The following is a 56,604-nucleotide window of genomic DNA, read 5'->3' on the forward strand; positions in this document are numbered from 1 at the left end:
GGTGATGGTCAGCAGCGAGATCACCGCGCCATTGTGCGGCAGCGAGTCGAAGCCGCCGGAGGAGATGGTGGCGATGCGGTGCAGCAGCTCCGGGCTGATGCCGAGCGCGTTGGCGCGCTCCAGATAGGTGCTGCCCAGCGTCTCCAGCGCGATCGACAACCCGCCCGAGGCCGAGCCGGTGATGCCCGCCAGCGCGTTCACCGCGATGGCGAGCGAGATGGTCGGCGTGTCGGGCGCGATGCCGACGACGAAGTCGCGCACCAGCACGAAGGCGGCCAGCGAGGCGATGACGGCGCCATAGCCCACCTCGCTCGCGGTGTTGAAGATGGGCAGCATGGAGCCCATCGTGCCTTCGTTCAGCGTCTTCTGCGGGTCGCGCAGATGGCGGCGCTGCAGCAGCAGCACGGTCAGGATGGCGCCGACCAGCGCCACGATCAGCGCCCAGGTGCCGATCACCGCGGCGGGGGCGACATTGCCGTAGATCTGCTGCGCCAGGTAGCCGAGATCCATGCGCGGGAAGACGACCAGCGAGAACAGCGCGTTCAGCCCGATCACCACGACGATCGGCAGCATGGAGAGCGCGAAGCCCGGGCGCTCGCCCTCGTCGAATTGCGGCAGATTCTCCTGGTGGTCGCCATAGCCTTCGCCGGCGGCCTGCGCCTTGCGGGCGCGCCATTGCAGCCAGGCCAGGCCGCCGAACAGCATGATGCAGCCGGCGATGATGCCGAGGCCGGGGGCGGCGAAGGTGGTGGTGCCGAAGAAGCGCGTCGGGATGGCGTTCTGGATCGCCGGCGTGCCGGGAAAGGCGGTCATGGTGAAGGTGAAGGAGCCGAGCGCGATGGCGCCCGCGATCAGCCGCTTCGGCACCTTCGCCTCGCGGAACAGCGCCGCGGCGATCGGGTAGATGGCGAAGGCCACGACGAAGAGCGAGACGCCGCCATAGGTCAGCACGCCGCAGGCCAGCGTCACCGCCGCGATGGCGTGCCGGGCGCCGAGCTTGCGCACGATGGTGTGGGCGATGGTGGTGGAGGAGCCGCTATCGGCCATCAGCTTTCCGAAGATGGCGCCCAGCATGAAGATCGGGAAGAACAGCACGACATAGCGGCCGAGGCTGGTCATGAAGACCTGGGTGTAGGTCGCCAGCAACGGCCCGCCCTGCGCCATCAGCACCGCGACGGCGGCCATGAGCGGGGCGAGGTAGAGCACGCTGTAGCCGCGATAGGCGAAATACATCAGCCCGGCGAGCGAGAGGATGATGGCCAGAGTGCCGATCAAGGGATGTCTCCTGCTGGAGGATGGCCACCGCGCCCGGGCGGCGGGCGGTGGGGAAAGGCCGCCCCGCGGAGGCTGCGCGGGGCGGGGCGCGGCGGTCAGGTCAGCGCCGCGCGGCGCGTCACTTGGGCTGGGCGCGCAGATGCGCCACCAGCGCCATCAGCCGCCGGTTGCGCCAATCGGTGCGGGCCTGCAGCTGCTCCGCCGGCAGCGCCTCGCGCCGCTCGGCCTCGGCCCGCGCGATGGCCTCCGCCGACCAGGGCTGGGGATCGCGGCGCGACAGCGCGATGCGGTGGTAGAGCGGGGCGAGCCGCGCCGAGTAGTCGGTGATGCCGCCCGGCGCGTTCAGGTCGATGGTCTCGAACGGCCCCATGAAGGCCCAGCGCAGGCCGAGCCCCTCGGACATCGTGCGGTCGATATCGGCGGCCGAGGCCAGGCCCGCCTCGTACAGCGCCCAGGCCTCGTTCAGCAGCGCGCCCTGCAGGCGGTTCAGGATGAAGCCCTCGATCTCGCCCTTCACCTCGATCGGCGCCTGGCCCCAGCCCTCCATGGCGGCGCGCAGCACGGGCAGGATGGCGGCATCGGTCCAGGGCGCCGGCACCAGCTCGACCAGCGGCACCAGATGCGGCGGGTTCACCGGATGGGCGATCAGGAAGCGCTCACGCTTCGGCAGCGCTTCGGTGAAGGCGGAGGCCGGGATGCCGGAGGAGGAGGAGCCGACGATGGCGTCGGCGCGCATGGCGGCGTCGATCTCGGCGCAGGCGGCCTGCTTGACCTCGACCCGCTCGAGGACCGATTCCTGGATGTAGTCGGCCGGGCCCACCGCCTCTGCCAGGCTGTGGCAGAGGGTGATGCGGGCCAGCACCGGCTCCACCGCCTCGACCAGCCCGGCGCCCTGCATGTCCTCCAGCATGCTGCGCAGCCGCGCCTCGGCCTGGCCGCGGATGCTTTCGCTGGCGTCGTAGAGCCGGACGCTGGCGCCGCCGCGGGCGAAGACCAGGGCCCAGCCGGAGCCGACCAGCCCGGCGCCGACCACGGCGACGGTGTTCAATGCGTGTGGCATGGCGTGTCCTTCTGCGGGGATGAGGCGGTGCTGCCGCGCGGCACCAGCGTGCCGGGCAGGCGGGTGAGGCGGGGCGGCGGTGGCGCGCCGTCCAGCACCTGGCCGAGCCAGCGCAGGGCGGCCTGCAGCATCGCCTCCAGCGGCTGGCGCAGCGTCGTCAGGTCGTGCGAGGGCCAGGCGGACATCGGGATGTCGTCGAAGCCCGCCACCTTCAGATCCTGCGGCACGCGCAGGCCGAGCCGGTGGCGCGCCGCCTCCAGCGCGCCGAGCGCCAGGATGTCGCTGGCGCAGAACAGCGCGTCCGGCGGCTCCGGCCCGGTCAGCAGGGCCAGCGCCGCGTCGAAGCCGGCCTCATAGGTGAAGGCGCCGGCCGGCTGCTCGCGCGGCGCGAGGCCGGCCTCGGCGCAGGCGCGGCGGAAGCCGGCGCGGCGCTCCGCCTGGGTGGAGGCCTCGGCCAGGCCGCCGATGAAGGCGGGGCGGCGCGCGCCCTGCGCCAGCAGATGCGCCGTCAGCGCCGCGGCGCCCGCCTCATTGTCGCAGACGATGCTCTCGGCGCGGACCTCGCCGGGGAAGCGGTTGAGGTAGAGCAGCGGCGTGCCGGCGGCCTCGCAGGCGGCGGCGGCGTCGCTGCTGAGGGTGGTGGCCAGGATCACCACGCATTCCGGCTGGTAGGAGAGCAGCAGGCGCAGCGCCGCCGCCTCGGCCCCCGCCGGGCCTTCCGCCACGCCCTCGTGCCCGGTCATCAGCCCCGCCGGGCCTTCGCGCCCGGTCACCAGCATGGTGTTGCAGCCGGCCTGCTGCAGCGTGGCGCAGAGGCGCGACAGCGCCTCGGGATAGAAGGGGTTGTGCAGGTCGGAGACGACAACACCCACGATGCGGGTGCGCCGGGTGATCATGCCGCGCGCCAGCGCATTGGGCTGGTAGCCCAGCGCCGCGGCGCGGGAGAGCACCTGGGCGCGCGTCGTCTCGGCGATCGCCGCCCCCGCATGGAAGGCGCGGGCGACCGTCGCGACCGACATGCCCAGCTCGCGGGCCAGATCCTTGATGGTGATTCGGGGGGCGGGCCTAGACGGCATCGCTCCCCCCGGCGCGGCGGCGCATGGCGTTCCTCTCCTCCGCCGGGCCTTTGGCGGCCCTGGTCGTTGGCTGAGAACGTTCTCGGAAGCCGCCGCCCTGTCAATCGCGGGGGGCTGACGTGTGCGTGAACGCGCCGCCGGGCGGGACCCGGCGGCGTGTGGCAAACCCTTCGAAAGACGGGAAAAAGGCCGGGGCGCGAGGCCCCGGCGCGGGCCTCAGCCCGGGTTGCGCAGCGCCGTGACGCTGGGCTCGGGCGTGCCGCTCAGCCGCACGCGGCCCTCCACCAGCCGGGCCTGGCCGGTGGCCACCCAGGCCAGGGCGGCCGGATACAGGAGATGCTCCTGCTGCAGCACGCGGGCGGCGAGGCTGGCCTCGTCATCCCCCGGCAGCACCGGCACGGCGGCCTGGGCCAGGATCGGCCCCTCATCCACGCCGGGCGTCACCAGATGCACGGTGCAACCATGCAGCCGCACCCCCGCCGCCAGGGCGCGGGCATGGGTGTCGAGGCCGGGGAAGGCCGGCAGCAGGGAAGGGTGGATGTTCAGCATCCGCCCTTCCCAGCGCGTGGTGAAGCCTTCCGTCAGCACCCGCATGAAGCCGGCCAGCGCGATCAGCTCGACGCCATGCGCGGCCAGCACCTGCTCCATCGCCGCCTCGAACGCCGCGCGGTCGCGGCCGAAGGGGCGGGATTCCACCACCGCGGTCGGGATGCCGGCGGCGGCCGCGCGGGCGAGGCCGCCCGCATCGGCACGGTTGGACAGCACCAGCACGATCTCCGCCGGGTAGCCAGCGTCGGCGGCGGCGTCCAGCAGCGCCGCCATGTTGCTGCCCCGCCCCGAGATCAGGATGGCGGTGCGGCGCCGCATGGTCATGCGGCGGGCCAACCGGAAGAAAGGTTCTCCACCTTCACCTCGGCCGCTTCACCCTCGGCGCCGGCCTCGATGCGGCCGATGCGGAACACCGTCTCGCCATGCTGCTGCAGCAGGGCGGTGGCGGCGTCGGCATCCTCGGCCCGCACCACCACGCACATGCCGATGCCGCAATTGAAGACGCGCAGCATCTCCTCCGGCGTCACATTGCCGGCGCGCGCCAGCCAGGCGAAGACCGGCGGCAGGGTCCAGGCCTTGGCGTCCAGCACCGCGACGCTGCCCTTGGGCAGCACGCGCGGCAGGTTGCCGGGCAGGCCGCCGCCGGTGATGTGGGCGGCCGCCTTGACCAGACCCGCGCGGTGCGCCGCCAGCAGCGACTTCACATAGATCCGGGTCGGCGTCAGCAGCGCATGGCCGATGCTCTGCCCAGGCGCGAAGGGCGCCGGCGTCGCGACGCCCTGATTGGTCGCGGCCAGGATGCGGCGGACCAGCGAGAAGCCGTTGGAATGCACGCCCGAGGAGGCGAGGCCCAGCACCACATCGCCAGCGCCGACATCCGGGCGCGGCAGCAGCCCGTCGCGCTCGGCGGCGCCGACCGAGAAGCCGGCCAGGTCGTAATCATCCTTGGCATACATGCCCGGCATCTCGGCCGTCTCGCCGCCGACGAGGGCGCAGCCAGCCTGGCGGCAGCCCTCGGCGATGCCGGCGATGACGGCGCGCGCCTGCTCCAGCTGCAGCTTGCCGGTGGCGAAATAGTCCAGGAAGAACAGCGGCTCGGCGCCCTGCACCACCAGGTCGTTCACGCACATGGCAACCAGGTCGACGCCCACGGCGTCATGCATGGCAGTATCGATGGCAAGCCGCAGCTTGGTGCCGACGCCATCGGTCGAGGAGACAAGGACGGGGTCGGTGTAGCCGGCCGCCTTCAGGTCGAACAGCGCGCCGAAGCCGCCCAGGGACCCCATGGTCCCGGACCGGTCGGTCGAGCGCGCCAATGGCTTGATGGCGTCCACGAGGGCGTCGCCGGTTTCGATATCAACACCGGCGTCCCGGTAGGTCAGACTGGTCATCAGGGGGCCCGATCGGCTATGCGCAAAGGCCCGGAAGGAGAGAGTTTCACTATGCCGGGCTTCCAAGGGGGCGGAATGCAACATTTTCGGCGGCTGGCCGCAACCATTGTCGTGGCGGGTCTGACCTGCTTGGCCCCGGCGGCCGGCCCGTTCGGTGCCGCCACCGCCCAGGCGCAGCCCTCCGGCGAGGCCGCCAGCGGCGATGCCTACACGCAGCGCGGCGTGCCGGCCGAGGCGACGGCGGAGAATGCGGTGATCGCCCGCACCCGCGCCCTCGCCGCCGCGCAGCGCACCGCCTATGACCGCATGGCCGATGCGCTGGGCCTGCCCAAGGGGCTGAGCGATTCGCAGATCGACCAGATGGTCAGCAGCATCATCGTCGAGGAGGAGCGCTCCAGCCGCACCGGCTATTCCGGCCGACTGACGGTGAATTTCAACCCGAACCGCGTGGGCGGCCCCGGCCGCGCCGTGGCGGGGGGCGGCAGCGGCAGCTCGGTACTGTCCGGCGCCGCGCCGGCCACCGGCGATGCCGCGCCGCCGGTGACGCCCTCCATCCTCTCCGCCCCGGCCAATGCCTATCTGGAGACCCAGGCGCGCTTCGGCAGCCTGCGGGAATGGCTGGAGCTGCGCCGCCGGCTGCGCGCCAGCCCGGAGATTGCCTCGGTCGATGTGGTGGCCATCGCGGTGGACGGGGCGCAGCTGCGGCTCGGCCTGCGGCGCGGCCCGGGCGAGGCGGCGCAGGCCCTGCAGGCCGGCGGCATCGCGCTGCTGCCGCCGGCCGCTGCCCAGCCGGGCACCCCGCCGGGCGGCGGCATCGCGCCCCCGGTGCGCTGGGGCGGCAATGCGCTGCGCGGCGCGCCGGCGGCGCAGCCGGCCTCGGCCGGTGGCGGCGCCTGGCAAGTCGGCCTTGCCGGGCGCGGCTGACCCGCCGCCCCCGGGCGAGGGCCGGCCGCCCGGCGGCGTGACCGCCGGTGCCCTGACCCTGCCGAACCTGATCACGCTGGCACGGCTCTGCGCCGTGCCGGCGACGCTGTGGCTGATCCTGCATGGGCGGCTCGACATCGCCTTCTTCGTCTTCGCCGGCGCCGGCATCTCCGACGCGCTGGATGGCTGGCTGGCGCGCCGCCAAGGCAGCCAGTCGCGCCTCGGCGCGCTGCTCGACCCGGTGGCGGACAAGGCGCTGCTGGTCTGCACCTATATCGGCCTGGCCTGGGCCGGGGTGCTGCCGGACTGGCTGGCGCTGCTGGTGGTGTTCCGCGACGTGCTGATCATGGGCGGCGTGGCGCTGCTGGCGCTGCTGGGCGCGGCCCCGCGCATCCAGCCCCTGCGCATTTCCAAGGCCAACACCGTGGCGCAGATCCTGCTGGCCTCGCTGGCGCTGCTGCTGGCAGGGTTCCGGATCAATGCCCCGCTGCTGCTGGAAGGCCTGATCCTGCTCGCCACCGCCACCACCATCGCTTCCGGCCTCGCCTATCTCCTGCCGCGCCTGGCGGGGGAGGGGCGATGAACCGCCTGACCCCGCCCGCCCCGCTGGCGGAGCCGGCCGCCGAGACCGCCCCCGGCCAGGCCCTGCCGCCCGGCCCGCCGCCGCGCGCGGCGCGGCTGCCGCATGGCGTGGTGCCGGCCACCGGGCCCGGGCCGCGCACCGCCACGCGCAACCAGCGCCTGGCGCTGGTGCTCGGCCTGCTCGGCGCCGCGCTGTTCCTGCTCTGGCTGTTCTCGGCCATCCTGACGCCCTTCGTGCTGGCCGCCTGCATCGCCTATTTCCTTGACCCGCTGGCGACGCGGCTCTCCCGCCTCGGCGTGCCGCGCGGCCTCGCCGCGCTGGTGCTGGTCACCGGGCTGATGGCGCTGGCGCTGCTCGCCCTGTTGCTGCTCTACCCGCTGATCATCGCCCAGGTCGGCACGCTGCTGGCGCGGCTGCCGAGCTATGCCGCCGGCATCGCCAGCGCGCTGCAGGAGGCGGTGACGGCGCTGGAGGAGCGCTTCGGGCCGGAGGTGTTCGATACCCGGCTGCGCGACCTGGCGGTCAGCCAGATCGGCGCCATCCTTTCCTTCCTCGGCACCGCGGCGACGCGGCTGATCGGCGGCGGCTATGCGCTGTTCTCGGTCTTCACCCTGGTGGTGGTGACGCCGGTGGTGGCCTTCTACCTGCTGCGCGACTGGACCCGCATCATGCTGCGGCTGGAGAGCTGGCTGCCGCGCCGCTCCGCCGCCGTGCTGCGCCAGCTGGCGCGCGACACCGACCGGGTGCTCAGCGCCTGGCTGCGCGGCCAGCTGCTCTGCTGCGCGCTGCTCGCCGCCTATTATGCCGTGGGGCTGTCGGCGGTCGGGCTGGAGCTCGGGCTGATGGTGGGCCTCGCCTCCGGCCTGCTCTCCTTCATCCCCTATGTCGGCTCGGCCACCGGGCTCGCCACCGCCCTGCTGCTGGCCATCGGCCAGTTCGGCACCTGGGACGGGGTCGGGCTGGTCGCCGCCGTCTACATCGCCGGCCAGACCATCGAGGGCTACATCATCTACCCCCGGCTGCTGGGCGACCGGGTGGAGCTGCACGCGGTCTGGGTGATCTTCGCGCTGTTCGCCGGCGGCGTGGCCTTCGGCTTCCTCGGCGTGCTGCTGGCGGTGCCGATGGCGGCGGCGCTCGGCGTGCTGGCGCGCTACTGGCTGCGGCGCTATCTGGAAAGCCCGCTCTATCTGGACCCGCCGCGGACCGGATTGTGAGCCGGGTTCAGCCAGGGAGAGGGTAGCGGTGGCGAGGTGGCCTTGCAGCTTCGGGCGCGGCCTGGCGGCGGGCCAGGGCAGGGGTGGCGCATGAGCGCCACCGCCGTGCCGCTGCGCCAGCTGGCCCTGCCGCTCGATCTGCCGCCGCTCTACCAGGGCGAGCTGCTGGCCGACCCCTCCAATGCCGAGGCGCGCGCCTGGGTCGGTCGGGTGGAGAACTGGCCGGTCGGAAGGCTGGCGCTGTTCGGCCCGGAAGGGGTGGGCAAGTCGCATCTGCTGCGCCAGGTGGCGGCGCGGCAGGGCTGGCGCGTGCTGGACGGCACCGCGCTGCGCGGCGTGCCGGAGCCCGCCCCCAGCGTGCTGGACGATGCCGATTGCGTGGCCGAGGAGGCGGCGCTGTTCCACCTGATCAATGCCTGCGCCGCGCAGCGCCTGCCGCTGCTGCTGGCCGGCCGCCAGCCGCCCTCGCGCTGGCCCGTGGCGCTGCCGGACCTCGCCAGCCGGCTGCGGGCGACGGCCGCCGTCGGCATCGCCGAGCCCTCCGACCGGCTGCTGGCGACCCTGCTGGCGCGGCAATTCGCCGAGCGGCAGCTGCGCGTGCCGGAGGCGGTGCAGGATTGGCTGCTGGCCCGGCTGCCGCGCGAGGCCGGCGCCATCGCCGCCGCCGCCGCCCGGCTGGACCGCGCGGCGCTGGCCGCCGGCGGCGCCGTCACACGGGCGCTGGCGCGGGCCGCGCTGGCGGATTTCCCGGGTTTCGAGCCGCTTGATGACGTTTCCATGGAAGCTGCCGCGGCCGCCTCCCTTTCCACCCCCGCCTTGCTGTAGGGTGGGGGGCATGGACGCCCCCGAGAGCCCCGTCGGCGCCGCCGCCGAAGCCGAAACCCCCGCCCGCCTGGCGGAGAATGCGACGCTGCCCCATGGCCACGGCCATGTGCATGGCCATGCCCATGCCATCGGGGCCGATTCGCCGGAGCGCTTCATCAACCGCGAGCTGTCCTGGCTGGACTTCAACGCCCGCGTGCTGGAGGAGGCGGCGAATCCGAACCACCCGCTGCTGGAGCGGCTGCGCTTCGTCGCCATCTCGGCCTCCAACCTGGACGAGTTCTATTCGGTGCGCGTCGCGGGCCTGGTCGGGCAGGAGCGGGCGGGCATCGCCCCCTCCTCGCCGGACGGGCTGACGCCCGGGCAGCAGCTCTCGGCGATCCATGCCCGCGCCGCGGCGCTGATCGAGGAGCAGCAGGATGCCTGGCGCCGGCTGCGCCGCCTGCTGGCCGAGGGCGGCATCAGCGTCTGCGCCATCGAGGCGCTGTCGGAGGCCGACCGCGCCTGGCTGGAGAACTATTTCCTCGAGCGCATCTTCCCGGTGCTGACGCCGCTGGCGGTGGACCCGGCGCATCCCTTCCCCTTCATCAGCAACCTGGCGCTCTGCATGGTGCTGAAGCTGGTGCGCGAGGAGGATGGCGGCACGATGCGCGCCCTGCTGCCGCTGCCCAGCCAGATCGAGCGCTTCATCCGCCTGCCGCCGGCCGAGGACGCGCCGCAGATCACCCCCGGCACCGGCCCGATCCGCTTCGTGCTGCTGGAGGACCTGATCACCCTCTGCCTGCCGCGGCTCTTCCCCGGCTACATCAATGCCGAGCAGGGGCTGTTCCGGCTGATCCGCGACACCGATGTGGAGTTCGAGGAGGAGGCGGAGGATCTGGTGCGCTCCTATGAGAGCGCGCTGAAGCGCCGCCGCCGCGGCCGCGCCATCCAGCTCACCGTCGATGCGCGCATGGCCGCCGACCTGGTCGATTTCGTGGTCGAGGAGCTGGACGCGCCGCGCGCCGAGATCTTCGTCGTCGACGGTTTCCTCGGCATGGCCGACCTGAAGCAGCTGCTGGTCGATGACCGGCCCGACCTGCTGTTCACCCCCTACACGCCGCGCTTCCCGGAGCGCATCCTGGATTTCGGCGGCGATTGCTTCGCCGCCATCCGCGCCAAGGACATCGTCGTCCACCACCCCTATGAGAGCTTCGACGTGGTGGTGCAGTTCCTGCGCCAGGCGGCGCGCGACCCGAATGTCGTCGCCATCAAGCAGACGCTCTACCGCACCAGCCGCGACAGCCCGATCGCCCGCGCTCTGATCGAGGCCGCCGAGCTCGGCAAATCGGTCACCGCCATGGTGGAGCTGAAGGCCCGCTTCGACGAGGAGCGCAACATCGCGCTCGCCCGCGAGCTGGAGGCCGCCGGCGTGCAGGTGGTCTATGGCTTCGTCGACCTGAAGACCCATGCCAAGGTCTCGCTGGTGGTGCGGCGCGAGAGCGGGTCCCTGCGCTCCTACGCGCATTTCGGCACCGGCAACTACCACCCGATTACCGCGCGCATCTACACCGACCTCAGCTTCTTCACCGCCGACCCGGCGCTGACGCGCGACGCGCAGAAGCTGTTCAACTACATGACCGGCTATGCCCGGCCGGAGACGATGGAGCGGCTGGCCTTCTCGCCGCTGACCATCCGCCCGGCGATCCTCGGCCTGATCGAGCAGGAGATCGGCTTCGCCGCCGAGGGCAAGCCCGCCGGCATCTGGCTGAAGATGAACTCGCTGGTCGACCAGCAGCTGATCGACGCGCTGTACCGGGCCAGCCAGGCCGGGGTGAAGGTGCATTGCGTGGTGCGCGGCATCTGCTGCCTGCGCCCCGGCGTGCCGGGGCTGTCCGAGAATATCCGGGTGAAATCGATCGTCGGCCGGTTCCTGGAGCATTCGCGCGTGCTGGTCTTCGGCAATGGCCACCGCCTGCCCTCGCGCCGCGCGCGGGTCTATATCAGCAGCGCCGACTGGATGGCGCGCAACATGGACTGGCGCGTCGAGACCATGGTGCCGGTGGAGAACCCCACCGTGCATGCGCAGATCCTCGACCAGATCATGGCGGTGAACCTGAAGGACACGGCGCAATCCTGGCAGCTGCACGCCGATGGCGGCTGGCGGCGGCTGAGCCCGGGGGCGCAACCGGTGTCCGCCCATGAGTATTTCATGACCAACCCGTCCCTCTCCGGCCGCGGCAGCGCGCTGCAGAGGGCCCCGGGCCGCGTCGCGGTGCGGCGTCGTCAGGATCGCGTCACCCAGGATTGATCCCGCGCCGCGCCGGCCACAGGGCCGCCGCGGCGGGCGGACAGGGCGGTGGCGGCGGCGCGGAAAGCGCGGCGTGGCGGCAGATTCCGCCCCCGCGGCCCTTTTCCGCCCGGCGCCATCCATGCCATTGGCGGGGCGGACGCAGCGTGAGGATCTTTGCCCTTGGACCAGGCCGCCAGCCTTCCCGGATATGAGCTCGCCCATCCGCAGCGATCGGGCATTGTCGACCTTGGCTCCAATTCGGTGCGGCTGGTGATCTTCGAGGGGCGCGGCCGCAACCCGCTGGCGATCTTCAACGAGAAGGCGGTGCTGGGTCTCGGCCGCGGGCTGCAGACCACGGGGCGGCTGAACGAGGAGGCGGTGCCGCAGGCGCTGACCGTGCTCGAGCGCTACCACGCCGTGGCGCGCGCCATGGGCGCCGACCCGCTGGAGGTGCTGGCCACCGCCGCGGTGCGCGACGCCGAGAACGGCCCGGCCTTCGCCGAGGCGCTGTCCACCCGCATGCCCGGCGTGCCGATCCGCATCCTGGACGGGGAGGAGGAGGCCGCCTTCTCCGCCGATGGGGTGCTGCTGGGCTTCCCGGAGGCCGATGGCATCCTGGGCGATCTCGGCGGCGGCTCGCTGGAGCTGGTCGAGCTGATCCAGGGCCGCGCCGCCGCCAGCGCCTCCCTGCCGCTGGGCGCCATCCGGCTGGCCGACCGCGCCGGCGGCGATATCGGCCGCGCCCGCGGCATCGCCGAGAGCGAGATGGCGAAGCTGCCCTGGCTCGGCCATGGCAAGGAGCGCGACCTGTATCTGGTGGGCGGCGCCTGGCGCGCGCTGGCCAAGATCCATATCGCGCAGACCGCCTATCCGCTCTCCATCGTGCATCACTATGTGCTGCGGCGGGACGAGGCGCGCGATCTCTGCGGCGTGGTGATGGCGGCGACCCGGCGCACGCTGGAGCGGCTGCCCGGCGCGCCGTCCAAGCGCCTGCAGGATCTGCCCTTCGCCGCCGCCGTGCTGCGCCGGCTGCTGCGCGCGACCGGCGCGCGGCGCGTGGTGTTCAGCGCCAACGGGCTGCGCGAGGGCTGGTATGCCCGCCAGCTGCCGCCCGAGACGCGGCGGGAGGATCCGCTGCTGGCCGCCGGGCGCGAGATGGCCTCGCGCTATGGCCGCGACACCGCCCTGCCGGCGGCGCTCTCCACCTGGACCGCGCCGCTCTTCACAGGCGAGACGCGGCCGCAGGGCGCGCTGCGCCAGGCGGCCTGCTGGCTGTCGGATATCGGCAGCCACGACCATCCCGATTACCGCGCCGAGCAATCCTTCCTGCGGGTGCTGCGCCAGCCCGGCATCGGCCTCGACCATCATGAGCGCGCCTTCCTCGCTCTCGCCGTGGCGCTGCGCTACGAGCCGGAGCTGGACGCGCCCTGGCTGGCCAGCGCGCGGGTGCTGCTGGACGGCGCCGCCCTGCGCCGGGCCGAGGTGCTGGGGGCGGCGCTGCGCCTGGCCTATACCCTCTCGGGCGGCACGCCGGACCTGCTGGCCAGCACCACCCTGGCGGCCGAGGAAGGCCGTCTGGTGCTGCGCCTGGTCGAGGGCGGCGGCGTCTTCGCCGGCGATTCGGTGCAGCGCCGGGTGGAGGCGCTGGCGGCGACGCTCGGCCTGCAGGCGGTGGTGGAGATCGCCGCCGGCTGAGGCCTCAGCTCCGGGCCAGCGGCGCCAGCGCCTCCACCAGCGCGTCGAACACGGCGCGGAAGCGCGCATGGCCGCGCAGATCCTCATGCATCACCACCCAGGTCTCCAGCGTCAGGCTGAAGGCCTCGGGCAGCACGCGGCACAGGGTGGGATCGGCGGCGGCCACCGGCACCTGGCAGAAGCCGATGCCGAAGCCGGCGCGGATGGCGGCCAGCTGCGCCACATCGCTGTCCACCCGCAGGGCGAAGGCGCCGCGCTCGAATTCCGGGAAGCGCCGCACCGCGGCGCGCAGGGCCGGCGTCTCCCGGTCATAGCCGATCAGATCATGCGCGCCGAGCTCGGCCAGGCCGCGCGGCGTGCCACGCCGGTCCAGATAGTCGCGATGCGCGTGCAGCCCGATCTCGATGGCGCCCACACGCCGGGCCAGCAGCGCCTGCTGCTCCGGCCGCACCATGCGGATGGCGATGTCCGCCTCCCGCCGCAGCAGATCGTCCAGCGCGCTGCTCAGCACCAGTTCGATCACCAGCCCCGGATGGGCGCGGCGCAGCCGGGCCAGCACGGGCGGCAGGTGCAGGATGCCCACCGCCTCGCTGGCGGTGATGCGCACCGTGCCGCGCAGCGCCTCGGCCCGGCCGCTGGCCAGGCGCAGCAGGGCGGCGGCGGTGCTGGCCATCTGCTCGGCCTGCGGCCGCAGCTCCAGCGCCGCCTCGGTGGGCAGCAGCCCGGCGGGGGTGCGCAGGAACAGGGTGGTGCCCAGCGCCTGCTCCAGCAGGGCGATATGCCGGGCGATGCTGGGCTGGGTCATGCCCAGCGCCCGCGCCGCGCCGGAGAGCGAACCCTCCCGCAGCACGGCGGCGAAGCTGCGGCAATGGTCCCAGCTCAGCGGCGCGTTCATCCATTTCTCTATAGCCGAGGCAGAGAAACCGGCAATGTTCTTCAGCCCCGCCAGCGCCGATCCTGCCGCCACCCCTGAAGGAGGCGGCGATGACGGAGAACAGGACGGCCCTGGTGCTGGGCGCCACGGGCGGCATTGGCGGGGCGGTGGCGGCGCGGCTGGCGGCGGCGGGCTGGGCGGTGCGCGCCCTGCATCGCGACCCCGGCGCGGCGCCGCGCGACCCGCGCTTCGCCTGGCGGCGCGGCGATGCGATGCGGGAAGAGGATGTGCGGGCCGCCGCCGCCGGTGCCACCCTGCTGGTGCATGCGGTGAACCCGCCCGGCTATCGCGACTGGGACAGGCTGGTGCTGCCGATGCTGGACAACAGCATCGCCGCCGCGGCCGCTGCCGGCGCGCGCCTGCTGCTGCCCGGCACGGTCTACAATTACGGCCCTGACGCCTTCCCGCTGATCGGCGAGGCGGCGCCGCAGCAGCCGCGAACCCGCAAGGGCGGCATCCGGGCCGAGATGGAGCGCCGGCTGGGCGCGGCGGCGGCGGAAGGGCGGGCCCGGGCGCTGATCCTGCGCGCCGGCGACTATTTCGGCCCGCGCGCCGGCAATAGCTGGTTCAGCCAGGCGCTGCTGAAGCCGGGGCGGCGGCCGGGCCGGCTGCTCTATCCCGGCCGGCCGGGCATCGGCCATCAATGGGCCTATCTGCCCGATGTGGCGGAGACGATGCTGCGCCTGGCCGAGCGCCCGGACCTGCCCGATTTCGCCCGCTTCCACATGGAGGGGCACTGGGATCCGGATGGCACCCGCATGATCGGCGCCATCCGCGCCGCGCTGGGCGCGCCGGACCTGCCGGTGCGGCGCCTGCCCTGGGGCGCGATGCGGCTGGCCGCGCCTTTCGTGCCGCTGCTGCGCGAATTGCTGGAGATGAAATATCTGTGGGAGCAGCCGGTGCGGCTGGACGGCACGCGGCTGGCCGCCACGCTGGGGGCCGAGCCGCACACCCCCTGGGAGCAGGCGGTGCGCGACACGCTGGCAGCCCTGGGCTGCCTCAGCTCTGGATCAGCTTGACCTTGCGGCCCTCGACGCCGAGCGCCAGCCGCCCGCCCTTCAGCGCCAGCGCCGCCTGGCCGAAGACCTGGCGCCGCCAGCCATGCAGGGCCGGGATCTGCGGCTCCGATTCGGTGGCCAGCCGCTCCAGCTCGTCGCTGGAGGCGATCAGCCGCGGCGCCACGTCATGCTCCTCCGCCTTGGCGGCCAGCAGCACCTTCAGCAGCGCCACCAGCGCCGGCGAGGCGGGCGGGCCCTGGCGGGTGTCGCGGGCCGGCTCGGGCAGTTCCGCATCCGGCAGGGCGCGGGCGGCTTCCAGCGCCGCCAGCAGCCCGGCGCCGGTCTTGCCCTCGGCGAAGCCCTTGGTGATGCCGCGGGCGCGCGACAGCTCGGCCGCCGTGCTCGGGCTGGTGGCGGCGATCTCCATCAGTGTCTCGTCCCGCACCAGGCGCTGGCGCGGGATGTTGACCCGCTGCGCCTCGCGCTCCCGCCAGGCCGCCAGCGCCTGCACGGCGGCCAGGAAGCGGCGGTTGCTGGAGCGGGGCTTCAGCCGCTCCCAGGCCGTCTCCGGGTCCTGGCGGTAGGTGGCGGGGTCGGTCAGCTCCGCCATCTCCTCGGCCACCCAGGACAGCCGGCCCTCCTGCGTCAGCCGCTCCACCAGCGCGGTGTAGACGCGGCGCAGATGGGTGACATCGGCGGCGGCGTAGTTGATCTGCGCCGGGGAGAGCGGGCGGGCCGCCCAGTCGGAGAAGCGGTGCGCCTTGTCGATCTGCGCGCCGGCCAGCGCGCGGACCAGGCTGTCATAGCTGGCCTGGTCGCCGAAGCCGGCCACCATGGCGGCGATCTGGGTGTCGAAGAGCGGGCGAGGGGGGGCGCCGAAGCGCAGGATGCAGATCTCCACATCCTGGCGGGCGGCGTGGAACACCTTGGTGACCTTGGGGTCGGCCAGCAGTTCGCCCAGGGGCGCGAGGTCGAGCCCCTCCGCCTGGGCGTCGATCACCGCGACATCCTCGGCCCCGGCCAGCTGCACGACGCAGAGCTCGGGCCAGTAGGTGCGCTCCCGCATGAACTCGGTGTCGACCGTGACGAAGGGCTCGGTGCGCAGCCGCGCACAAAGCTCCGCCAGGGCCTCGGTGGTGGTGATCAGGACGGGGGCGGCGTCCTGCGCCTGGTTGCGTCGGCTCATTGCCCGGCTGTTCTAGCGAAGCCGGGGCCACCCGCAAAGCCGGGGGGCGCCGCCTTTCGTGCGGCGGCCCCGCACTTACCCTTGACATGGGGCCGCCCGGCGCCCCTTCTGCGGCCCTTTCCGACGTCTCCCGGGGTTTTCGATCCATGCACGCCTACCGCACCCATACCTGCGGCGCGCTGCGCGCCAGCGATGCGGGGCAGACCGCCCGCCTGTCCGGCTGGGTGCACCGCAAGCGCGACCATGGCGGGCTGCTCTTCATCGATCTGCGCGACCATTACGGCCTGACCCAATGCGTCATCCCGGCCGGGTCCGAGGTCTTCGCCGCCGCGGACGCGCTGCGGCCGGAGAGCGTGATCACCGTCACCGGTGAGGTGGTGGCGCGCGAGGCCGGCACGGTCAATGACAAGCTGCCGACCGGCGCCATCGAGCTGCGCGTCAAGGCGCTCGAGGTGCAGTCCCATGCCGAGGTGCTGCCGATCCAGGTGGCGGGCGACCAGGAATTCCCGGAAGATCTGCGCCTGCGCTACCGCTTCCTCGACCTGCGGCGGGAGAAGCAGCACCGCAACATGCTGCTCCGCGCCGGCGTCATCGCCTCGATCCGCCGCCGCATGATCGAGCAGGGCTTCGTCGAGTACCAGACGCCGATCCTGACCGCCTCCTCCCCCGAGGGCGCGCGCGACTTCCTGGTGCCGAGCCGCAACCATCCGGGCACCTTCTACGCGCTCCCCCAGGCGCCGCAGCAATTCAAGCAGCTGGCGATGGTGGCGGGCTTCGACCGCTACTTCCAGATCGCCCCCTGCTTCCGCGACGAGGCGAGCCGCGCCGACCGTTCCCCGGGCGAGTTCTACCAGCTCGATTTCGAGATGAGCTTCGTCACCCAGGAAGACGTCTTCGCCGCCATCGAGCCGGTGATGGAAGGCATCTTCGTGGAGTTCGGCGGCGGCCGGAAGGTGACGCCCGCGCCCTTCCCGCGCATCCCCTATGACACGGCGATGCTCGATTATGGCTCGGACAAGCCCGACCTGCGCAACCCGCTGAAGATCACCGACGTCACCGAGAGTTTTCGTGAGTCGGGCTTCGGCCTGTTCTCGAAGGTGGTGGCCGGTGGCGGCATCGTGCGCGCCATCCCGGCGCCGGGTGCGGCCGACAAGCCGCGCGGCTTCTTCGACAAGCTCAATGAATGGGCCCGCGCCGAGGGCGCCGGCGGCCTCGGCTACATCCAGTTCGCGGCCGAAGGTGCCAAGGGCCCGATCGCCAAGAACCTGGAAGCCGAGCGCGTCGAGGCGATCCGGGCGGCCTGCAACCTGCAGCCGGGCGACGCCGTCTTCTTCGCCGCCGGCAAGAAGGACGAGACCCCCAAGTTTGCAGGCAAGGTTCGCACCAAGCTTGGTGAGGAGCTCGGCCTGATCAACGGGGAGGAATTCCGCTTCTGCTGGATCGTCGACTTCCCGATGTACGAGCTGAACGAGGAGACCGGGCAGGTCGATTTCAGCCACAACCCCTTCAGCATGCCGCAGGGCGGGCTGGAGGCGCTGAACTCCATGAACCCGCTCGACATCAAGGCCTTCCAGTACGACATCGTCTGCAACGGCATCGAGCTGTCCTCGGGCGCCATCCGCAACCACCGCCCGGACATCATGATCCGCGCCTTCGAGATCGCCGGCTACACCGCGCAGACGGTCGAGGAGCGGTTCGGCGGCATGCTGAACGCCTTCCGCTACGGCGCGCCGCCGCATGGCGGCTCGGCCCCCGGCATCGACCGCATGGTGATGCTGCTGGCCGATGAGCCGAATATCCGCGAGGTGATCCTGTTCCCGCTGAACCAGCAGGGCCAGGACCTGATGATGGGCGCCCCCGCGGCGGTGGAGCCGGCGCGGCTTAAAGAACTGTCCATCAAGCTGGATCTTCCGCCGGCGAAGGGTGCGGCGGCGCCCAAGGCTTCCTAACTTGGGTCGGTGGCGCGGCGGCGTCTCCGCCGCGCCATCCCGCCATGCCCGGCCGCCCGGCCGGGCGCCTGAGCCTGCCCGGCCTTGCCGAGCGCCCGCGCGCTGGGCCCGGCCGGGTGCCTGAGTCCGCCCGGCCTCGCCCGGGGGCCTGAGCTTGCCCGGCGCCGCTGGGCGCCTGAGCCCGCCCGGCGCCGCCGGGCGCCTGAGAAGGAAGACGATATGCGGCTGCGCGATTTCCTGGCCGGCACCTCCGCCCTCCCGCTCCTGGCGCTGCTGGCGGGGCCGGCCTCGGCCCAGCCCGCCGCCAGCCCGGCCCCGCCGCCCACCGCCCCTTCGGCCGCCGCCCCGCATGCGGCGCCGCAGGCGATCCCGGGCAGCGAGGCGCTGGCGCCGCACCGCGCCGCCTACCGGCTGCAGCTGGATCGCGTCCGCCAGGGCTCCGACGTCATCCAGGCCGATGGCGCCATGCTGTTCGAGGTGATGGATGCCTGCGATGGCTGGACCACCCGCCAGCGGCTGCAGCTGAACCTGATCGACCGCTCCGGCCAGAATGTCGAGACCAGCTCCGACTACTCGACCTGGGAAAGCAAGGATGGCCGCCGGCTGCGCTTCACCCTGACGCAGATGGCGCAGGGCGCGGTGACCCAGCGCATCAGCGGCGAGGCCGAGCTGGACAAGCCCGAGGGTCGCGGCACGGTGCGCTACGAGCAGCCCTCGACCAGCACGGTGGAGCTGCCGAACGGCACGCTGCTGCCGACGGTCCACACGCTGCGCGCGCTGCAGCTGGCCCAGGCCGGGCAGCAGCGCATGCTGGTGGCGCCGCTCTTCGACGGCACCAGCGAGGAAGGCGCGCAGGACAGCACCACCATCCTCTCCCCCTGGTCGCCGCCCCAGGCGCAGCCGCGCTTCCCGCTGATGCGGGACCAGGCCAGCGCGCGCATGCGCATCGCCTTCTTCGGCCATGACGCCGCGGCCGGCGCCAGCGCGCCGGAATACGAGGTCGGGCTGCGCTACTACGCCAATGGCGTGGCCGATGAGATGCACATGGATTTCGGCGATTTCGCCGTCAACGCGCTGATGCAGAGCCTGGAGCCGATCCCGGCCGCCTGCTGAGGGCGCAGCGCCCGGCCGGAGACGGGAAAGGGGGGCTCGCGCCCCCCTTTCGCATGGCCGGCGTCAGTAGCTGGCGAAGATCCGCGTGATCTCCGCCGGGTCGCGCGTGACGGTCAGGGCGAAGGCCAGCAGCACCCGCGCCTTCTGCGGGTTCAGATTGTCGGCGGCCAGGATGCCCTGCTCGCGCATCTTGGCGCCCTGCACCACGCGCCCCGAGCCGACGCGGCAGGATTGCACCACCGTGATCCCCTGCTGCACCGCCTCGGCCAGCGCCTCGGCCTCCCAGGGCGTGGGGTTGCCGGGGGCGAAGCCGGCCGAGACGATGCCGCGCGCGCCGGCGGCGACGAAGGCGCGCACCGCCGTGCCATCGGCATCGGCATAGGAATAGCTGATGTCGACGCGCGGCAGACTGTCGATGGCGCGCAGGTCGAATTCGGTGTCCGGCGCGTGGCGGCGCAGCGGCCGGCGGTAGAAGACGATGCGGTCGGCATCCGCCTGGCCGAGCAGGCCGAAATCCGGGGTGCGGAAGGTCTGCATGCGCCAGGTGGCGGTCTTGGTGACCTCGCGCGCCGCATGGATCTCGTCATTCAGCAGCAGCATCACGCCCATGCCGCGCGCCTGGCTGTCGCCCGCGACGCGCACCGCGTTCAGCAGGTTCATTGGCATGTCGGAGGAAAGCCCGCTGGCCGGGCGCTGCGCGCCGACCATCACCACCGGCAGGTCCAGCCGCAGGCCGAGGGAGAGGGCATAGGCCGTCTCCTCCATGGTCGAGGTGCCATGGCCGATGACGATGCCGGCGAGGTCGGGGATCTCGGCCGCGGCGCGGTGGCATTCCTCGGCGATCGCCTTCCAGTCGCGGAAGCCGATGCGGCTGGAGATGACGGCGCTGTAGGGGCGGGCGATCACCTCGGCGACGCGCGACAGCTCCGGCACCCGGGCCAGGATCTCCTCCGCCCCCATCACCTGGCCGAGCGTCGAGTAGTCCTGGATGTCGAGCGCGTCGCGGCCGATCGAGGCCATGGTGCCGCCGGTGCCGATGAAGGCGACACGCGGCAAGGGGTGCTGGGACATGAGGCGGATCCTGTGACCGGGAACCCGCAAGCTGTAGGCGGGGCGGGCGGCGGCGCCAAGCCCGCCGCCCGTCGCGGCTCAGGCGAGCCGCAGCCGCCGCGGCGCCAGCCCGCCACTGGCCGCCATGCGCCGCCAGCGCAGCGTCATCATCAGCGCCACGAAGCCGAGGCCACTGGCCAGCCCGATCCACACTCCGAACGGCCCCCAGCCGGCGGGGAAGCCGAGGCCGAGGCCGATCGGCAGGCCGAGCCCCCAATAGCCCAGCGCCGCGAACAGCATCGGCGCCGTGGTGTCCTTCATGCCGCGCAGCGCCCCGGCGGCGACCGCCTGCACCCCGTCGGCCAGCTGGAAGAGGCCCGCCACCATCAGCAGCGTGGCCGCCAGGGCGCGGGTCTCGCCCAGCTCCTCGGCCAGGAACAGGTCGGCGATGGCGTGCGGCAGGGTCAGCAGCAGCAGCGCCGTCGCCGCCATGAAGCCGGCGCCGAGGCCGATGGCGGTCCAGCCGGCGCGCCAGGCGGCGCGCGCATCCTGCGCGCCGATGGCCAGGCCGACCCGCGCCGTGGCCGCCTGGCCGATGCCCATCGGGATCATGAAGCAGGCGCTGGCCACCTGCAGCGCCACCGCATGCGCCGCCACCGCGCTGGCGTTGAACCAGCCCATCACCAGGGCGGTGGCGCTGAAGATGCCGATCTCCATCAGCATGGCGCCGGCGATCGGCAGGCCGACGCGCATCAGCTCCGCCATGCGCCGCGCATCGGTGCGCCAGAAGCGCCCGGCCAGGCGGAAGCGCCGCAGCCGCCGGTCGAGGCGGATCCACAGCGCCAGGGCCAGGAACATGGCGCCATTGGCCATGGCGCTGGACACCCCCGCCCCCCAGACGCCGAGCGAGGGCAGGCCGAGTCCGCCGCCCACCATCAGCCAGACCAGCAGCGCGTTCAGCAGGATGCCGAAGGCGGCGACCCAGAGCGCGGGTGTCGGCCGCTCCAGCGCCGAGAGGAAGCCGCGCAGCAGCAGGAAGCCGTAGTAGAAGGGCATGCCCCAGAGCAGCGCGCGGGTGTAGGTCTGCGCCGCCGCGGCCAGCTCGGGCTCCTGCCCGGTGGCCAGCAGGATCGGCCCGGCATGCCACAGCAGCAGGCCCAGCAGCAGGAACAGCGGCAGCGCCGCCCAGGCCGCCTGGCGCAGGGTGCGGCGCATCTCGCGCATATGCCGCGCCACCCGGCCGCGCTCCTGCGCCAGCATGGCGGCGGCGGCGAAGGCCAGGCCGAAGGGCATCGCCATGGCGATGAAATAGAGATTGCCGCCGAGCGTCGCGCCGGCCAGCGGCACCTCGCCCAGCCGGCCGAGGAACAGCGTGTCGGTCAGCACCAGCGCGATCTGCGACAGGTTGGTCAGCGCGATCGGCCAGGCCAGGGCCAGCATGGCGCGGATCTCGGCCAGCCACAGGCCGCGCTTGCGGCGATGCGGCAGGCCAGCTTGCGGCAAAGGCGGAGGGCCGCCGGCGGGACCGCCGGCGGGGGCGGGGGGCGCTGCGGTCGCGCCCCCTTCGGTTGCGTGTGTCATGGCCTGGCCCGCTCTAGCGCAAGCGGCGGGGAAAGGCTCGCGACGTTGTCGTGTCCGGTGGGGCGGAGTCGCGGGTCCCGCGGCGCGGCGCCTGCCGCTTTGGCGGGCGGCGCTGCCAGGGCGGGCGGCGCGGTGGCGCTGCCGCTGCCCGCATACCGCGCAACCGCCCGGTGTCGCACAACCGGCGCGCAGTTCACCGCCGGATTGCGGAATGTTTAGGCAGCGAGACGAGGACCGGTTTCCGAGCCCCAGGCGGTGCTGGCCAGAACTCGCGCCCTTGTGTCACGATTTCCGCGGGGCAGGCATGCTTCTTGCTGCCGGACCCCCAAACAACCAAGGCCAGGGGGCTGAAGACCGTGAGTTCCAAGAGTGTTTCGCCGAAGCGCGCGCTGCTGCTCGGCGCCGCCGCGCTGGGCCTGCTGGCGGCCGCGCCGCGCGCCGAGGCGCAGAACCTGACCATCGCCATCGGCGGGTCCGTCACCTCGCTCGACCCGCATTTCTACAACGCCTCGCCCAACAACAGCGTCGCCAGCCATTTCTTCGATAAGCTGGTGGAGTTCGACGACAAGGCGCAGCTGATCCCGCTGCTGGCCGAATCCTGGCGCGCCGTCTCCGAGACGGTGTGGGAGTTCAAGCTGCGCGCCGGCGTGAAATGGCATGACGGGCGCGACTTCACCGCCGAGGATGTCGCCTTCACCATCCAGCGCACGCCGAACGTGCCGAACAGCCCGGGCGGCTTCGGCGCCTTCGTGCGCGCCGTGCAGCGCGTCGAGATCATCGACCCGCTGACCATCCGCTTCCACACCCCCGGCCCCTATCCGCTGCTGCCGACCGATTTCGCCTCGGTCGCGGTGATCTCCCGCCATGCCGGGCAGAACGCCACCACCGAGGAGTACAATGCCGGCCGCGCCGTGATCGGCACCGGGCCCTACCGCTTCTCCTCCTACGCCCCCGGCAACCGGGTGATCATGGAGCGGAACGAGAATTACTGGGCCGGCCGTCCCTCCTGGCAGAGGGTCGACTACCGCGTCATCTCCTCGCCGCCGGCGCGCACCGCCGCCATCCTGGCCGGCGATGTCGACATCATCGACACCGTGCCCTCCTCGGACATTCCGGGCCTGCGCGGCGAGGCCTCGCTGAAGCTGACCAGCATCCAGGGCCTGCGCGTCATCTACCTGGCGCCGGACCGCTCGCGCAGCGACAACCCGATCTTCGTCACCGACAATGACGGCAAGCCGCTGACGACCAACCCGTTCAACGATCTGCGGGTGCGCCGGGCGCTGTCCATGGCGATCTCGCGCGAGGCGCTGGCCGAGCGGGTGATGCTGGGCACCGCCCAGCCGGCCGGGCAGTGGCTGCCGCCGGGGGCCTATTCCTACAACCCGCAGGTGCCGCCGCCGCGCCAGGATCTGGAGGGCGCCCGCCGGCTGCTGGCCGAGGCCGGCTTCCCCAACGGCTTCCGCATGACGCTGCACACGCCGAATGACCGCTACCCGAACGATGCCCGCACCGCCCAGGCGGTGGCGCAGATGTTCACCCGCGTCGGCGTGCAGACCCAGGTCGAGGCGCTGCCCTGGTCGGCCTTCTCGGTCCGCTCCAGCCGGCAGGAATTCGGCATGCGCCTGGTCGGCTGGGGCAGCGCCACCGGCGAGGCCTCCTACGCCCTGGTCAACATCCTGGCGACCTACGACACGGAGAAGCGCACCGGCGCCAACAATGCCGGCCGCTACGCCAACCCGGCGCTGGACGAGCTGACGGCGCGCGCCACCGCGACGCTGGACGATGCGCGGCGCGAGGAGCTGCTGCGCGAGGCGGTGAAGATGGCGATGGACGATGTCGCCATCATCCCGCTGCACCAGCTGGTCAACACCTGGGCGGTGAAGCGCAGCCTCAACCACGCCCCGCGCATGGATGAGCGGACCCGCGCCATGGATGTGACGCCGGGCAATAGCTGAGCCCGGCGCGGCCGGCGCGGGGCTCTCCCCGCGCCGGGCGATCCCGGCCGGGGCGGTGCCGCCGCCCCGGCCGCTTCCCGGGGCGGGCGACCGCCGCGCCATCGCCCGCGATAGCCAGGGCGCGGTTTTTGGCTCTAGGCTTCCCCCGAGTCCGCGCCCAAGCGGGCCGTTTCGGGAGTCCGCCATGCACCGACGCATGTTGCTCGCAGCGCCCCTGATCGCCTCCCCCCTGCTGGCCGCGAGCGGCCCGGCCACCGCCCAGCCGGCGGGTGTCGCCTTCGAGGAATTCCTGATCCCCGGCGGCGATCCTGGCATCCAGCTCTATCTGCGCAACAAGCGGCCGGAGCAGGCGGGGTCAGCGCGCCCGGACTGCACCGTGCTCTGCCTGCACGGCGCCACCTACCCGGCCAGCACCGGCTTCGACCTGCCGATCGGCGGCGTCTCCTGGATGGACTACATGGCCGGGCGCGGCTTCGACGTCTGGTGCCTGGATCTGCGCAATTACGGCCGCTCGACGCGCGAGGCCGCGATGGGCCAGCCGGCCGGGGCCAGCCCGCCGCTGACCCGCGGCGAGGTGGCGCAGAAGGACATCGCCGCGGCCGCCGCCTTCATCCGCGAGCGGCGCGGCATCGGCAAGCTGGTGCATCTGGGCTGGTCCTGGGGCAGCTCGCTGCAGGCGCGCTTCGCCGCCGACAATCCGGCGCTGGTCGAGCGGCTGGTGCTCTACGCCCCGCAATGGCTGCGCGAGGCGCCTTCGCCCGTCGCCGCCGGGGCGGGGGAGGCGCTCGGCGCCTATCGCAGCGTGACCCGGGCCGAGGCGCGGGCGCGCTGGTTCAACGGCGTGCCGGAGAACAGGCGCGCCAGCCTGTTCCCCGCCGGCTGGTATGAGCACTGGGCGGACGCCACCTTCGCCACCGACCCGGAGGGCATGCGCCAGGTGCCCTCCGTGCTGCGGGCGCCGAATGGCGTGCTGGCCGATGCGCGGGAGACCTGGCTGGCCGGCAAGCCCTATTACGACCCCGCCGCCATCACCGCGCCCACTTTGGTGGTGCTGGCCGAATGGGACCGCGACACGCCGCCCGCCATGGCCACCACCCTGTTCCCGCTGCTGACCCGCAGCCCCGCCAAGCGCCTGGTCCTGCTGGGGGAGGGCACGCATGGCATCATGCTGGAGCGCAACCGTGGCGCGCTGTTCCAGGCGGTCCAGGTCTTCCTGGAGGAGGCGATCGCCGGCTGAGCGCGCCGCAGGGTTGCGGTCATGCTTGTTCCGCGGCCGGGCTGCGCCTACATGGGAAGGGTCGACTGTTTTGGTTGCGGCCTGCGTTTCCGCTCAACGACCCCCGCTTCGGCGGGGCGAGGCGTGCCTGGTGCCCGTTCCCATCAAAGGTTGATCCGCCGCGCATGTTGCGGGGCGGCTAACTTCGTTACGGAGCACCGTGATGCCGATTGGTACCGTCAAGTGGTTCAACCCGACCAAGGGTTTTGGTTTCATCCAGCCGGAGGACGGCTCGAAGGACGTGTTCGTGCACATCTCCGACGTGCAGCGCGCCGGCCTGCAGGGCCTGAACGAGGGCGAGCGCGTGGAGTTCGAGCTCCAGCGCGGCCGTGAAGGCAAGGTTTCCGCCGGCAACCTGAAGCAGGTCTGAGACCCAGCTTCGGGCCTGGCAGCCAGCCGCCCCGCCTGGGGCGGCCGGCACGGCTTCGGCCGATGACCGCCGGGCGCGCCGGAGACGGCGCGCCCGGCTTGTTTTTGCGCGCCCCGCCGCAAGGGCGGCCGGTGCGATCGATCCAGAGGAGAGGCCCCATGGCCCGTACGCCCAATTATGGCCAGCAGCGCGCCGAGCGGGACCGCGCCAAGAACGCCAAGGCCGCCGCCAAGGCCGAGGCGCGCGAGGCCGAGCGGGCCCGCCGCCGCGCCGCGATCGAGGCCGGCCAGGACCCCGATCTGGGCGAGCCTGTGGTGCTGCCGCCGGCGGAAGAGGAAGCCGAGCCGCGCTGAGGCGCCGAGTCGCCTGGGCCTGCGGGGGCCGCTCCTCAGGGCGGCCCGGCTATCCGGGGCATCGGGCCGGCGCTCCGGCACCGTGCTGAGGGGTGCCTGAGACCGGTCTCCGGGGCTGCGCCGGGCCACGGCCCGCGCGGCTCTTGTCCTGTTGTCCGACGAGGCGTTGACAGCCTCCGCGGCCCGGCCGACGCTTCCCCCGATTGGGGAGAAGCGGGCATGGACCAGACCCAGAAAAAATTCCGGCTGCGCAGCCAGCGCTGGTTCGACGACCCGGAGGATCCGGGCATGACGGCGCTCTATATCGAGCGCTTCCTGAATTTCGGCCTGACGCGGGGCGAGCTGCAATCCGGCAAGCCGATCATCGGCATCGCCCAGACCGGCAGCGACATCGCCCCCTGCAACCGCCACCACCTGGCGCTGGCCGAGCGGGTGAAGGCCGGCATCCGCGACGCCGGCGGCATCCCGCTGGAATTCCCGATCCACCCGATCCAGGAGACCGGCAAGCGCCCCACCGCGGCGCTGGACCGCAACCTGGCCTATCTCTCGCTGGTCGAGATCCTGCACGGCTATCCGCTGGATGGCGTGGTGCTGACCACCGGCTGCGACAAGACGACGCCCGCCTGCCTGATGGGCGCGGCGACGGTGAACATCCCGGCCATCGTGCTCTCCGGCGGGCCGATGCTGGACGGGCACTGGAAGGGCCGGCTCTCCGGCTCCGGCACCATCGTCTGGGAGGCGCGCAAGCTGCTCGCCGCCGGCGAGATCAACTATGACGGCTTCATGCAGATGGTGGCCAGTTCCGCGACCTCGGTCGGGCATTGCAACACCATGGGCACGGCGCTGTCGATGAACTCCCTGGCCGAGGCGCTGGGCATGTCGCTGCCGGGCTGCGCCTCGATCCCCGCCGCCTATCGCGAGCGCGGCCAGATGGCGCATGCGACCGGCATGCGCATCGTCGACATGGTGCGGGAGAATCTCCGCCCCAGCGACATCATGACGCGCGAGGCCTTCGAGAACACCATCGTGCTGGCCAGCGCCATCGGCGCCAGCAGCAACTGCCCGCCGCATCTGGTGGCCATCGCCCGGCATATGGGCGTGGAGCTCTCCACCGAGGATTGGCAGACCATCGGCGCCGAGATTCCGCTGCTGGTGGATTGCCAGCCCGCCGGCCGCTTCCTGGGAGAGATGTTCTATCGCGGTGGCGGCGTGCAGTCGGTGATGAAGGAGCTGGCCGATGCCGGCAAGCTGCATCTCGGCGTGAAGACCGTCACCGGCCAGACGCTGGAGGAGGACCTCAAGCGCGCGCCGCTGCCGGACCGCGAGGTGATCCGCCCCTATGCCGAGCCGCTGAAGGAGCAGGCCGGCTTCGTCGTGCTGTCGGGCAATCTGTTCGAGAGCGCGGTGATGAAGGTCAGCGTCATCGACGCCGAATTCCGCAAGCGCTTCCTCTCCGACCCCGAGGATGTGTTCGAGGGCAAGGTCATCGTCTTCGAGGGGCCGGAGGATTACCACGACCGCATCGAGGACCCGGCGCTCGGCGTCGATGAGCACACGGTGCTGGTCATCCGCAATTGCGGCCCCGTGGGCTATCCGGGCAGCGCCGAGGTGGTGAACATGCAGCCGCCCGGCGCCATGATCAAGGCCGGGCTGCACAGCCTGCCCACCATGGGCGATGGCCGGCAGAGCGGCACCTCCGCCAGCCCCTCCATTCTCAACGTCTCGCCCGAGGCGGCGGTGGGCGGCGGCCTGGCGCTGCTGAAATCCGGCGACCCGATCCGCATCAACCTGAAGACCCGCAAGGTCGATGTGCTGATCCCGCCCGAGGAGCTGGAGGCCCGCCGCGCCGCCTGGACGCCGCCCAAGCTGCTGAACAAGACGCCCTGGGAGGAGATCTACCGCTCCATGGTGGGCCAGCTCGGCCAGGGCGGCTGCCTGGAGCCGGCGACGCTCTACCTCAACATCCTCGAGACGCGCGGCGAGAGCCGCCACAACCACTGAGGCGCCGATGGCCGGACGTCTCAACGGGAAAAAATGCTTCCTGACGGCGGCGGGGCAGGGCATCGGCCGCGCCGCCGCCCTGGCCTATGCGGCGGAGGGCGCCACGGTCGTGGCGACCGACCGCGACGCCGGGAAACTCGTGGAACTGGCGGCGCAGGGCATCACCACCCTGGCGCTGGACGTGCTGGATGACGCCGCCGTGCGCGACGCCATCGCCGCCCACGGACCTTTCGACGTGCTGTTCAACTGCGCCGGCTTCGTGCACCAGAACACCGCCGAGAGCTGCACCGATGCCGAATGGGATTTCGCCTTCGCGCTGAATGTCCGCGCGCAGTGGAAGGTGATGCAGGCGGTCATCCCCGGCATGCTGGCGCAGGGGGGCGGGGCCATCGTCAACATGGCCTCCGCCGCCGGCTCGGTGAAGGGTGTCGCCAACCGCTTCGTCTATGGCGCCACCAAGGCCGCCGTGGTCGGCATGACCAAGAGCGTCGCCGCCGATTACGTGGCGCGCGGCATCCGCTGCAACTGCGTCTGCCCCGGCACGGTGGACACGCCCTCGCTCGGCGAGCGCATCTCCGCCAATGCCGCGGCGGCGGGCAGTGAGGAGGCCGCGCGCGCCGCCTTCGTCGCCCGCCAGGCCATGGGCCGCCTGGCCACGGCCGAGGAGATCGCCGCGCTGGTGGTCTATCTCTCCGCGCCGGAATCCGCTTTTGTCACCGCGCAGGCCATCGTCATCGACGGTGGCTGGACCAATTGAGCGCAGAGGGAAACGCTGCACCATGAAGCTGTTGCGCTATGGCCCGCCGGGCCAGGAGAAGCCGGGCCTGCTGGATGCCGAGGGCGCGATCCGCGACCTCTCCGGCGTGGTGCCGGATCTGGCGGGTGAGGCGCTCTCCCCCGCGGGGCTGGCGAAGCTCGCGGCGCTCGACCCCGCCAGCCTGCCGCGCGTCGAGGGTTCGCCACGCCTGGGCCCGCCGGTCACAGGCCTGACGAATTTCGTCTGCATCGGCCTGAACTATGCCGACCATGCGGCGGAGACCGGCGCGCCGATCCCGAAGGAGCCGATCATCTTCCTGAAGTCGCTGGGCGCGCTGCAGGGGCCGAATGACGACGTCATGATCCCGGCCGGCAGCGTCAAGACCGATTGGGAGGTGGAACTGGCCATCATCATCGGCAGCCGCGCCAAGAACGTCTCCGAGGAGGCCGCGCTGGACCATGTCGCGGGCTATGCCGTCTGCAACGACGTCTCCGAGCGCGAGCACCAGATCGAGCGCGGCGGCACCTGGGACAAGGGCAAGGGCCACGACACCTTCGGCCCGCTCGGCCCCTGGCTGGTGACGAAGGACGAGGTGCCGGACCCGCAGGACCTCGCCATGTTCTGCGAGGTGGATGGCCACCGCTACCAGGATGGCTCGACCCGCACGATGATCTTCGGCGTGGCCAAGCTGGTCTCCTACGTGTCGCACTTCATCACGCTGCACCCGGGCGACGTGATCTCCACCGGCACCCCGCCGGGCGTGGGCATGGGGCAGAAGCCGCCGGTCTTCCTGAAGGCGGGGCAGAGCATGCGGCTGGGCATCCGCGGGCTGGGTGAGCAGACGCAGAAGACCATTCAAGGGTAAGAATCTTCTTTTTCTGAAGAAAAAGAAGCAAAAAGACTTTGTCGGTTTGGCGTCCCGCTTCAGGCCTGAGGCGGGACGCCAACTGAAAGAAGTTTTTTGGTTCTTTTTTACAAAAAAGAACTCTTCATGAATTCCACGCCACAGGCCCGCAGCCGCTCCGTCCCCGCGGCCGTCGCCTCCGGCGTGATGCCGCGGCAGGCATCCTCCACCAGCACCACCCGATAGCCCAGCTCCGCCGCATCCTCGGCCGAGAAATCCGTGCAATAGCCGCGCGCCAGCCCGGCGATGAAGATGCGCGTGATGCCGCGCTCCCGCAGATAGCCATGCAGGCCGGTGCTGGTCTGGCGGTCGTTCTCGCGAAAGGCCGAGTAGCTGTCGATGCCGCGCCGGAAGCCCTTGCGGATCACCATCTGGATGCGTGTGCTGTCCAGCTCCGGGTGCAAGGCGGCGCCCGGCGTGCCCTGCACGCAATGGTCCGGCCACAGCACCTGCGCGCCATAGGCGAGCTGCACGGTCTCGAACGGCGCCTTGCCGGGATGCTGGCTGGCAAAGGAGGCATGGTCCGCCGGGTGCCAGTCCTGCGTCGCGGCGATGTTGGCGAAGCGCCCCTGCAACCGGTTGATCACCGGCAGCACCGCATCGCCTTCCGGCACCGGCAGGGCGCCGCCCGGCATGAAATCCGGCTGCACATCGACGATCAGCAGCAGGTCCGTGCCGGTGATCATGCCGCCGGCTTCGCCCGCTGCTCGATGCCGCCGGATTGCAGGATGAAATCGGCGATCTCGGCGACGCCTTGCAGCGCCTTCAGGTTGGTGAAGATGAAGGGCCGCTGGCCGCGCATCTTCCTCGCATCCCGGTCCATCACGCCGAGATCGGCGCCCACCAGCGGCGCCAGGTCGATCTTGTTGATCACCAGCAGGTCGGAGCGGGTGATGCCAGGCCCCCCCTTGCGCGGGATCTTGTCACCGGCAGAGACGTCGATGACATAGATGGTCAGATCAGCCAGCTCCGGGCTGAAGGTGGCGGCCAGATTGTCGCCGCCGCTCTCGATCAGCAGGATCTCCAAACCCGGAAAACGCTGGTTCATCTCCGCCACGGCGGCGAGGTTGATCGAGGCATCCTCGCGGATCGCGGTGTGCGGGCAGCCCCCGGTCTCGACGCCGATGATGCGCTCCGGCGCCAGCGCGTCGTTGCGCGTGAGGAATTCGGCATCCTCGCGCGTGTAGATGTCGTTGGTGATGACGGCGATGTTGTGGGTGTCGCGCAGATGCTTGCACAGGCGCTCGGTCAGCGCCGTCTTGCCGGAGCCGACGGGGCCGCCGATGCCGACGCGGAAGGGGCCGTTGGCGGAAATGCTCATGAGCGGAACAGCCTCGTATACTGCGTCTCGTGACGCATGGAGAATTGGTCGAGCAGCGGCGCCGCGCTGCCCAGCGTGTCGAGATCGGCCTGCAGCGCCGCCGCGGTCGCCGCCTGCAGATGCGGCAGCAGCAGGGCGGTGGTGATCTGCCCATCCGTCTGGCCCAGCGGCACCAGCCGCACCCCGGCCGAGACGATATTGGCGGCAAACGCCGAGAGAAACCCGAACAGCGCCACCGGCAGCGGCACGCCCTGCCAGGCCGCCGCCGCGCCGAAGGCCACGGGATGGGCGACATTGCCGCCCTGCCGCGCGGCGAAACCCGCCAGGCGCGGCTCCGGCCAGGCGGCCAGCGTCACCTTCAGGAAGGCGCTGCCCTGGGCCATGGTCTCCAGCGCCGTCTCCGCCGTGCCGCGCCAGGCGGCGGCCAGCTCCGCCACATCGTCCAGCGCGGTGTCGTCATCCGCCTCGGCGGCGCGCCAGGCGGCGGCCAGCAGTGCGCCGTCGATGCGGCCCGCGCCCACCTCCAGCACCGCCCGCAGATAGGCCAGCAGCCCGGCGCGGTCGGTCACCGCGCCATCCTCCACCGCCATCTCCAGCCCATGGCTGTAGGTGTAGGCGCCGACCGGATAGAAGGGCGACAGCCAGGTCAGCAGGCGCTGGAGCGTCGCCTCAGTGGTGATGGTGGTGGTGGTCATGGCCGTGATGGTCGTGGCCGCATTCGCCGTGGTCATGCCCATGGTCGTGATCATGCCCATGCGCGTGGTCATGGTGATGATGACCGGCATGGCGGTTATGTTCGCCATAGGCGCCGCCCTCCGGGTTGAAGGGTGCCTCCACCTTGGCCAGCGTCGCGCCCAGGCCCTGCAGCATGCGCTCGATCACATGGTCGGCGCGGATCAGGATGCGCTCGGCGCTGATCTCGGCCGGCAGGTGCCGGTTGCCCAGATGCCAGGCCAGCCGCGTCAGATGCAGCGGATCCTGCGCGCGGATCTCGACCAGCGGCTCCGGCGCCGCCTGCACCAGGATGACGCCGCCGCCCTCCAGCAGCAGCCCGTCGCCCTCGCGCAGCACGGTCGCCTCCGGCAGGTCGAGCAGGAAGGCCAGGCCCTTCTGGCCCTGGTAGCGCTTCCGCCGGCGGTGCCGGTCGTCGAAATCCACCAGGATGCTGTCGCGCGCGGTGCGCGCCTGCCATTGGCCGGCTGGCAGCACCTGGGTGGCGCGGGGGAGGTCTTCGGTCATCCGTCTTCTCCAGAAGGTTGGGGGAATGAATTCCCCCAAACCCCCTTCCTTTTTCTGCCCGCTGCCGGTCACGGCCGGGACGGGATCGCTTCACTCACAACAACCGCATCGGCCCAGTGTGGCGTCCCGCTTCGATGCCGGATTGCGGCAGCCCGAAAGAAATCAGAACAGGAAGTATCGCTGCGCCATTGGCAGCACCTTGGCCGGCTCGCAGATCAGCAGCTCGCCATCGGCGCGGACCTCATAGGTCTCCGGGTCCACCTCCAGCTTCGGCAGGGCGTCGTTCAGCACCATGTCGCGCTTGCGGATGGCCCGCGTGTTCTGCACCGGCAGCAGCATGCGTTCCAGCCCGAGCCGCCCGGCCAGGTCGCCGCTCTCCAGCGAGGCCGCGGAGACGAAGGTGACGGCGCCGGCCCGCATCGCCTTGCCGAAGCTGCCGAACATCGGCCGGTAATGCACCGGCTGCGGCGTCGGGATGGAGGCGTTGGGATCGCCCATCGGCGCCATGGCGATGCTGCCGCATTTCAGCACGAAATCGGGCTTCACGCCGAAGAAGGCTGGGTTCCACAGCACCAGATCGGCCAGCTTGCCAACTTCGATACTGCCCACATGCGCCGAGACGCCCTGCGAGATGGCCGGGTTGATGGTGTATTTGGCGATGTAGCGGCGGATGCGCAGATTGTCGTTGTCGCCGGTCTCGCCCGCGAGGCGCCCGCGCTGGACCTTCATCTTGTGCGCGGTCTGCCAGGTGCGGATGATGACCTCGCCCACCCGCCCCATCGCCTGGCTGTCGGACGACATCATGGAGATGGCGCCCATGTCGTGCAGGATGTCCTCGGCCGCGATGGTCTCCTTGCGGATGCGGCTTTCGGCGAAGGCCACATCCTCGGCGATGCGCGGGTCGAGATGGTGGCACACCATCAGCATGTCGAGATGCTCGTCCACGGTGTTCACCGTGTAGGGCATGGTCGGGTTGGTCGAGCTGGGCAGGAAATTCGGCTCGCCGATGACGCGCAGAATGTCCGGCGCATGGCCGCCGCCGGCGCCCTCGGTGTGGAAGGCCTGGATGGCGCGGCCACCGATGGCGCGGATCGTGTCCTCGACGAAGCCGCTCTCGTTCAGCGTGTCGGTGTGGATGGCCACCTGCACGTCGAAGGCATCGGCGACCGAGAGGCAATTGTCGATCGCCTTCGGCGTGGTGCCCCAATCCTCATGCAGCTTCAGGGCGCAGGCGCCGGCGCGGATCACCTCCTCGATCCCCGCCGGCAGGGCGGCATTGCCCTTGCCGAGGAAGCCGAGATTGACGGGGAAGCTCTCCGCCGCCTGCAGCATGCGGGCCATGTGCCAGGGCCCCGGCGTGACCGTGGTCGCCAGCGTGCCATGCGCGGGCCCGGTGCCGCCGCCGAACATCGAGGTGACGCCGGAGGCCAGCGCCTCCTCGATCTGCTGCGGGCAGATGAAATGGATATGCGGGTCGATGCCGCCGGCGGTCAGGATGCGCCCCTCGCCGGCGATGATCTCGGTGCCCGGGCCGATGACGATGTCGACCCCCGGCTGGGTGTCCGGGTTGCCGGCCTTGCCGATGGCGGCGATGCGCCCGTCGCGCAGACCCACATCCGCTTTGATGATGCCCCAATGGTCGATGATCAGCGCGTTGGTGATCACCGTGTCCATGGTGCCCTCGGCGCGGGTGCGCTGCGACTGGCCCATGCCGTCGCGGATCACCTTGCCGCCGCCGAACTTCACCTCCTCGCCATAGGTGGTGAGGTCGCGCTCCACCTCGGCGAAGAGCTCGGTATCGGCGAGGCGGATCCTGTCGCCGGTGGTCGGGCCATACATGCCGGCATAGGCCGCGCGGGAGAGGCGTGTGGGCATGCTCAGACGCTCCCCTCGGTCTCGCCGCGGAAGCCGTGGATGATGCGCGCGCCGGCGAAGCCGACCAGCCGCACCATGCGGCTCTGCCCCGGCTCGAAGCGCATGGCGGTGCCGGCGGCGATGTCGAGGCGCCGTCCGCGCGCGGCCGCGCGGTCGAAGCGCAGCGCCGGATTGGTCTCGGCGAAATGGTAGTGGCTGCCGACCTGCACGGGGCGGTCGCCGCTGTTGGCGACCTCGATCTCGATGCTGTCGCGCCCGGCATTCAGCTCGATCTCGCCCGGGGCGGTGATGATCTCACCCGGTATCATGGCGCCTCTCCTCAGCGGATCGGGTTGTGCACGGTGACGAGCTTGGTGCCATCCGGGAAGGTGGCCTCCACCTGGATCTCGTGCACCATCTCGGGAATGCCTTCCATCACCTGCTCGCGGCTCAGCACGCTGGCGCCGTCGCGCATCAGCTCGGCGACACTGCGGCCGTCGCGCGCGCCTTCGACGACGAAATCGGTGATCAGCGCCACCGCCTCCGGATGGTTCAGCTTCACGCCGCGGGCCAGGCGCTTGCGCGCCACCTCGGCCGCCATGGCGATCAGCAGCTTGTCCTTCTCGCGCGGGGTCAGAAGCATCGGGCGGTCCTGCTGCCAAGATTTGGGGTCATTCTGCGGCGGCTTTCCTCATGTCGTCCACAGCCGCGGCAGGCGGGCCGGGCGCCCGGGCGTGAGCGCGCGCAGCACCGGAATGGCGGCGCAGAGCGCCTGGCGCACGGTTGTGGCGGCGCCGGTCCAGCGCGCCAGCACCAGGCCGGGGCGGGCGATGGTCGCGGCATGGCCGGCCTCGCGCAGCGCCTCGCGCGCCGCCAGCGCCTCGGGCTCCGGCGCGGCCAGCAGCAGCAGGGCGGTGGCGCCGGCGCCGCCGAAGCCGAAAGGGCGCGCCAGCGCCGCCTCCGGCGTGTCGAAGGCGGTGGCATCGGCCCAGTGCAGCCGCCCGCCGCGCCAGAGCCGCCAGGAATCGAAGAGCGCGCCGCTCCGCATCGCCTCGCCGCGCGCGGCGCGGCCGAAGACCAGCATCTCGGCCGCCAGCAGCCTTGCGCCGGGGGCCAGAGAGGCGCGCATGCGTCGCTGCAGCCGGGCGCCGTCGAACAGGATGGTCTCCTGCGGCAGCCATTCCAGCGTGGCGCCGTCCTCGACATGCAGCTCGGTGTCGATGGCGCTGGCCTCGCCCAGGCTGCGATACAGCTTCTCGGCCGCCGGGGTGGTCAGGGTCGCGGCAGCGCCTGCCTCGATCCGCGCCAGGGTGGAGAGGCTGTCGCCGCCGGCCAGCCCGCCGCCGACATTGACCAAAGCGGCCTCCGGCCAGGCGCCGGGCTCGGGGCGCGGAAACAGCACCCGCAGCGGCGCCGCCTGGTAGAGGTGGCGCAGCCGCGCGCCACCCTGTGGGGCGGCGGGGTCGGGTGCGAAATGCAGCTCGGCGCGGCCATGGGCGCGCTGGTGGCGGGGCAGGGGCAGGCTCATCGGCGCCGCCCCATGCAAGGCGCGGGCCGCTCAGCCATGCCCCAGCACCCGCACCGCCAGCGCCGCGGCGGCGGCGCGGTTCTCGACGCCGAGCTTGGCGAAAATCCCCTCCAGATGCTTGTTCACCGTGCGCGGGCTCATCACCAGGATCTCGGCGATGTCGCGATTGGCCTTGCCGCGGCCGATCCACAGCAGCACCTCGGCCTCGCGCGCCGTCAGGCCGAGGCGGTCGCGCAGCACGCTTTCCTCCCGCCCCGGCGCCAGGGCGGTGACGCGCAGCAGCAGCTCCTCCGGCCCGATCTGGCCGACATGGTGGAACTCCACCTGCCGCCCATCGGACAGCGCCACGGGCGGGAGGCGCGGCGCCTCGCCCTCGGCCAGCGGCAGCCAGCCCGGCAGGCGCAGCAGCAGCGGCGAATCCTCGTCCTCGGGGCAGGTGGCGCGCAGCAGCGCGCCGGCCTGCGGCGTGGCCCAGAGCACGGCGCCTTCGCGATCCACCGCCAGCAGGTAGCGCCCGGCGACGTCGAGCGCCGCATGCGCGCTGCGCGTCAGCCGCGCATTGGCCAGATGCGCGCCGATGCGCGCCAGCACCTCGTCGGGTGCCACCGGCTTGATGACATAGTCGACACCGCCGGCATCGAAGCCGCGCACCACATCCTCGCTCTCGGTGAGCCCGGTCATGAAGATGACGGGCACCGAGATCAGCGCGGCGTTGCGCTTCATGCGGCGGCAGGCCTCGAACCCGTCCATGCCGGGCATCACCGCATCCATCAGCACGATGTCGGGGGTGATGCGCTCGATCACATTCATGGCGGCGGCGGCCGATTGCGCCACCAGCACCATGTAGCCGGCGCCCTCCAGCGTGTCGTTCAGCAGGCCGAGCGTGCCGGGCGCGTCATCGACCACCAGCACGATGTCGCGGCGCTCGCCGGGCCGGTCGGGAAGGCGGTCAGGCATCGGGGGCCTCCTGCGGCAGCGCGGCCAGGAAGGCGTCCAGCCGGTATTCGGAAATATAGCCGCGCAGCTCGGCGATGGCCGGCGCCGCCTCGGGGGCCTCGCGCTCCAGCGTGTCCAGCCGCTCGCGCAGGCCGCCGACATAGCCGATGGCGGCGAGCTGGCGCAGCCCCGCCGCCTGGGCAGGGCTGAGCCGCGCCGTGCCCGGCGCCGGCAGGGCAGGGGCGGGATCGGCGAAGGTCCAGGTGACACCGAGCAGCGCGCCGATCTTCTCCAGCAGCGCGGGCAGCGAGAGCGGCTTCGGCAGCACGTCGTCATGATGCTGGCCTTCGCGCGGCGGCGCGAGCTCCAGCGCATTGGCCGAGACCATCAGGATCGGCACGCGCTCCCCCTCGGCCTCGCGCAGGCGCTGCGCCAGCTCCCACCCCGTCATGCCCGGCATGGCGATGTCGAGCAGGTAGAGATCCGGCGCCTCCTGCCGCGCGAGGGCCAGGCATTCGGCGCCATCTGCGGCCTCGCGCACCGCGAAGCCCAGCGGTTCCAGCAGGTCGCGCACCAGGGCGCGATGCGCGGCATCGTCATCGGCCACCAGCACCTTCAGCGGGCGCTGCGCATCCTGCCGGCCGGTGACCGGGCGCTCGGCCTCCACCGGGCGCAGCGTCTTGCCGGAGAGCAGCAGCCGCACCCGAAAGCGGCTGCCCTCGCCGAGCCGGCTCCACACCGCGATGTCGCCGCCCATCACCTCGACCAGCGTCTTGGTGATGGTCAGGCCGAGGCCGACGCCGGGGGTGGAGGGGGCGTGGGAATTGGCGCCGCGCTGGAAGGGCTCGAAGATGCGGGCGAGATCCTCCTCGGCGATGCCGATGCCGGTGTCGATCACCTCGATCTCGGCGACCTCGGAGCGGAAGCGCAGCCGCAGCGTGACGCCGCCGGCGCGGGTGAATTTGATGGCGTTGGAGAGCAGGTTGATCAGGATCTGCCGCAGCCGGCGCTCATCCGTGTGCACCACCTCCGGCATGCGCTCGGGCGGGTCGAAGGTGAAGGCGATGCTCTTCGCCTCCGCCTGCAGCCGCAGCATCTGCACGATCTGGTCGAGGAATTCGGGGAAGCGGATCTCGTCGCGATACAGCTCGATCCGCCCGGCCTCGATCTTGGAGATGTCGAGCAGCCCCTCGATCAGCGCCGCCAGGTGTTCGCCGCTGCGGCGGATGGTGCGCAGCCCGTCGCGCCGCCGCTCCGGGATGGCGGTGTCGCGCTCCAGCAGCTGGGCATAGCCCAGGATGGCGTTCAGCGGCGAGCGCAGCTCGTGGCTGATGCCGATGACGTAGCGGCTTTTCGCCAGATTGGCGGCCTCGGCCGCTTCCTTGGCCTTTTGGAGCGCGGCGTCGGTGCGCTGATGGGCGCGGATCTCGCTCATCAGCAGGCTGGTCTGGCGGCGGGTTTCCTCCTGCGCCACCAGGCGGGATTGCCGCGCCAGCACCAGCGCCCAGGCGGTGATGCCGCCGATCACCAGCAGCACGAAGAAGGCCTTCCAGAAGGCGGTGTCGAGATGCGCGCTGGCCGGCGTCTGCGCCCGGATGCCGAGGAAGACCAGGGAGATGGTCGCGGCAAAGGACAGAAAGACCAGCATGAAGGAGCCGACCGGCGTCAGCAGCGCGGCGATCACGCCCTCCGGCAGGGCGGCGCGCAGCGGCGTCATGATCTGGGCGGAGAGCCTTGCATGCGGCTTGCAGCCATCGCCGCAGCGCGCATCGAGCGAGCAGCAGAGCGAGCAGATCGGGCCCGTATAGACCGGGCAATAGGCCATGTCGCGCGGCTCGAACTCATGCTCGCAGATGACGCAGTGCAGCCCCGGGCGCTGCGCCCAGGCGGCGCGCGGCTTGCGCGCCAGATAGTAGCGGCCGCCCGTGGCCCAGGCGATGGCCGGGGCGGCGGCGAAGGCGATGCCGAAGGCGATGAAGGTGGACATGGCCTGGGCCAGCGCGCCCAGCACCCCGTAATAGGCGAGGAACGAGCCTATGACCGAAAGAAACATGGCGCCGACGCCGACCGGGTTGACGTCGTAGAGATGCGCCCGCTTGAACTCGATGCCCTTCGGGCTGAGGCCGAGCGGCTTGTTGATGGCGAGGTCCGCCACCAGCGCGCCCATCCAGGCCGCGGCGACGTTGGAATAGACGAACAGCACCTGCTCGATGGTGTTGTAGACGCCGAGCTCCATCAGCAGCAGGGCGACGGCGATGTTGAACACCAGCCAGACCACCCGCCCCGGATGGCTATGGGTCAATCGGGAAAAAAAATTCGACCAGGCGAGGGAGCCGGCATAGGCGTTGGTGACGTTGATCTTGATCTGCGACAGCGCCACGAAGACGGAGGTGACGATCAGCACCAAAGTGGGCGAGGCCAGCAGATAGCCGAAGGCCAGGCGGTACATCTCGGCCGGCTGCACGGCTTCGGCCACCGACAGCCCGGCGCGCAGCGCGGCATAGGCGAGGAAGGAGCCGGCCAGCAGCTTCAGCACGTCGAAGGCGATCCAGCCCGGGCCGCCGGCCAGCAGCGCGCCCCACCAGACCCAGGGCTTCTGGCGCTCCCGCGGCGGCAGGAAGCGGATATAGTCGACCTGCTCGCCGGTCTGGGTGATCAGCGCGAAGAGCACCGAGGCGGCGGCGCCGAAGGCCAGCAGGTCGAAGCCGCCGGTGCCGCGTTCGCCCGCATACTGCGTCCAGCCCTCGATCCAGTCCGGGTTGGCGACCAGCAGCGCGATCAGCGGCAGCACGTTCAGCAGCAGCCAGACCGGCTGGGTCCAGGTCTGCACGCGGCTGATGAAGCTGATGCCATGCGTGACCAGCGGCACGACCACCACGGCGCACAGGATGTATCCCAGCCAGAGCGGAACTGAAAAAAAGCTGTCCAGCATCGCCGCCAGGATCACCGCCTCGATCCCGAAGAAGATGAAGGTGAAGCTGGCATAGATCAGCGAGGTGACGGTGGAGCCGATATAGCCGAAGCCGGCGCCGCGGGTGAGCAGGTCGATATCCACCCCGGCGCGCGCCGCGGCGTGGCAGATCGGCAGGCTGGCCAGGAAGATCAGCACCGAGACGAAGAGGATGGCGGCGACGCTGTTGGTGAAGCCATGCGCGACCGTCAGCGCGCCGCCGATCGCCTCCAGCGCCAGGAAGGAGATCGAGCCGAGGGCGGTGTTGGCCACCCGGAAGGCCGACCATTTGCGCGCGCTCTCCGCCGTGAAGCGGAGCGCGTAATCCTCCATGCTCTCATCGGCCACCCAGCGATTGTAGTCGCGCCGGATGCGCAGGATGCGCTGGCGGGTCGCCATGCGGGGTGGTGGTCCTGGCCTGCTCTCGGGGTAGGGCGAGAGTGGGGCCAGGGCGCGCCCAGGGTCAAGCGCGCCCCGCCTACGTCATTTGACGTATAACGCCCGACCTCACGCCAGGGCGAGGATCAGCGCCATGCGGGGCGGCAGCGTCCGCCTCCCCAGGAGAAGCGATCCATGACCCAGAGGCTTATCGTCTCCCGCCGCGCCCTGCTGGCCGGCGCCGCCGGCGCGCTGGCCATGCCGGCCATCCGCCCCGCCTTCGCGCAAGGCGCGCCGATCAAGGTCGGCGTGCTGCACTCCCTCTCCGGCACCATGGCGATCAGCGAGACGGCGCTGCGCGACACGGTGCTGATGATGGTCGAGTGGATCAACAGCCAGGGCGGGCTGCTCGGCCGCCGCGTCGAGGCGGTGGTGGTCGACCCCGCCTCCAACTGGCCGCTCTTTGCCGAGAAGGCGCGCGAGCTGCTGCAGGTCCACAAGGTGGATGTCACCTTCGGCTGCTGGACCTCGGTCTCCCGCAAATCCGTGCTGCCGGTCTATGAGGAACTGAACGGCCTGCTCTTCTACCCGGTGCAGTATGAGGGCGAGGAGCAGTCGCGCAACGTCTTCTACACCGGCGCCGCGCCGAACCAGCAGGCGATCCCGGCGGTGGAATATCTGATGAGCGATGATGGCGGCGGGGCGAAGCGCATCGCGCTGCTCGGCACCGATTATGTCTATCCGCGCACCACCAACCGCATCCTGCGCGCCTTCCTGAACTCCAAGGGCATCTCGGATGCCGACATCATGGAGGAATACACGCCCTTCGGCCATTCCGACTGGCAGGGCATCGTCAGCCGCGTCAAGCGCTTCGCCGGCGAGGGCAAGAAGACCGCCATCGTCTCGACCATCAATGGCGACGCCAATGTCCCCTTCTACCGCGAGCTGGGCAACCAGGGCATCCGCGCCGAGGACATCCCCTCCGTCGCCTTCTCGGTGGGCGAGGAGGAGCTGGCCGGCATCGACACCAAGCCGCTGGTCGGCCACCTGGCCGCGTGGAACTACTTCATGTCGGTCGAGAGCCCGGTGAACGCCCAGTTCAAGCAGATGTGGGCCGCCTACATCAAGAACCCGAAGCGCGTCACCAACGACCCGATGGAGGCCACCTATACCGGCTTCCGCATGTGGGCGCAGGCGGTGGCCAAGGCCGGCACCACCTCGGTCGATGCGGTGCGCACCGCCATGTACGGCCAGAAGGTCGAGGCGCCCTGCGGCTACACCGAGGAGATGTTCGACAACCACCACCTGTCGAAGCCGGTGATGATCGGCGAGATCATGGAGAACGGCCAGTTCAACGTCGTCTACAAGACGCCCACCGCCATCAAGGCGGAGAACTGGTCGCCCTTCATCCCCGAGAACGCCAACCGCCGCCGCGGCTGAGTCTGGCGACGCAGAGGCCATGGCCCTCCAGCACACAACCAAGGCCATGGCCCACACGGCAACGCCGCGCCGGGACGGAGACCCCTCCGCCCCGGCGCGGCGAACCGCTTCGGAGAGGGACGGCGGCAGCCGGATGGTGCGATGAAATACCTGCTGGTCCTGCTGCTGCTGGCGCTGCCGGCGCGCGCGCAGGATGGTTTCACCGCCGCGCTGGCCGGGCTGGCGGGCAATTTCGCCGCCCAGGCCGAGGCGGTGGAGCGGCTCGGCGCGCTGGGCGACCCGCGCGCCCTGCCGGTGCTGCAGGCGCTGGCCGATGGGCGGCTGCAGAAGCGCCCCGACGGCACGCTGCTGATCCGCGAGGGCGAGGCACTGCGCGAGGCCGCGACCGGCGCCGCCAGCACCGAGGCGGGCGAGACCATCCGCATCAACAACCGCGTGCGCGGCGCGCTGCGCGGCGCCTTCGGCCGGCTGCAGCTGCTCTCCCCGGTGGAGGCGGAGCGGCTGGCGGCGGCCGAGGGCCTGTTCCGCAGCCGCAGCGCCGAGAATGTCATGCTGCTGGAGGATGCGCTGGGCCGTGAGAGCTCCGCCCGCATCCGCCCGGTGATGGAGCTGGCGCTGGCCGCCTCGCGCCTCGCCGCGCCGGAGGAGAGCGCGAAGCGCCAGGGCATCATCCTGCTCGGCGGCGCCAACTCGCCCGAGGCACGCGCGGTGCTGCTGGAGGCGCGCGCCGCCAATGCCGCGCTGGCGCCCGAGATCGACCAGGCGGTCGCCGCCATCGACCGCCGGCTGCAGCTGAAGCGCGCGGCGGAGACGGCCTTCCAGGGCCTCTCCCTCGGCTCCATCCTGCTGCTGGCGGCGCTTGGCCTCGCCGTCACCTTCGGCGTGATGGGCGTGATCAACATGGCGCATGGCGAGATGGTGATGCTCGGCGCCTACACCACGGTGGTGGTGCAGGAGGCGCTGCGCGGCATCCCGGCGCTCGCCCCGCTCTCCCTGCCGCTCTCGGTGCCCGCGGCCTTCCTGGTGACGGCGGCGGTGGGCGTCGCGCTGGAGCGCGGGCTGATCCGCCACCTCTATGGCCGGCCGCTGGAGACGCTGCTGATGACCTTCGGCGTCGGCATGATCCTGCAGCAATCGGTGCGGCTGATCTTCGGCGCGCAGAATCGCGAAGTGGTCAGCCCCGCCTGGATGCAGGGCACCCTGCTGCTGCCCGGGGGCATCGAGGTCACCCAGAACCGCCTCTGGATTATTTTTTTCAGTTTGGTTGTGCTGGGTTTGACGGTCGCGGCCATCCGCTTCACCCGCTTCGGTCTGGAGATGCGCGCGGTGGTGCAGAATCGCCGCATCGCCGCCACCATGGGCATCCGCACCGGGCGGGTCGACGCCATGACCTTCGCCTTCGGCTCGGGCATCGCCGGCATGGCCGGCGTCGCGCTCAGCCAGATCGACAATGTCTCGCCCAATCTCGGCACCGGCTACATCATCGACAGCTTCATGGTGGTGGTGTTCGGCGGCGTGGGCTCGCTCGCCGGCACCATGATCGGCGCCTTCACGCTGGGCATCGTCAACAAGATGCTGGAGCCCTGGGCCGGCGCGGTGCTGGCCAAGATCGCCGTGCTGGTCGGCATCATGCTGTTCATCCAGCGCCGGCCGAAGGGCCTGTTCGCGCTGAAGGGAAGGGCGGCCGAGCAATGAGCGCCTCTGTCTCCGTGCCGCAGCGTCTGCGCCCGGCGCCCGGCACCATCCTGCGCGGCCTGCTGCTGGCCGGCCTCGCGGTGCTGGCGCTGCTGCCGGTGCTGAACCGGCTGCCGCCGGATGCCGCCCTCTATGTCTCCGACTTCACCGTCGCCGTCTCGGGCAAATGGATCTGCTACGCCATCCTGGCGCTGGCGATCGACCTGGCCTGGGGCTATGCGGGCATTCTCAGCCTCGGCCATGGCGCCTTCTTCGCGCTCGGCGGCTATGCCATCGGCATGCATCTGATGCGGCTGATCGGCCCGCGCGGCGTCTATGGCCATCCGGTGCTGCCGGATTTCATGGTCTTCCTCGGCTGGACCGAGCTGCCCTGGTACTGGTGGGGTTTTTCCAGTTTCCCCTTTGCTTTCGCCATGGCTCTGGTCGTGCCGGGGCTGCTGGCGGGGCTGGTGGGCTACCTCGCCTTCCGCAGCCGCATCACCGGCGTCTATCTCTCCATCATCACCCAGGCCATGACCTATGCGCTGATGCTGGCCTTCTTCCGCAACGATATGGGCTTTGGCGGCAATAACGGCTTCACCGATTTCAAGGAGCTGCTGGGCCTGCCGCTGAACACGGCCGCGGCGCGCGCGGCGCTGTTCTACGCGGCGCTGCTGGCGCTGGTGGGCGCGCTGCTGCTCTGCCGCCATGTCACCCGCTCCAAGCTCGGCCGCGTTCTGGTGGCGGTGCGCGACGCCGAAAGCCGCGTGCGCTTCCTGGGCTACGACACCACGCGGGTGAAGCTCTCGGTCTTCGTGCTCTCCGCCATGCTGGCGGGGCTGGCGGGCGCGCTCTACACCCCGCTGGTCGGCATCATCAACCCGGGCGAGTTCAGCCCCGGCAACTCGATCGAGGCGGTGGTCTGGGTCGCCGTCGGCGGGCGCGGCACGCTGGTGGGCGCGCTGGTCGGCGCCTTCTCGGTCAATGCCATCAAGACCTGGCTGACCTCCTTCGCCCCCGATCTCTGGCTGTTCGTCCTTGGCGGGCTGTTCGTGGCGGTGACGCTGTTCCTGCCGCGCGGCCTGGTCGGGCTGCTGCAGAAGGGAGAGGGCAAGTGAGCGGCGCGCGCCTCTATCTCGACGGCGTCTCGGTGGTCTTCGACGGCTTCCGCGCGTTGAACAATCTCTCCCTCATCGTCGAGCCCGGGGAGCTGCGGGCGATCATCGGCCCGAACGGCGCCGGCAAGACGACGATGATGGACATCATCACCGGCAAGACGCGCCCGACCGCGGGCACCGTCACCTTCGGCGAGCGCGACCTGACGAAGCTGGACGAGGCGACCATCGCCAATCTCGGCATCGGCCGGAAATTCCAGAAGCCCACGGTGTTCGACGCGCTGACGGTGTTTGAGAATCTGGAACTGGCGCTGAAGGCGCCGCGCGACCCCTGGTCCTGCCTGCGCTGGGTGCTCTCCGGCGAGGCGCGGCGGAAGATCGAGACGGTACTGGAGGAGATCGGCCTGGCCGAGCGCGCCGCCGACCGCGCCGCCATCCTCTCCCACGGCCAGCGGCAATGGCTGGAGATCGGCATGCTGCTGATGCAGGAGCCGCAGCTTCTGCTTGTGGACGAGCCGGTGGCCGGCATGACCGACCAGGAGACCGAGCACACCGCCGCCCTGCTGCGCCGCATCGCCGGCAGCCGCAGCGTGGTGGTGGTGGAGCATGACCTCGAATTCGTCCGCGCGCTGGGCGAGAAGGTGACGGTGCTGTGCGAGGGCTCGGTGCTGTCCGAGGGCAGCATCGACCATGTGCAGAACGACCCGCGCGTCATCGAAGTCTATCTGGGGCGCTGAACCATGCTGCGTGTCGAGAATATCGATCTCTTCTACGGCGCCAGCCGGGCGCTGCGCGGCGTCTCCCTCGGTGCCGATCCGGGCGCCATCACCTGCGTGCTGGGGCGCAATGGCGTCGGCAAATCCTCGCTGATGCGCGCCATTGTCGGGCTGGAGCGCATCAGGGGCGGGCGCATCCTCTGGGAGGGAAGGGATGTCTCCAGCCTCTCCGCCGCCGACCGGGCGCGCGCCGGCATCGGCTATGTGCCGCAGGGGCGCGAGATTTTTCCGTTTCTCACCGTGCGGGAGAATCTGGAAACCGCCCTGGCCGCCGCCCCGCGCGGCAGCAAGGTGCCGGACGACGTGTTCGAGCTCTTCCCAATCCTGAAGCAGTTCCTGCGCCGGCGCGGCGGCGACCTCTCGGGCGGGCAGCAGCAGCAGCTGGCCATCGCCCGCGCGCTGACCGCGCGGCCGCGCCTGCTGATCCTCGACGAGCCGACCGAGGGCATCCAGCCCAATGTCATCAAGGACATCGCCCGCGTCATCGCGCTGCTGGCGAAGAGCCGCAACATGGCGGTGGTACTGGTCGAGCAGTATTACGAATTCGCCCGCGAGCTCGGCGACCAGCTGGCCATCATGGTGCGCGGGGAGGTGGCGCTGGCCGGCCTCGCCGGCTCGCTGGAGGAGGAGGCGGTGCGGCGGCTGCTGACCGTCTAGCCGCGCTCAGGCCCTCTCCTTTCAGCCCTCCAGCGGGTCGGGGCCGTAGCGGTTGGGGCCGCGCACCCCGTCGCGGCAGCACAGGCTGATGAACATCCAGATCCAGCCGATGATCGGCAGCAGGATCAGCAGCGACCACCAGCCGCTGCGGCCGCGATCATGCCAGCGCTTGGTGGCGCCGGCGAAGCCGGGGATGCAGTTCAGCCAGAACACCGCCTCGGCCAGCATGCCGCCGCCGAGGCGCAGTTCGAACCGGTAGCCGGCGGCCTCCACCGTGGGCACCAGCCCGGGCAGCACCCGCCACTCGGCGCCGAAGATCCAGGCATCCAGCACCACCGCCAGGATGTAGGCGCCGAGCAGCGGCAGCAGATAGGCCAGCCAATAGGTGCTGAGCGGAATGCGGCCGCGGAAGGACAACCAGCTCTTCAGCCCCATGCGGCCGCGCGCTCCTCACATCGTCGCGCCGATCGGCCAGGGGGCGAATTCGGCGGCACCGAAATCGTATTGCTCGCTTTTCGTCCGTTCGCCAGAGGCGACGCGCAGGATCAACTGAAAGATCCGCTCGCCGCATTCCGCGACGCTTTCGCGGCCCGAGAGGATGGTGCCGCAATTCACGTCCATATCCTCCTCCATGCGCTCATACATCGCCGAATTGGTGGCGAGCTTGATGGAGGGCGCCGGCTTGCAGCCGAAGACGCTGCCGCGGCCGGTGGTGAAGCAGACCATGTTGGCGCCGCCCGCCACCTGGCCGGTGGCCGCCACCGGGTCGTAGCCGGGCGTGTCCATGAAGACGAAGCCCTTTTCCGTCACCGGCTCGGCATAGTTGTAGACGGCGGTCAGATTGGTGGTGCCGGCCTTGGCCATGGCGCCGAGCGACTTCTCCAGGATGGTCGTCAGCCCGCCGGCCTTGTTGCCGGGGGAGGGGTTGCTGTTCAGCTCGGCCTGGCCGCGCTCGGCATATTCCTCCCACCAGCGCATCAGCCCGACCAGTTTTTCTCCGACTTCGCGGGAGGTGGCGCGGCGGGTCAGCAGATGCTCGGCGCCATAGGTCTCCGGCGTCTCGGACAGGATGACGGTGCCGCCATGGCGGACCAGCAGGTCGGAGGCGGCGCCCAGCGCCGGGTTGGCGGTGATGCCCGAATACCCGTCCGAGCCGCCGCATTGCAGGGCGATGGTCAGGTGGCTGGCGGGCACGCTCTGGCGGTGCACCTGGTTGGCCTCGGCCAGCACCTCGCGCACGAAGGCGATGCCGGCCTCCACCGTCTTGCGGGTGCCGCCCATCTCCTGGATGTCCATGTTGCGCAGCCGGCCGGCCAAATTCTGCTCGGCCAGCAGGCCGGAGATCTGGTTGACCTCGCAGCCCAGCCCGATGGCGATGACATGGCTGAAATTGACGTGCCGCGCATAGCCGGCGAGCGTGCGCCGCAGCAGGCGCAGCCCGTCATTGTCGCCCATGCCGCAGCCGGTCTTGTGGGTCAGCGCGACGACGCCATCGACATTGGGGAATTCGGCCAGCGGATCGCTGCCGGTGAAGGGATTGCGCCTGAACGCATCGGCGATCATCGAGGCGACATGCGCCGAGCAGTTCACGCTGGTGACGATGCCGATGTAGTTGCGGGTGGCCACCCGCCCATCCGGCCGCAGGATGCCCTGGAATGTCGCCGGCTGCGGCACATACAGCGTGGGCTTCGCATCGACGCCCCAGGCGTAATCCTTGTCGAAATCGCCCATGCCGCAATTCTGGGTGTGCACCCAGTCACCGGGCGCGATGGGCTGGGTGGCGAAGCCGATGATCTGGCCGTAGCGCTTCACCGCCTCGCCCGGCGCATGGGCACGCACCGCCACCTTGTGGCCGGGGGGGATGCGCGTGGCGGTGGCGATGCCGGGTGCCACCGGCGTGCCTTCCGGCGCGGCGCGGCGGGCGATCATCACGCTGTCCTCGGGATGCAGACGGATGAAGGGTGTCTCGGACAGGGCATCCATTGTCTTGTTTCCTCCAGGGGACGGTCATCCTAGGCCCGTGCGGCCATGGGGTTCCACCCCCGGGGCCCTGCCGCGCGGCCCCGTGGCGGGCGCAGCAAAAAAGCCGCCCCCGGAGGAGGCGGCTTCGCGGCGGACAGGCTCCCGCTTGCCAGGCAGGCAGTGCAACAGGTCCGGTTCAGCGGCCCACCGTGCCCTCCGGCAGCGGCAGCCCGAAAGAAAAGCGTCCCGCCTCTTAACCGGACGGCGGCAGCCCGAAAAAATCAAGCGCCCGGGGCGTATTTGATGGCGCAGCCATAGTTGCGGGTGACGGGCTGCGCCACCGGGCGACCTTCCGCCACCGCCAGCATGGCGTTGCGCGCCAGCGGCTCGGCCTTGGCCACGTCGTCCACGCGGTTGGAGGCGATGCTGTCGATGCCGCCCATGTAGCGCAGCACGCCTTCGGCATCGATCACATACATATGCGGCGTGGTGGTGGCGCCATAGGCGCGGGCCATGCGGCTCTGCGGGTCCAGCAGCACGGCGGCGGGGGCGGCGCTGCGCTCGGTGGTCAGGGCCTTCGCCTGCTCGGCCGTCACATGCCCCTGCTCGCCGGGCGGCGAGGAGATGACGGAGAGCCAGACCACACCCTTCTCGGCGGCCAGGCGCTGCAGCCCCTGCATGTTGCTGCTGTTGTAGTGCTTCCGCACGAAGGGGCAGTCATGGTTGGTCCATTCCAGCATGACCACCTTGCCGCGGAACTCGGCGAGGGAGCGGCTGCGCCCATCCTGGTCGGGCGCGGTGAAATCGGGCGCCGCGGCGCCGATGGCGGGCGCGGCATAGGCCAGCCGCGGCAGCACCGGCATCAGCACGGCGCCCAGCGGGATGGCGAGAGTGGCACGGCGGGACAGCAGCTTGGCCATGGTCGGTCACTCCGTTCGAAGGGTGTGTTGGCCCGAGGATCAGCCGGGCGGCAGCGCCTCGAGCACCAGGGATTCGGTCAGGATCTGCGGCAGCAGCGTGGGCTGGCCGCCGCCGGCGGGATAGACGAGGTAGAGTGGCACGCCCTCCCGCCCATGCGCGCGCAGCACGGCGGCGATGGCGGGGCCGCCATCGGTCCAGTCGCCCTTGAGATAGGCGATGTTGCGCTGCGCGAAGGCCTGCCGCACCGCCTCGCCCGAGAGGGCGACACGCTCATTCACCTTGCAGGTGATGCACCAGGCCGCGGTCATATTGACGAAGACGGGGCGGCCCTCGGCGCGCAAGGCGGCCAGCCGCGCCTCGGACCAGGGCTCTTCCCCGGGGATGGTGGCGGCGCCCACCGCGCCGGTCGCGGCCCGCGCGGCGCCGCCCAGCTGCGGCAGCAGGGCGAGTGCCGCCAGCAGGGCGATGGCGGCGCCGCCGCGCCCGGCCCAGCGGCCGCGCGGGCCGGAGGCCGCCTGCGCCCGGCCCAGCGCCCAGGCGGCGAAGCCCACCGCCAGCCCGCCGGCCAGGGCAGCGGCCAGCCCCTCGGGCCCGACCTGCTGCGCCAGCACCCAGAGCAGCCACAGCGCCGCGCCATACATCGGGAAGGCCAGGATTTCTTTCAGTCGTTCCATCCAGGCGCCGGGGCGGGGCAGGCGGTGGGCCAGGCCCGGAAACAGCGCCAGCAGCGCATAGGGGGCGGCCATGCCAAGCCCCATGGCGGCGAAGACCGCCAGCATGGCGGGGGGCGGCATCAGCATGGCGGCGCCGATGGCGGCGGCCATGAAGGGCGCGGTGCAGGGGGTGGCGACCAGCACCGCCAGCCCGCCGGTGGCGAAGCTGCCGAGATGCCCGCCGCGCGCCGCCGCGCCCGAGCCCAGCGCCACCGGCCCGCCGATCTGGAACACGCCGGAGAGGTTCAGCCCGACCGCCAGCATCAGCCAGCCCATGAAGGTGACAAACAGCGGCGAGGTGAACTGGAAGCCCCAGCCGGCGACGCCGCCCGCCGCGCGCAGCGCCAGCATGGCGCCGGCCAGCGCCAGGAAGGAGAGCACCACGCCGGCCGTGTAGCTGGCCGCATGGCCGCGCACCGTGCCGCGCGCCGCGCCGGAAAGCCGCGCGATGCCCATCGCCTTCATCGCCAGGATGGGGAAGACGCAGGGCATCAGGTTCAGGATCAGCCCGCCGAGGGCCGCCCATAGCGCCGCCTGCCACAGCGGCAGCGCGCTGCCCGGCGCGGCCAGCGGCGCCGGCACCGGGCCGGGCGTGGCGGAGATGGTGTAGGCGCCGCGCGCTCCGGCGGCGTCGGTCAGCACCAGCACGCCCTCGATCGGGCCGGCGGGAAGCGGGGCGGCGCCGCGCGGCAGAGCCAGGCGCAGCGCGCCATCGGCCAGCTGCATGGCCTGCGCGCCGGCATGGTCCAGCACGCCCCATTCGGCGGGGAAGAACTGCGCCTCCCGCAGCGTGCCGGGGGCGAAATCCGGGCTGTCCAGGCGCAGCGCGCCCGTCTGGCCCTCGAAGCCCAGGCTTGCCGGCCAGGGGGAGGGGCGGGGCAGGCTGGCCTCGGCCTGGCGGAAGGCGTCGGTCAGCGCCGGGTCGGGGCGGGCGGTGGGCTCCACCGGCAGGTCGAGGCGGAACACGCCCTCCTCCGGGATGCAGACCTTCTCGCAGACCAGCCAGCTGCCCTTCGCCTCGATGGTGAAGACCTGCCCAGGCTGCAGCTCGGAGGGCGGCGTCACCGTCAGCGGCAGCAGCACCTGGCCCTCATAGCCGTAATTGACCAGCGGGCCGAAGGGCATGCGGTAGGGGGCGGGCCAGTCGAAGCCGGTGGCGCTGGCGCCCTGCGGCAGGTCCAGCTCCAGCTCCGGCGGCGTGCCGGCATCGCCCGGATTCTTCCAGTAGGTGTGCCAGCCCGGCGCCAGCGCCTGCCGCAGGCCGAGGCGGAAGGGCTGGCCCGGCGCCACCGACTGCACCTCGGCCGCCAGCGTCATGCGGGCGCGCTCGCTGGCCACCGGCGCGCTTTCCAGCGCGGCGGCGGGGCGCGCCAGCGGCGCGGCCAGCAGGCTCAGCACCAGGCCGGAGGCCAGCAAGGGGAGCGGGCGGAACATGGAAGAATGGAAACCTTTTTTGCGGCCGCGAGGAAGACGCTTCTGCGTGACGAATCGTCACGCAGGGCGCCGCCGCGCCGGGGGGCGCCTCAGCCCGGGCGCGGCTGCATATAGGCCTCGACCTCCGCCCCTGTCAGCGCCCCGCGCGCGAAGCCGAAGCTGCCCTGGTCGCGGATCTCCAGCGCCGCGCGGTGCAGCGCGCCGAGCGCCGTGCGCGCCAGCGACCCGCCCAGGCTGATGCGCTTCACCCCGGCCTCCGCCAGCTCGGCCACGGTGAAGACCGGGCCCACCAGCCCCATCACCACATTCACCGGCCGGTCCAGCGCGGCGCACAGCGTGCGGATCTGGCCGATCTCGCGCAGCCCGGGGGCGTAGAGCACCTCCGCCCCGGCCTCGGCATAGGCCTGCAGGCGGCGGATGGTGTCGTCGAGGTCCGGGCGCCCATGCAGGAAATTCTCCGCCCGCGCGGTCAGCAGGAAGGGCAGGCCGCGCGCCGCCTCGGCCGCGGCGGCGACCCGCTCCACCGCCTGGTTGAAATCATAGATCGGCCGGGCGGGATCGCCGCTGGCATCCTCGATCGAGCCGCCGACCAGCCCCACCGCCGCCGCCTCATGCAGGGTGCGCACGCAATCCTCGGGGCGGTGGCCGAAGCCATTCTCGAGGTCGGCGGAGACGGGGAGGTCGACGGCCTCGACGATGGCGCGGGCATTGGCCAGCGTCTCCTCCCGCCCCGCCGCGCCATCGGGGCGGCCGAGCGAGAAGGCCAGGCCCGCGCTGGTGGTGGCCAGGGCGGCGAAGCCGAGGCCCGCCAGCAGCCGGGCGCTGCCGGCATCCCAGGGGTTGGGGATGATGAAGGCGCCGGGTGCGGCATGCAGGGCGCGGAACCGCGCCAGCTTCTCCTCGCGGGCCTGGCCCATGGCGAGTCTCTCCCTGTTGGCGTCCGTGAACAAAAACAGAATAGACGGGTTTGGCGCGGGGGCCAGTGGCTTTGCGCGGCCATCCCCGCCGCCCTGGCCGGGCCGGCCGCGGATGCGCTACAGCCGCGCGCATGGATGCCCTGCCGGAACTGCCCGTCACCGAAGCCCTGCCGCGCCTGATCGAGGCGCTGCGGCAGGGTCCGAACGCCGTGCTGGTGGCGCCGCCCGGCGCCGGCAAGACCACTTTGGTGCCGCTTGTGCTGCGCCACGAGGCCTGGGCGGACCGACAGAAAATCGTGGTGCTGGAGCCGCGCCGGGTTGCCGCCCGCGCCGCCGCCCGCCGCATGGCGGAGCTGCTGGGCGAGCCGCTCGGCCAGACGGTGGGCCTGGCCACCAGGCTGGAGCGCGCCGTCTCCGCCGCCACGCGGATCGAGGTGGTGACGGAAGGGCTGCTGGTGCGGCGGCTGCAGACCGATCCGGGCCTCGAGGGCACCGCCGCCGTGCTGTTCGACGAGGCGCATGAGCGCAATCTCGATACCGATCTGGCGCTGGCGCTCTGCCTCGATTTGCAGCGCGGGCTGCGGCCGGAGCTGCGCCTGCTGGCCATGTCCGCCACCATCGAGGCCCAGGGTTTTTCCCAGCTGCTCGGTGGCGCGCCGGTGATCGAGAGCCTCGGCCGCGCCTATCCCGTCGCGGTGCATCACCGCCAGCGCGACATCCAGGAGCCGCGCGACCTGCCCGAGGCGATGGCCAGCGCCATCCGCAGCGCCCTGGTCGAGCATCCGGGCGATGTGCTGGCCTTCCTGCCCGGCTGGAGCGAGATCCGCCGCACCGCCGAGCGCCTGGGCGGGGTGAAGGCCGAGGTGCTGCCGCTGCATGGCGAGCTGCCGCCTTCCGAGCAGGACCGCGCCCTCAACCCGTCAGCGAACCGGAAAGTGGTGCTGGCGACCTCGATCGCCGAGACCTCGCTGACCGTGCCCGGGGTGCGCATCGTCGTCGATGGCGGCTTCCGCCGCGCGCCCCGGCTGGACCCGGCCACGGGGCTGGCGCGGCTGGCGACCTTGCGCATCTCCCGCGCCGCCGCCGAGCAGCGCGCCGGCCGCGCCGGCCGCACCGAGCCCGGCGTCGCCATCCGCCTGTGGAGCGAGGCGCTGCATCGCGGCCTGCCGCTCGCCGACCGGCCGGAAATCCTCGAATCCGAACTCTCCGGCCTGGCGCTGGATTGCGCCGCATGGGGCAGCGATCCCGCGGAGATGGCCTTCCTCGACCCGCCGCCGGCGGGGATGCTCGCCGCCGGCCGCGCCCTGCTGCGCGACCTCGACGCGCTGGACGGGGAAGGGCGCATCACGCCGATGGGGCGGCGCATGGCGCGCATGGGCACGCATCCGCGCCTGGCCCGCATGATGGCCGAGGCCTCGGATGCCGAGGAAGCCGCGCTGGCCGCCGAGCTCGCCGCCCTGCTGGAGGAGCGCGACCCGATCCGTGGCCGCGAGGCACCGTCGGACATCCAGCTCCGCCTCGACCTGCTGCATGGCGCGGACGACCCGAATGCCGACCGTGCCGCGCTGGGGCGAATCCGGCGCGGCGTGACGCTGCACCGCCGGCGGCTCGGCGTGCCCGGCGGCACGCAGGCGTCCGGCGATGCCGGGCTGCTGCTGGCGGCCGGCTTCCCCGACCGCATCGCGGCGAAGCGCGGCAGCATGGATGGCGCCTTCCGCCTGGCCTCGGGCCAGGGCGCGCGGCTGCCCGCCACCGACCGGCTGGGCCGGTCGCCGCTGCTGGCGGTGGCCGATCTGGAACTGGCCGGCACCGAGGCCCGCATCCGCATGGCCGCGCCCCTGACCCGCGAGGCCCTGGAAAAGAAATTTCCGGAGCGGCTGGTGCGGGAGGAGGGCGCGGCCTTCGACGCCCGCGCCGGCGCGGTGGTGGCGCGGCGGCGGCTGCGGCTCGGCCCGCTGGTGCTGGAGGAGGCGACGCTGCCGCATGCCGACCCCGCCCTGCTGGCCGCCGCCCTGGCCGAGGCGGCGGCGGGGCGGGGCTTCCGCGATCTCGACTGGTCCAATGCCGCGCTGCAGACCCGCGCCCGCATCGCCTGGATGCGCCGCGCCGAGGGCGGGGAGTGGCCCGATGTCTCGGAGGAGGCGCTGGCGGCGGGCGGCGGCGCGTGGCTGGTGCCCTGGCTGTCGGGGCTGACCAAGCTGTCGCAGCTGAAATCGCTGGATGCGGTGGCGATGCTGCGCGGCCTGCTGCCGCACCCCCTGCCGCGACGGCTGGATGCCGAGCTGCCGCCGCGGCTCGACCTGCCGGGCGGGCGCAGCGCCGCCATCGACTATACCGGCGAGGTGCCGCGGCTGGAGGCGCGGGCGCAATTCCTGTTCGGCCTGGCTGGCCTGCCGAAGCTGGCGGGGGGGGAAATCCCGCTGCAGGTGGCGCTGCTTTCCCCGGCCGGGCGGCCGATCGCCGTCACCGCCGATCTCGCCGGTTTCTGGAAGGGCGCCTGGGCGGATGTGCGCAAGGATATGCGCGGCCGCTACCCGAAGCATGACTGGCCGGAGGATCCTTCCCGCTGAGAATCCGGCGTTCGGCGGGCGCGACGGAACCCCTGGCCGCCGCCGCCGTTCCCAGCGCACAGGGTGATGATCCTGGGTGCTTCAGCCATCCCCCCGGCTTGAAGCCAAGCCCAGGGTAGGCCCACATTCGTCGCGTCCCGGCGCCCATCTCGCGCCGATCAAGGAAGACCGCCCGATGCCCGCCCCCCGCCGCATGATCCTGGCCGGACTGGCCACCCTGGCCCTGGCCCCGCTCGCCCCCTCGCTCTCGCCCCTTGGCGCGCGGCCGGCGCTGGCGCAGCGCGCCGTGCTGCCGGATTTCGCCGATCTGGCCGAGCAGGTGCTGCCCGCCGTCGTCAACATCGCCGTGCTGTCCGAGCAGACCACGACGCAGATCCCGCCCGAGCTGCGCGGCACGCCCTTCGAGCGCTATTTCCGCGAGCGGCGCGGCAGCCAGCAGGTGCAGGGCGCGGGCTCCGGCTTCATCATCGACCCGGCCGGCTACATCGTCACCAACAACCATGTGGTCGGCAATGCGGTGCGGGTCGTCGTCTCGCTGCAGAACGGCACCGAGATGCCGGCCCGCGTCGTCGGCACCGATGAGCTGACCGACCTGGCGCTGCTGCGGGTGGAATCGCGCACGCCGCTGCCCTCCGTTGCCTGGGGCAGCTCGGCCAGCCTGCGCGTCGGCTCCTGGGTGCTGGCGGCGGGCAACCCGTTCAGCCTGGGCGGCACCGTCACCTCCGGCATCGTCTCCGCCCGCGGGCGCGAGATCGGCGCCGGGCCGTTCGACGATTTCATCCAGACCGATGCCGCCATCAACCCGGGCAATTCCGGCGGGCCGCTGTTCAACACGGCGGGCGAGGTGATCGGCATCAACACCGCCATCTACTCGCCCTCCGGCGCCTCGGCCGGCATCGGCTTCGCCACGCCCTCGGATCTGGCGCGCGGGGTGATCGAGCAGCTGCGCCGCGACGGGCGGGTGGAGCGCGGCTGGCTCGGCGTCGCGGTCGAGGATATGGGCGAGGAGGCGATGCCCGGTGGGCGCAACCGCGGCGTGCAAGTGCGCAGCGTCGAGCGCAACAGCCCCGCCGCCCGCGCCGGCCTGCGCGCCGGCGACATCGTCACGGCGCTGAATGGCGAGCGCATCGAGACCTCCCGCGCGCTGATCCGCAGCGTCGCCGGCACGCCGCCGGGGCAGACGGTGCGGCTGTCGCTGACCCGCGAGGGCCGCTCGCGCGACATGGCGGTGCAGGTCGGCCGCCGCCCCTCGGGGCCCTGAGGGGGGCCTGCGGCAGAACCCGGGGGCGGCCCGGTCGGGGGCGGCCACCGGGCCGGCCCCGGCCCGCCGGCGCGCTGCCCTGCGCCCCTCGCAGCCCCGCCCCGCTCGCCGCCGGCATGGCGAAGGTTGGCGTTTGAGTTGCGAGTGATTATGGATTGCGCGCTTCCCAGGGAAGGGCCGCTTTCTGTGACGTCTGCCCAAGCTTCCGCCCGCCCGGCCTGCCGCCACGGCGCGGGCCTTCGCCGCCATCCGGCCTCGCTCCGCCACGCCCCGCCGCGGGCGGGCGGCCGATGAGCGCCGGGCTGAGCCTGGCCGCGCCGGGCGCCGCCGCCGCCGGCTATCGCGCGCTGCTGGCGCGGCGCATCGCCGTGCTGGTGGGGCTGGTGGTGCTGCTGACGGCCTCGCTGCTGCTCGACATCGCCACCGGCCCGTCGCGGCTCGGCCTGTCCGATGTGGTGCGGGTGCTGCTGAACCCGTCCAGCGCCAGCGGCCCGGTCTCGGTCATCGTCTGGGATGTGCGGCTGCCCTACGCCATCATGGCGGTGCTGGTGGGCGCCGCCCTGGCCCTGGCGGGGGCCGAGATGCAGACGGTGCTGAACAACCCGCTGGCCAGCCCCTTCACGCTGGGCGTCTCCTCCGCCGCCTCGCTGGGCGCGGCGCTGGCCATCGTGCTGGGCGTCGGCCTGCCCTGGGTGCCGCAGGAATGGCTGCTCTCGGGCAATGCCTTCCTGTTCGCCTTCGGCTCGGTGCTGCTGCTGCGCACCCTGTCGCGGCTGCGCGGGGCGGGGGTGGAGGCGCTGGTGCTGTTCGGCATCGCCCTCGTCTTCGCCTTCAACGCCGCCGTGGCGCTGCTGCAATTCGTCGCCACCGAGCAGGCGCTGCAGCAGCTGGTGTTCTGGTCGATGGGCAGCCTGGCGCGCGCCACCTGGAGCAAGATCGGCATCATGGCGCTGGCGCTGGCCGTGGCGATTCCGTTTTCCGCCCGCGCCGCCTGGAAGCTGACGGCGCTGCGGCTGGGGGAGGAGCGGGCGCTGTCCTTCGGCATCAATGCCGACCGGCTGCGCGACGCGGCGCTGCTGCGCGTCTCCCTGCTCTCCGGCGTCTCGGTCGCCTTTGTCGGCACGATCGGCTTCATCGGCCTGATCGGCCCGCATGCGGCCCGCCTGCTGGTGGGGGAGGACCACCGCTTCTTCCTGCCGGCCGCCGCGCTGTGCGGCGCGCTGCTGCTGTCCTTGTCCTCGCTGGCCAGCAAGATGCTGGTGCCCGGGCTGCTGATCCCGATCGGCATCGTCACCGCGCTGGTCGGCGTGCCGGTGTTTGTGGCGCTGGTCTTCACCCGCGGCCGCCGTGCCGGCTGATGTTGACGCCGGTGGGCAGCGCCCACCGGCCCTGACAGAAGAAAGAAGGGGGCCTGGGGGAATTCCTTCCCCCAGCCTTGCCCTGGAGACTGCCCCGATGCGGCTCGAGATTTCCGGCCTGACCCTCGGCTATGGCCGCCGCCCGATCCTGACCGATGCCTCGCTGGAGGCGCTGCAGGGTGGCGGCATCACCGCGCTGGTCGGCCCCAACGGCGCCGGCAAGTCCACCCTGCTGCGCGGCCTGGCCGGGCTGCTGCCGGCGAAGGGCTCGGTGCGGCTGGACGGGCAGGAGATGGTGGGCCGCCGGCTGGA

Annotated in this window: 48 protein-coding genes and 1 pseudogene (2 of these 49 cut by a window edge); 25 read left to right on the forward strand and 24 right to left on the reverse strand. The window is 71.9% G+C overall.

Annotation, left to right across the window (positions count from 1 at the left end):
- The 5 genes from QE401_RS04370 to purM all read right to left on the reverse strand — a co-directional run.
- A protein-coding gene (locus QE401_RS04370; protein ID WP_307137047.1) for a GntP family permease crosses the window boundary here: on the reverse strand, positions 1-1,275 show its 5' portion. Its footprint begins 111 nt before the window's first position; 1,275 of the gene's 1,386 nt are visible here — the first part of the coding sequence; it begins with the start codon at positions 1,273-1,275; its stop codon lies beyond the left edge, outside the window.
- A 118-nt stretch (positions 1,276-1,393) separates the two neighbouring features.
- On the reverse strand, positions 1,394-2,335 hold the full coding sequence (locus QE401_RS04375; RefSeq protein ID WP_307137048.1) for a 3-hydroxyacyl-CoA dehydrogenase: 942 nt from the start codon (positions 2,333-2,335) through the stop codon (positions 1,394-1,396).
- Positions 2,320-3,411: a LacI family DNA-binding transcriptional regulator gene (locus tag QE401_RS04380; protein WP_307137049.1), complete on the reverse strand. Its 1,092-nt coding sequence runs from the start codon at positions 3,409-3,411 to the stop codon at positions 2,320-2,322. Before QE401_RS04380 ends, QE401_RS04375 begins: the two co-directional genes overlap by 16 nt.
- Positions 3,412-3,627: 216 nt before the next feature.
- The gene (gene purN / locus QE401_RS04385; RefSeq protein ID WP_307140180.1) at positions 3,628-4,278 is read right to left on the reverse strand and encodes a phosphoribosylglycinamide formyltransferase; all 651 of its coding nucleotides are present in this window, start codon (positions 4,276-4,278) and stop codon (positions 3,628-3,630) included.
- Between the two features lie 2 nt (positions 4,279-4,280).
- Positions 4,281-5,351, reverse strand: a complete 1,071-nt coding sequence (gene purM, locus QE401_RS04390; protein ID WP_307137050.1) for a phosphoribosylformylglycinamidine cyclo-ligase — start codon at positions 5,349-5,351, stop codon at positions 4,281-4,283.
- A gap of 75 nt (positions 5,352-5,426) precedes the next feature.
- Between purM and QE401_RS04395 the strand changes: the two genes are divergently transcribed.
- The 6 genes from QE401_RS04395 to QE401_RS04420 all read left to right on the forward strand — a co-directional run bounded on the left by QE401_RS04395 (position 5,427) and on the right by QE401_RS04420 (position 12,861).
- A complete protein-coding gene (locus QE401_RS04395; protein WP_307137051.1) occupies positions 5,427-6,275 on the forward strand; it encodes a hypothetical protein in 849 nt (282 codons plus the stop codon).
- A 37-nt stretch (positions 6,276-6,312) separates the two neighbouring features.
- Positions 6,313-6,858: a CDP-alcohol phosphatidyltransferase family protein gene (locus QE401_RS04400; protein WP_307137052.1), complete on the forward strand. Its 546-nt coding sequence runs from the start codon at positions 6,313-6,315 to the stop codon at positions 6,856-6,858.
- Positions 6,855-8,072: an AI-2E family transporter gene (locus QE401_RS04405; protein WP_307137053.1), complete on the forward strand. Its 1,218-nt coding sequence runs from the start codon at positions 6,855-6,857 to the stop codon at positions 8,070-8,072. The genes QE401_RS04400 and QE401_RS04405 overlap by 4 nt, the downstream gene beginning before the upstream one ends.
- A gap of 90 nt (positions 8,073-8,162) precedes the next feature.
- Positions 8,163-8,897, forward strand: a complete 735-nt coding sequence (locus QE401_RS04410) for an HdaA/DnaA family protein (protein ID WP_307137054.1) — start codon at positions 8,163-8,165, stop codon at positions 8,895-8,897.
- A gap of 10 nt (positions 8,898-8,907) precedes the next feature.
- Positions 8,908-11,184 carry an RNA degradosome polyphosphate kinase gene (locus tag QE401_RS04415; RefSeq protein WP_307137055.1) on the forward strand — a complete coding sequence of 759 codons (2,277 nt, stop codon included), beginning with the start codon at positions 8,908-8,910 and terminating at the stop codon, positions 11,182-11,184.
- Positions 11,185-11,346: 162 nt separating this feature from the next.
- Positions 11,347-12,861: a Ppx/GppA phosphatase family protein gene (locus tag QE401_RS04420; protein WP_307137056.1), complete on the forward strand. Its 1,515-nt coding sequence runs from the start codon at positions 11,347-11,349 to the stop codon at positions 12,859-12,861.
- A gap of 4 nt (positions 12,862-12,865) precedes the next feature.
- Here QE401_RS04420 and QE401_RS04425 read toward each other — a convergent pair whose 3' ends face one another.
- Positions 12,866-13,756: a LysR family transcriptional regulator gene (locus QE401_RS04425; RefSeq protein ID WP_307137057.1), complete on the reverse strand. Its 891-nt coding sequence runs from the start codon at positions 13,754-13,756 to the stop codon at positions 12,866-12,868.
- An 89-nt stretch (positions 13,757-13,845) separates the two neighbouring features.
- Between QE401_RS04425 and QE401_RS04430 the strand changes: the two genes are divergently transcribed.
- A complete protein-coding gene (locus QE401_RS04430) occupies positions 13,846-14,814 on the forward strand; it encodes an NAD-dependent epimerase/dehydratase family protein (protein WP_307137058.1) in 969 nt (322 codons plus the stop codon).
- Here QE401_RS04430 and rnd read toward each other — a convergent pair.
- Complete coding sequence (gene rnd, locus QE401_RS04435) at positions 14,795-15,979, reverse strand: ribonuclease D (protein WP_307137059.1); 1,185 nt, start codon at positions 15,977-15,979, stop codon at positions 14,795-14,797. The two genes, QE401_RS04430 and rnd, sit on opposite strands and share 20 nt — an antisense overlap.
- 146 nt (positions 15,980-16,125) lie before the next feature.
- Here rnd and aspS point away from each other — a divergent pair, with 146 nt between their 5' ends.
- Together aspS and QE401_RS04445 are read left to right on the forward strand one after the other, a co-directional pair.
- Positions 16,126-17,928 carry an aspartate--tRNA ligase gene (aspS, locus tag QE401_RS04440; RefSeq protein ID WP_307137060.1) on the forward strand — a complete coding sequence of 601 codons (1,803 nt, stop codon included), beginning with the start codon at positions 16,126-16,128 and terminating at the stop codon, positions 17,926-17,928.
- A gap of 219 nt (positions 17,929-18,147) precedes the next feature.
- Positions 18,148-19,041 carry an EipB family protein gene (locus QE401_RS04445; RefSeq protein WP_307137061.1) on the forward strand — a complete coding sequence of 298 codons (894 nt, stop codon included), beginning with the start codon at positions 18,148-18,150 and terminating at the stop codon, positions 19,039-19,041.
- A gap of 63 nt (positions 19,042-19,104) precedes the next feature.
- On the opposite strand, the gene QE401_RS04450 is transcribed toward QE401_RS04445, so the two are convergent.
- Together QE401_RS04450 and QE401_RS04455 are read right to left on the reverse strand one after the other, a co-directional pair.
- Entirely contained in the window at positions 19,105-20,112 is a 1,008-nt protein-coding gene (locus QE401_RS04450; protein ID WP_307137062.1) for an asparaginase, read from the reverse strand.
- Between the two features lie 78 nt (positions 20,113-20,190).
- Positions 20,191-21,594 carry an MATE family efflux transporter gene (locus QE401_RS04455; RefSeq protein WP_307137063.1) on the reverse strand — a complete coding sequence of 468 codons (1,404 nt, stop codon included), beginning with the start codon at positions 21,592-21,594 and terminating at the stop codon, positions 20,191-20,193.
- Positions 21,595-22,028: 434 nt separating this feature from the next.
- On the opposite strand from QE401_RS04455, the gene QE401_RS04460 reads away from it, so the two are divergent.
- The 7 genes from QE401_RS04460 (at position 22,029) to QE401_RS04490 (ending at position 29,249) form a co-directional block, all read left to right on the forward strand.
- Positions 22,029-23,627 (forward strand): ABC transporter substrate-binding protein, encoded by a 1,599-nt coding sequence (locus tag QE401_RS04460; RefSeq protein ID WP_307137064.1) that lies wholly within the window; start codon positions 22,029-22,031, stop codon positions 23,625-23,627.
- Between the two features lie 184 nt (positions 23,628-23,811).
- Positions 23,812-24,864, forward strand: coding sequence for an alpha/beta hydrolase (locus QE401_RS04465; RefSeq protein WP_307137065.1), 1,053 nt, complete (start codon positions 23,812-23,814; stop codon positions 24,862-24,864).
- A 202-nt stretch (positions 24,865-25,066) separates the two neighbouring features.
- Positions 25,067-25,273, forward strand: coding sequence for a cold-shock protein (locus QE401_RS04470; protein ID WP_040611944.1), 207 nt, complete (start codon positions 25,067-25,069; stop codon positions 25,271-25,273).
- A 158-nt stretch (positions 25,274-25,431) separates the two neighbouring features.
- Entirely contained in the window at positions 25,432-25,626 is a 195-nt protein-coding gene (locus QE401_RS04475) for a hypothetical protein (RefSeq protein ID WP_307137066.1), read from the forward strand.
- A 219-nt stretch (positions 25,627-25,845) separates the two neighbouring features.
- The gene (locus QE401_RS04480) at positions 25,846-27,627 is read left to right on the forward strand and encodes an IlvD/Edd family dehydratase (protein ID WP_307137067.1); all 1,782 of its coding nucleotides are present in this window, start codon (positions 25,846-25,848) and stop codon (positions 27,625-27,627) included.
- 7 nt (positions 27,628-27,634) lie between these two features.
- Entirely contained in the window at positions 27,635-28,384 is a 750-nt protein-coding gene (locus tag QE401_RS04485; RefSeq protein WP_307137068.1) for an SDR family oxidoreductase, read from the forward strand.
- A gap of 22 nt (positions 28,385-28,406) precedes the next feature.
- A complete protein-coding gene (locus tag QE401_RS04490) occupies positions 28,407-29,249 on the forward strand; it encodes a fumarylacetoacetate hydrolase family protein (protein ID WP_307137069.1) in 843 nt (280 codons plus the stop codon).
- Positions 29,250-29,356: 107 nt separating this feature from the next.
- On the opposite strand, the gene pncA is transcribed toward QE401_RS04490, so the two are convergent.
- The 10 genes from pncA to QE401_RS04540 form a co-directional block, all read right to left on the reverse strand.
- Complete coding sequence (gene pncA, locus QE401_RS04495) at positions 29,357-29,974, reverse strand: bifunctional nicotinamidase/pyrazinamidase (RefSeq protein WP_307137070.1); 618 nt, start codon at positions 29,972-29,974, stop codon at positions 29,357-29,359.
- Positions 29,971-30,609: an urease accessory protein UreG gene (gene ureG / locus QE401_RS04500; RefSeq protein ID WP_307137071.1), complete on the reverse strand. Its 639-nt coding sequence runs from the start codon at positions 30,607-30,609 to the stop codon at positions 29,971-29,973. Before ureG ends, pncA begins: the two co-directional genes overlap by 4 nt.
- A complete protein-coding gene (locus QE401_RS04505) occupies positions 30,606-31,394 on the reverse strand; it encodes an urease accessory UreF family protein (protein ID WP_475638070.1) in 789 nt (262 codons plus the stop codon). The genes ureG and QE401_RS04505 overlap by 4 nt, the downstream gene beginning before the upstream one ends.
- Entirely contained in the window at positions 31,279-31,848 is a 570-nt protein-coding gene (locus QE401_RS04510) for an urease accessory protein UreE (RefSeq protein WP_307137072.1), read from the reverse strand. The genes QE401_RS04505 and QE401_RS04510 overlap by 116 nt, the downstream gene beginning before the upstream one ends.
- A 162-nt stretch (positions 31,849-32,010) precedes the next feature.
- The gene (gene ureC / locus QE401_RS04515) at positions 32,011-33,723 is read right to left on the reverse strand and encodes an urease subunit alpha (protein WP_307137073.1); all 1,713 of its coding nucleotides are present in this window, start codon (positions 33,721-33,723) and stop codon (positions 32,011-32,013) included.
- Positions 33,724-33,725: 2 nt separating this feature from the next.
- The gene (locus QE401_RS04520) at positions 33,726-34,031 is read right to left on the reverse strand and encodes an urease subunit beta (RefSeq protein WP_307137074.1); all 306 of its coding nucleotides are present in this window, start codon (positions 34,029-34,031) and stop codon (positions 33,726-33,728) included.
- Positions 34,032-34,042: 11 nt separating this feature from the next.
- Positions 34,043-34,345 (reverse strand): urease subunit gamma, encoded by a 303-nt coding sequence (locus tag QE401_RS04525; RefSeq protein ID WP_007003032.1) that lies wholly within the window; start codon positions 34,343-34,345, stop codon positions 34,043-34,045.
- A 48-nt stretch (positions 34,346-34,393) separates the two neighbouring features.
- Complete coding sequence (locus QE401_RS04530; protein ID WP_307137075.1) at positions 34,394-35,230, reverse strand: urease accessory protein UreD; 837 nt, start codon at positions 35,228-35,230, stop codon at positions 34,394-34,396.
- Between the two features lie 30 nt (positions 35,231-35,260).
- Complete coding sequence (locus tag QE401_RS04535; RefSeq protein WP_307137076.1) at positions 35,261-36,187, reverse strand: response regulator transcription factor; 927 nt, start codon at positions 36,185-36,187, stop codon at positions 35,261-35,263.
- Positions 36,180-39,515: a hybrid sensor histidine kinase/response regulator gene (locus QE401_RS04540; protein WP_307137077.1), complete on the reverse strand. Its 3,336-nt coding sequence runs from the start codon at positions 39,513-39,515 to the stop codon at positions 36,180-36,182. Before QE401_RS04540 ends, QE401_RS04535 begins: the two co-directional genes overlap by 8 nt.
- 174 nt (positions 39,516-39,689) lie before the next feature.
- Between QE401_RS04540 and urtA the strand changes: the two genes are divergently transcribed.
- From urtA to urtE, 5 genes are all read left to right on the forward strand, one after another.
- Positions 39,690-40,934: an urea ABC transporter substrate-binding protein gene (urtA, locus tag QE401_RS04545; RefSeq protein WP_307137078.1), complete on the forward strand. Its 1,245-nt coding sequence runs from the start codon at positions 39,690-39,692 to the stop codon at positions 40,932-40,934.
- Between the two features lie 141 nt (positions 40,935-41,075).
- Complete coding sequence (gene urtB / locus QE401_RS04550; RefSeq protein WP_307137079.1) at positions 41,076-42,629, forward strand: urea ABC transporter permease subunit UrtB; 1,554 nt, start codon at positions 41,076-41,078, stop codon at positions 42,627-42,629.
- Positions 42,626-43,726, forward strand: coding sequence for an urea ABC transporter permease subunit UrtC (gene urtC, locus QE401_RS04555; RefSeq protein WP_307137080.1), 1,101 nt, complete (start codon positions 42,626-42,628; stop codon positions 43,724-43,726). The genes urtB and urtC overlap by 4 nt, the downstream gene beginning before the upstream one ends.
- Complete coding sequence (gene urtD / locus QE401_RS04560) at positions 43,723-44,460, forward strand: urea ABC transporter ATP-binding protein UrtD (RefSeq protein ID WP_307137081.1); 738 nt, start codon at positions 43,723-43,725, stop codon at positions 44,458-44,460. The genes urtC and urtD overlap by 4 nt, the downstream gene beginning before the upstream one ends.
- Before the next feature lie 3 nt (positions 44,461-44,463).
- Complete coding sequence (gene urtE, locus QE401_RS04565) at positions 44,464-45,156, forward strand: urea ABC transporter ATP-binding subunit UrtE (RefSeq protein ID WP_307137082.1); 693 nt, start codon at positions 44,464-44,466, stop codon at positions 45,154-45,156.
- Between the two features lie 21 nt (positions 45,157-45,177).
- On the opposite strand, the gene QE401_RS04570 is transcribed toward urtE, so the two are convergent.
- The 5 genes from QE401_RS04570 to QE401_RS04590 all read right to left on the reverse strand — a co-directional run bounded on the left by QE401_RS04570 (position 45,178) and on the right by QE401_RS04590 (position 51,103).
- Positions 45,178-45,591 carry a DUF805 domain-containing protein gene (locus QE401_RS04570; RefSeq protein ID WP_307137083.1) on the reverse strand — a complete coding sequence of 138 codons (414 nt, stop codon included), beginning with the start codon at positions 45,589-45,591 and terminating at the stop codon, positions 45,178-45,180.
- 15 nt (positions 45,592-45,606) lie between these two features.
- Positions 45,607-47,139 carry a UxaA family hydrolase gene (locus QE401_RS04575; RefSeq protein ID WP_307137084.1) on the reverse strand — a complete coding sequence of 511 codons (1,533 nt, stop codon included), beginning with the start codon at positions 47,137-47,139 and terminating at the stop codon, positions 45,607-45,609.
- A gap of 260 nt (positions 47,140-47,399) precedes the next feature.
- On the reverse strand, positions 47,400-48,038 hold the full coding sequence (locus tag QE401_RS04580) for a redoxin domain-containing protein (protein ID WP_307137085.1): 639 nt from the start codon (positions 48,036-48,038) through the stop codon (positions 47,400-47,402).
- Positions 48,039-48,077: 39 nt separating this feature from the next.
- On the reverse strand, positions 48,078-50,186 hold the full coding sequence (locus QE401_RS04585) for a protein-disulfide reductase DsbD family protein (RefSeq protein WP_307137086.1): 2,109 nt from the start codon (positions 50,184-50,186) through the stop codon (positions 48,078-48,080).
- 89 nt (positions 50,187-50,275) lie between these two features.
- Positions 50,276-51,103, reverse strand: coding sequence for an isocitrate lyase/PEP mutase family protein (locus QE401_RS04590; RefSeq protein WP_307137087.1), 828 nt, complete (start codon positions 51,101-51,103; stop codon positions 50,276-50,278).
- 131 nt (positions 51,104-51,234) lie between these two features.
- Between QE401_RS04590 and hrpB the strand changes: the two genes are divergently transcribed.
- From hrpB to QE401_RS04610, 4 genes and pseudogenes are all read left to right on the forward strand, one after another.
- Positions 51,235-53,673, forward strand: a complete 2,439-nt coding sequence (hrpB, locus tag QE401_RS04595) for an ATP-dependent helicase HrpB (protein WP_307137088.1) — start codon at positions 51,235-51,237, stop codon at positions 53,671-53,673.
- Positions 53,674-53,848: 175 nt separating this feature from the next.
- Positions 53,849-54,934: a trypsin-like peptidase domain-containing protein gene (locus tag QE401_RS04600; RefSeq protein ID WP_307137089.1), complete on the forward strand. Its 1,086-nt coding sequence runs from the start codon at positions 53,849-53,851 to the stop codon at positions 54,932-54,934.
- 290 nt (positions 54,935-55,224) lie between these two features.
- Positions 55,225-56,292, forward strand: a complete 1,068-nt coding sequence (locus QE401_RS04605) for a FecCD family ABC transporter permease (protein ID WP_307137090.1) — start codon at positions 55,225-55,227, stop codon at positions 56,290-56,292.
- Between the two features lie 100 nt (positions 56,293-56,392).
- Positions 56,393-56,604, forward strand: a pseudogene (locus tag QE401_RS04610) (ABC transporter ATP-binding protein) (its annotated part continues 571 nt past the right edge of the window); the annotation flags it as partial.

The organism is Pseudoroseomonas cervicalis, from assembly GCF_030818485.1.
GTDB lineage: Bacteria > Pseudomonadota > Alphaproteobacteria > Acetobacterales > Acetobacteraceae > Pseudoroseomonas > Pseudoroseomonas cervicalis_A.

Coding starts and splice junctions, on each gene's coding strand:
- QE401_RS04585 (WP_307137086.1), bottom strand. CDS start 50,186: ATGTTCCGCCCGCTCCCCTTGCTGGCCTCCGGCCTGGTGCTGAGCCTG.
- QE401_RS04425 (WP_307137057.1), bottom strand. CDS start 13,756: ATGAACGCGCCGCTGAGCTGGGACCATTGCCGCAGCTTCGCCGCCGTG.
- QE401_RS04510 (WP_307137072.1), bottom strand. CDS start 31,848: ATGACCGAAGACCTCCCCCGCGCCACCCAGGTGCTGCCAGCCGGCCAA.
- pncA (WP_307137070.1), bottom strand. CDS start 29,974: ATGATCACCGGCACGGACCTGCTGCTGATCGTCGATGTGCAGCCGGAT.
- QE401_RS04380 (WP_307137049.1), bottom strand. CDS start 3,411: ATGCCGTCTAGGCCCGCCCCCCGAATCACCATCAAGGATCTGGCCCGC.
- QE401_RS04590 (WP_307137087.1), bottom strand. CDS start 51,103: ATGGGCCAGGCCCGCGAGGAGAAGCTGGCGCGGTTCCGCGCCCTGCAT.
- urtE (WP_307137082.1), top strand. CDS start 44,464: ATGCTGCGTGTCGAGAATATCGATCTCTTCTACGGCGCCAGCCGGGCG.
- QE401_RS04530 (WP_307137075.1), bottom strand. CDS start 35,230: ATGAGCCTGCCCCTGCCCCGCCACCAGCGCGCCCATGGCCGCGCCGAG.
- QE401_RS04450 (WP_307137062.1), bottom strand. CDS start 20,112: ATGTCCCAGCACCCCTTGCCGCGTGTCGCCTTCATCGGCACCGGCGGC.
- ureG (WP_307137071.1), bottom strand. CDS start 30,609: ATGAGCATTTCCGCCAACGGCCCCTTCCGCGTCGGCATCGGCGGCCCC.
- QE401_RS04480 (WP_307137067.1), top strand. CDS start 25,846: ATGGACCAGACCCAGAAAAAATTCCGGCTGCGCAGCCAGCGCTGGTTC.
- QE401_RS04410 (WP_307137054.1), top strand. CDS start 8,163: ATGAGCGCCACCGCCGTGCCGCTGCGCCAGCTGGCCCTGCCGCTCGAT.
- QE401_RS04540 (WP_307137077.1), bottom strand. CDS start 39,515: ATGGCGACCCGCCAGCGCATCCTGCGCATCCGGCGCGACTACAATCGC.
- QE401_RS04485 (WP_307137068.1), top strand. CDS start 27,635: ATGGCCGGACGTCTCAACGGGAAAAAATGCTTCCTGACGGCGGCGGGG.
- purM (WP_307137050.1), bottom strand. CDS start 5,351: ATGACCAGTCTGACCTACCGGGACGCCGGTGTTGATATCGAAACCGGC.
- QE401_RS04580 (WP_307137085.1), bottom strand. CDS start 48,038: ATGGCCAAGCTGCTGTCCCGCCGTGCCACTCTCGCCATCCCGCTGGGC.
- QE401_RS04415 (WP_307137055.1), top strand. CDS start 8,908: ATGGACGCCCCCGAGAGCCCCGTCGGCGCCGCCGCCGAAGCCGAAACC.
- QE401_RS04525 (WP_007003032.1), bottom strand. CDS start 34,345: ATGCTTCTGACCCCGCGCGAGAAGGACAAGCTGCTGATCGCCATGGCG.
- QE401_RS04375 (WP_307137048.1), bottom strand. CDS start 2,335: ATGCCACACGCATTGAACACCGTCGCCGTGGTCGGCGCCGGGCTGGTC.
- QE401_RS04405 (WP_307137053.1), top strand. CDS start 6,855: ATGAACCGCCTGACCCCGCCCGCCCCGCTGGCGGAGCCGGCCGCCGAG.
- QE401_RS04470 (WP_040611944.1), top strand. CDS start 25,067: ATGCCGATTGGTACCGTCAAGTGGTTCAACCCGACCAAGGGTTTTGGT.
- QE401_RS04505 (WP_475638070.1), bottom strand. CDS start 31,394: ATGCCGGTCATCATCACCATGACCACGCGCATGGGCATGATCACGACC.
- QE401_RS04465 (WP_307137065.1), top strand. CDS start 23,812: ATGCACCGACGCATGTTGCTCGCAGCGCCCCTGATCGCCTCCCCCCTG.
- urtC (WP_307137080.1), top strand. CDS start 42,626: ATGAGCGCCTCTGTCTCCGTGCCGCAGCGTCTGCGCCCGGCGCCCGGC.
- QE401_RS04395 (WP_307137051.1), top strand. CDS start 5,427: ATGCAACATTTTCGGCGGCTGGCCGCAACCATTGTCGTGGCGGGTCTG.
- QE401_RS04520 (WP_307137074.1), bottom strand. CDS start 34,031: ATGATACCGGGTGAGATCATCACCGCCCCGGGCGAGATCGAGCTGAAT.
- urtA (WP_307137078.1), top strand. CDS start 39,690: ATGACCCAGAGGCTTATCGTCTCCCGCCGCGCCCTGCTGGCCGGCGCC.
- QE401_RS04490 (WP_307137069.1), top strand. CDS start 28,407: ATGAAGCTGTTGCGCTATGGCCCGCCGGGCCAGGAGAAGCCGGGCCTG.
- QE401_RS04605 (WP_307137090.1), top strand. CDS start 55,225: ATGAGCGCCGGGCTGAGCCTGGCCGCGCCGGGCGCCGCCGCCGCCGGC.
- rnd (WP_307137059.1), bottom strand. CDS start 15,979: ATGAGCCGACGCAACCAGGCGCAGGACGCCGCCCCCGTCCTGATCACC.
- urtB (WP_307137079.1), top strand. CDS start 41,076: ATGAAATACCTGCTGGTCCTGCTGCTGCTGGCGCTGCCGGCGCGCGCG.
- purN (WP_307140180.1), bottom strand. CDS start 4,278: ATGCGGCGCCGCACCGCCATCCTGATCTCGGGGCGGGGCAGCAACATG.
- ureC (WP_307137073.1), bottom strand. CDS start 33,723: ATGCCCACACGCCTCTCCCGCGCGGCCTATGCCGGCATGTATGGCCCG.
- QE401_RS04430 (WP_307137058.1), top strand. CDS start 13,846: ATGACGGAGAACAGGACGGCCCTGGTGCTGGGCGCCACGGGCGGCATT.
- QE401_RS04445 (WP_307137061.1), top strand. CDS start 18,148: ATGCGGCTGCGCGATTTCCTGGCCGGCACCTCCGCCCTCCCGCTCCTG.
- QE401_RS04475 (WP_307137066.1), top strand. CDS start 25,432: ATGGCCCGTACGCCCAATTATGGCCAGCAGCGCGCCGAGCGGGACCGC.
- QE401_RS04535 (WP_307137076.1), bottom strand. CDS start 36,187: ATGCCTGACCGCCTTCCCGACCGGCCCGGCGAGCGCCGCGACATCGTG.
- aspS (WP_307137060.1), top strand. CDS start 16,126: ATGCACGCCTACCGCACCCATACCTGCGGCGCGCTGCGCGCCAGCGAT.
- hrpB (WP_307137088.1), top strand. CDS start 51,235: ATGGATGCCCTGCCGGAACTGCCCGTCACCGAAGCCCTGCCGCGCCTG.
- QE401_RS04570 (WP_307137083.1), bottom strand. CDS start 45,591: ATGGGGCTGAAGAGCTGGTTGTCCTTCCGCGGCCGCATTCCGCTCAGC.
- QE401_RS04600 (WP_307137089.1), top strand. CDS start 53,849: ATGCCCGCCCCCCGCCGCATGATCCTGGCCGGACTGGCCACCCTGGCC.
- QE401_RS04575 (WP_307137084.1), bottom strand. CDS start 47,139: ATGGATGCCCTGTCCGAGACACCCTTCATCCGTCTGCATCCCGAGGAC.